The following is a 57,671-nucleotide window of genomic DNA, read 5'->3' as shown; positions in this document are numbered from 1 at the left end:
CGGTGACCCTGGGCGGCAGTCCGAGTGTCAGTTTCGGATCGAGCACCGCCACGTCCGGCATCAGCTGCAACGAATACACCGCTTGCTTGCGCTGTTGCTCGTCAGTGATGACGGAGACCCAGGTCACTTCTGAGCCGGTGCCTGCCGTGGTTGGCACCAACACCAGCGGCACCCGCTCCCCCAGGGCTTTGTCGGTTCCATACAACTCCTCCAAGGGCTGTTCGCTGTTGATCAGCAACGCCACCAGTTTGGCAGCGTCCAAGGAACTGCCGCCGCCGAGCCCCAGCACGCCATCGGCCTTGAATTGTCGGGCCTGCTCGGCGGCCTCTTTGACCACGACGGACGAAGGGTCGGGAACCACTTGGTCAAACAGTGTGACTGCGCAGCCAGCCACCTCAAGCGAGGCCTGGGCCTTGACTGCAAAACCCAGGCTGACAATGCCAGGATCGCACACCAGCATCACCCGTTGCGCACCGAGATCCCTGAGCACCTTGCCCACGCTGTGCAACGCGCCCTCTTCGCAGACTATGCGCGGCACGCTTCTGAATTCATAACTCATCGGTCAGTCCTTTTTGTTTACAGCACCGAGGCATAGATGGCGCGGGCATCTTGGCGGGTTACCGGGCGCGGATTATTGATAAGCAGGCGTTCGACCTTCATCGCGTCATCGGTCAGGCGATCCAGGTCGCCGGCAGTCACGCCCACATCCCGTAGCCGCTGGGCAAACGGCATGCGTCCCACCAACCGGGTCATGAACTCAACAAAGGCATCGCAGGCCAACGCCTCGCTGGCAAAGCGCTGCTCTGGCAGCACCGCCGCCGCCAGTTGCGCGTACAGCGCCTCGGCTGCAGGACGATTGAAGTTCAGCACCGACACTAGCACCAAGGCGTTGCTCAAGCCGTGGGGCACATGGAAGTGGCCGCCTAACGGGTATGCCAGGGCATGCACCGCCGCCACCGGCGAGCTGGCAAAGGCCATGCCCGCAAGCATCGAGCCGAGAAGCATGTCGGAACGGGCCGGTAAATCCCCAGGCGTCGCCAGGACCCGATCCAGATTGCCCGCCAGCAGGCGCAACGCCTGCATTGCCAGGCCATCGGACAGTACATTCTTCTTGTGCACGCTGGTGTAGGCCTCGATGGCATGGACCATGGCATCGATACCGGTCATGGCGCTGACGACTGCAGGCAAGCCGACGGTCAGTTGGGCATCCAGCAGCGCGATATCCGGATACAGCAATGGGCTGACAACGCCCTTTTTCTCATGGCTGGGAGTGGTGACAATCGCTACCGCCGTCACTTCCGAGCCCGTACCTGCCGTGGTCGGCACCTGGATCAATGGCAAACGTGGGCCTTGGGCCAGGTTGATACCGTAGATCGACTCCAGCTCCTGCTCGCGGCCACAGAGCAAGGCTACCAACTTCGCGGTGTCCAGGGAGCTGCCACCGCCCAGGCCGATCACTGCTTGGGCGCGGCAGTTACGGGCGGCATCCACCGCGTGCTGCACCGATTCCGACGGCGGATCGGCCTGCACATCGCTGTACAGTGTCGCGTCGACCCCGGCTTCGCGCAGGGCTCGCAAGGGTGCATCTAGCAAACCGGCGCGCAACAACCCCGGATCGCTGACCAGCAATACCCGCTCGGCCTTTAGCTCGCGGCATAAGGTGCCCAGGCGCAACGCGCCATCGATCTCACAGATCACACGTGGTGTGGTTTCAAAGTTAAACGTCGACATACATCTGCCCTACCCTGCTGTCACGCTGCCGCGCTCGATGCGAAACAACGCATCGACTAGGTCGGCAGAATGTGTGTCATCGGATTCGGAGATCAACACGCACAGGCCTTCCTGGCCCAGCTTGGCAATCACCTCGCTTAAACGCCGGGACAGGACTGGCGCTACGCCCTCGAAAGGTTCGTCCAGAATCAACAGTTGGTTGCCCGGCATCAGCGCCCGGGCCATGGCCACCAGCTTCTGCTGGCCACCGGACAACTGCATCGCCTTGCGGTCACGGAACTGGGCGATCTCTGGAATCAGGCTGTAGACCCATTCCAGACGCTGTTTGCTGTCGGCCAGTTTGTTGGCCCACACTGGCAGCATGATGTTCTCTTCCACGGTCAGCGACGGAATCAGGCGCCGGTCTTCGGGCAAGTAGCTGATACCCGCTGCGGCGCGGGTAAAGGCCGGCTGCGCGCGCAGGTCCTGTCCGCCAAAAAACATCTCGCCGCGGTCCGTGGGCAACAAACCCATGATGGCGCGGATCAAGGTGGTTTTACCGGCGCCGTTGTGGCCGATCAGACCGACCATTTGCCCGGGGCCGATGGACAGCGACACGTCATTGAGGATCGGTATGCCTTCAATAGATACATTGAGATTGCGAATTTCCAGGCTCATTTCACGGCACTCCTTTGCGCCTTGTCGTGGGCTTTGGCGCCGCCAGTGACGAACTCCTGCACCCGGGCATTGGCCAAGACGTCTTCCGGGGCGCCGTCGGCCAGGACTTCACCGCTGTAGAACGCGAGAATGCGCGACACATAGCGGCGTACCACGTCCATGTCATGCTCGACGAACAGCACGGTTACTTGATGCTCGGCAACGACACGCATCACGGTGTCCATCAGCGCGGTTTTCTCTTCGGCGCTAACGCCGCTGGTGGGTTCGTCGAGCAGCAACATCTGCGGATCACCAATCAACGCCATGGCAATATCGATGAGTTTGCGCACCCCCTGCGGTACCGCGGTGACCAGAGTGTCACGCCATTGCGGTATGCCGAACTCGACAAGAATGGCGTCGGCACGGGCATTCCGTGAGGCGCTGCGCATAGGCACAAGCAGCGCTGGAAACGGCCTTTCGGCCGCCGCCACCGCAATCAGCAGGTTGTCTAGCACGCTCAATTGCGGAAACAGTTGGGCGACCTGGAACGAGCGGGCCATGCCCGAGCGGGTAATCGCTCGAGGCGTGCGACCAATGATCGACTGGTTATTGAACAGGATCTCGCCCCGACTCGGCTTCAAGTAACCTGTGACCATATTGATGAAAGTGGTCTTGCCGGCGCCATTGGAGCCGATCACACCGACCACTTCCCCTTTGTTGATCCGCACATTGACGTCCTTGGCTGCAGTGACGGCGCCGAACTCCTTGCACAGACCTTGGGTTTCGAGAATGCAGGTCATGCTTTAGCCCTCCTAGTGTTACCGGTAAACAGGCTCCACAAGCCCTTGGGCAGGAACACGATGATCGCCAGTAAGGTGAAGCCCAGAATCATCTGCCAGCTATGGGGCACCAGTTCGATGGCGTAAGTGCGCACCACGGCAAACACGATGGCGGCGATAAAGGGTGCCGCCACGTGGGCGGTGCCGCCGAGTAAGGCGATGAACACGAACTCACCGGAGGTGATCCAGTAGGCCATTTCCGGGTCGATATGCCCGGCGGACAAGGCCATGAAACCACCGCCCAATGCCGAAACGGCCGCGGCGGCTACGTAGTTCATGTACAGCACCCAGCGTGGGGACTGCCCGAGGTATTCGACACGCACTTCGTTTTCACGAATTGCTTCACACATCATCCCGGCATTGCTGCGGCTATAGCGATGCAGTAACACCGCCAGCACCGTCGAACTGGCAACGATGATCATGAACAAAACCAGCGGTCCCTGCCCGGCGGCTGGCGACCAGCCAAACAGGGTCCAGGCCTTGACGTTGAAGCCGTCAGTACTGCCCAGGGCCGAGCTTTTCACCAGCACGCCATAGAGGATCATCGAGAACGCCAACGACAGCATGGCGAAGAAAATCTCCCGATAGCGGGTCATCAGCAGGCCTAGAATCATCGCCAATAAAACCGCGACGCCAACGCCGATCACTAGCAACACGGCTAGGTCGGTGATATTTAGGAAGTGCCCACTCATGCCCACGGCATAGCCGCCAACGCAGAAGAACAAGCCCTGGCCAAAGGTCACCAGACCGGCGCGCATCTGCATCACCACGCCTTGCACTACCATGGCCTTGGCCAATGCCATGGTCAGCAAAAACACCAGCCATTGCGGAGCAATCCAGCCACCGGCGGCCAGCAGCGCTGCAACTGCCAGCAGAATCAGTTCGGTTTTATCCATGCACATCAGATTTTCCTCGCTAACACGCGGCCGAACAGGCCTTGCGGACGTACCGCCAGAACCAGCGCCATGACGCCGTAAATCACAAAGAGTTCGAATTCCGGCGCATAGTGCACCGCCGCCGCACGGCTCAGCCCTACTAGCAAGGCGCCTACCGCTGCTCCTTCGATACTGCCCATGCCACCGATCACCACCACGGCGAAGGCCAGGACGATAATTTCCACGCCGATGCCCGGCGCTACGGAAATTGCCGGAGCGGTCAAGGCACCGGCCAAGGTGCCGAGCATGGTGCCCAACACAAAGACCAGGGTGAACATACGCTTGACGTTGACGCCCATGGCCATAGCCACTTCTCGGTCGTGGATCACAGCCCGCAGGACCTTGCCCTGGTTGGTGCGTTCCAGCCACAGGTACAAGCCCAGTCCAAGTACCAGCGACACGCCTACCAACATCAGGTCGTAATTGGAAACCTTCAGCCCGGCCAAGGCGCTACGGCCCATTTCGGCATAGGGTTGATAGGCAAAATAGGGGTTCACGCCCCAGATCATTTTCATGGTGTCTTCCAACACCAGCAGCAGCGCGTAGGTGATGATCACCATCAGCACTTCGTCTCGGCCGTACATAAACTTGAGCAGCCCGCGCTCGATGATCAGGCCAACGATCAGCCCAGCCACCAGGGCACAGCCAAGCATCAGTAGGTAACCGGCCCAGACTGGGCCGATACCATTATTGAAATACCAGCCCACCAGCGAAGCTGCGGTGTAGGCGCCAATGGCATAAAAACTGCCATGGGCCATGTTCAGGATCCGCATGACCCCGTAGATCACCGTCAACCCTGCCGCGACCAAAAACAGCCACGAGGCATAGATGGTGCCGTCAATCAGCACCGCGAAAAGACTCATCATAGAGATCCTACCTTGGCATAAAGGTGGCGACGCCGAACGGGCCGCCACTTCGGAACAATCAAGCGAGGTTGATCAGTTGCACTGGGCACCGGGGAAGCCAGCCTTGATCCATTCCAGGGCGGTGGTGCCGTCTGGTGGAGTCACGCATTCGCCGGAGAAGGCGATGACGTTTTGCACGCTGCCTTTCTTGCTCGCCTTGTCGAATTGGTACTCGCCATAGGAAATGCCCTGCATCGCCTGATGCCCCCCGGCGCGAGCCATTTGCACAGTGCCGGACACTGACTCGAAGGTCGCGCCCTTAAAGGCCTTGGCGATTTCCTGCGGCGCGGGGATCTTGCCCGGTTCAACCTTGGCGTTTTCCGCTGCGTGCTTGAGGCCGAGAATGGCTTGGGCCATTTTGCTCGCCGGGTAAGTTGGCGCGGTGCTGTACGCGGCTTGGTACTTGTCCTTGAACCAGCGATTGAGTTCGTTATCCGGCGCGAACGCACCAAACGGGCCACGGCCGCCTATGACCATGCCGTTGGGAGCCTGGTCCTTGTAGCGGTCCAGGGCGGACTCGCCGCAGGTCAGAACCGCGGTGGCGTCTTCCAACAAACCACGGGCATTGGCTTGCAACACAAGGGCTTCCATGTCGCCGCCCCAGAAGCTGGAGTGGATGATGTCCGGGCGCTTGACCGACAGAGCGGAAATCTCGGCGCCGTATTGGCCCTGGAAGACCTTAGGCATCTGCGACTCGACCACCTTGGCCTTGGGCATCAACTGCTCCATGGAGTGGGTGAAGTCTTTCCAGCTGTCTTGTCCAAAGGCGTAGTTCTGCTGAATGCCGGCAACTTTCTGCGCGTCGGGGCGGGTCTTGGTCAGGTAACGGGCGGCGCCGATATTGTCCACGGCCGCATCAAGGCCGGTACGGAACACAAACTGCGGGGTCTTGTCTTCGTTGAACAGCTGAGAGGTGCCGCAATCGTAAAACACGGTCATGGCACCTAGCTCTTCGGCCACAGGCGCAATGGCCAGGCAGTCGCCGGAGGAAATGTAGCCCACCACTGCATCGACCTTCTGGCGCTGCACCAGGTTACGGAACTCTTCGACCTGTTTTGCCGCGCCGCCCGCTTCGTCGATGATCACCACCTCGATTTCGACACCGTTGATTCCAATGGTGTTGTAAGGCGCCGGGAGCTTGCCTTGGTTTAGCCCTTCCACCAGCATTTTGGCGGCGTTCGCGGACGGCTCACCGAACGGCCCGGCTGCTGGGCCCGATAGGAAAGTCACGACGCCGATACGAAACTTACCGTTCTCGGCAGCCATGGCCGAGGAGCCCATGGACAGGGCCACGCCAGCGGTAATGGCGAGGGTCAAACGGTGCTTCAGTATGTTTTTCTTATAATTGTTCATCTGTGCTTCCACTTTCGATTAATGAACTGACTAGGGACTCTCGGGACGACTCTTTTTCGAGTTAGGGCTTTCAGCGCTCATTCGACGCTTGATGGTTGCGCTGTTCTGCTGCAGTTCCTGGGCGGAATACACCACCCAATTACTCAGCATCACCTTGGCGGGCGGGTAATCGTTGTTGAGCACCGGAGTGCCAATTGCCTGGGTCTGCTGGATCTGGTGGGTTTGCGGATCGATCCTTGAGACGAACCCGGGCGGATCTTCTGGCAAGGCAATTTCCAAGCCTTCCAAGGCACGTATCAACTCCTGGGAGTCGACGCTGCCCAGCGCTTTTTCATAGGCTTTGGCTAACACCATGACACCGGTGTAGGCACCTTCGGCGGCGTAGGTCGGGTAGCGACCGTTGATGGCCTGGAAGCGCTCGACAAAGGAACGATTGCGCGGCGTATCCGGCCAGTTGTTATGGTGCCGCGCCGAGAGGATCAGCCCCGGAAGAGCCTGGTCGCCCAAGGACACCAGGAAATCGTAGTTACCACCGGTGTCGAAGTTGGCCAGGCGCGAGGTGGCGAACAACCGGGTGCTTGCTGCCTGCTTGACGAAGGCCTGGAAGTCACCGCCCCACAGGGCCGAGACAATGATGTCGGGTTTAGCTTGTTCCAGAGCGGCGATATAGGCGGAGTAGTCAGGCTCATACAGGCGTGGCCAGAGTTCGGTGACGTCCTCGAACTTGACACCCAGTTGGGCAAAGGCCTCGTGCAGGTCATCGCGGGACACGTGGCCGTATTCGTAATCGGGGCCTATGAACGCCAGGCGTTTCCATCCGGTTTGTTGTTGCAGGGCTTGCAGGTAGCGGGCACCGGCGGCCATCGAGGTCCAAGTGTCATTGGTGACGCGGAAATAGTACGGGTGGCCGTTTTCCAGGGTCATGCGCGAGGACGCATGGTCGGTGCCGATCATCAGTACTTTCTCGCGCTTGGCCAACTGACTGACCGCCAGCCCCACGCCGGACGAGACCATACCGCACAGCACTTGCACACCGTCCTGATGGATGAAGTTTTTCGCCAGGCCTACGCCATAGGAAGCCTTGGACTGATCGTCATCGATGATCACGCGCAGACGTGGCACTTGCTGGCCGGCCTCGCGCTGAGCCTGCAACTCGCCTAGGGCAATCTGGATCCCGGCGATGCTGTCCTGGCCGTAGATCGCTGCGCGCTCGGTCATCGGGTAAAGGCAGCCCATCGTTAGGTCCGCCTGAGAGGCGGCAGCGCCCAACTCCACGCGGCCGACCTGAGCTGAAGCAACAACGCTCAGCAAAAGACTGCACACTGTGAGCGAGCAATAAAACCATGGACGTGGCAGTGACATAAGTATCCTTTAGGGCGTTGGCAACGCCTCTTGTTAGTTCGCCAAAGGGATAGAGCAAAGGGTGTGCCAGAAAGGCTGAAAAGCTTGTAGGAGTTGCCTAGGCAAGTGGCTGCGATCGGACGCATAGCGGCCGCCAGCTTGGAAATGCAGTCTGCCAGGCATACCTGGGCGCCCGGGGTGAGCGCACTTGAAATTGATCGCAGCCACGTGCCTCGGCAGCGGCTACTGAGATTTGCGACGATTGCATTGAGCGCTTAGCGCTCAACCTGCGCGCATTGTTGAGCGGTTACCGCTCGGTCGAGCGATCCAGTCCCAGGCGATGCAGGCGGCGCTTGAGCGCGTGCCGGGAAATCCCCAACAGGCTTGCTGCCAGGCCCTTATGGCCCGATGCGCGGCTCAGAGCATCGGTGACCAGATCACGCTCGGCGAGCTCGAGCTGCTCGCCCAGTACCAGTGGCTCGATCTGCAGGCCTTGCAACGCTGAAGGCAACATCGCCACGCTAATCGCCTGCCCTGGTGACAGTATGGTCAAGCGCTCTACCAGGTTTTTAAGCTCGCGTACATTCCCCGGCCAGCGGTGACGGGCCAATGCCTGGGCACTGTCCGGCAGGAAGCGGATCGGTTCGACCCCTTCCTCCACAGCCTGGCGCCGGGCGAAATGCTCGGCCAGCAACAGCACGTCTTCACCGCGCTCGCGCAGTGAAGGAATATCCAGTGTGATCACGTTCAGGCGATAGAACAGGTCCTCACGAAACCGTCCCGATTGCACGTCATCGGCCAGATCCCGATTGGTCGCCGCCACCACCCGCACATCCGCGCTACTCGCGGCATTGGCGCCCACGGCTCGGTAGCTGCCGTTCTCAAGAAAATGCAGGAGCTTGGCTTGAAGTGCCAGCGGCAATTCGCCGATCTCATCGAGAAACAGCGTGCCGCCATTTGCCTGACTGACCAGCCCGGCACGCTTTTGGTGAGCGCCGGTATACGCGCCTTTTTCCGAACCAAACAACTCTGCCTCGATCAACTGCTCCGGCAATGCCGCACAGTTGACCTCGATAAACGGTTGCCCGCCCCGCCCGCTATGGTTGTGCAGGGCTTGGGCGACCAAAGTCTTCCCTGTGCCGGATTCTCCAAGCAACAAAATCCGCGTTGCGGAACTACGGGCAATGCGCCCCACCGCTGCGTGCAAGGTGCTCATCGCCTGGCTATGGCCGAGCAGGCCAGCGGCCAGTTCATCACTCACCGCCACGGCGGGTTCTTCGCATCTGGCCAATGACAAGGTGCTGGTGATGGTCGCCAGCAGGTCGTCGAGTTCAAAAGGTTTTGTAAGGTAGTCAGTGGCGCCGCTTTTCACTGCCTGTACGGCGGCGCGGGTATCACCGTGAGCGGAAATCATGATCACCGGCAGTTGTGCGTGAAGCTGGCGTATACCGTCCAACGTGGCCATGCCATCGATGCCCGGTAAGCCGAGGTCGAGCAGCACGATATCGATGCCGGTGGTCTCCCCCGCCAACAGCTCCAGCGCTGCCTCACCACTGCCCGCCGTGCTGATGCGCATTCCTTCGCCGCGCAGGGCATAGCTGAGGGAGCGCACCAGCGCCTCTTCGTCATCTACTATCAAAACGTGAATGTCAGACATCGGTGGTTTACTTCGCCTCGTTCCCTGGGGGCGCGGGGAAGTCCAGGATCACCTGAGTCCCTACGCCAAGCGTACTGATAATGTCCATGCGCGCACCGTTGGCTTCCAGCAGTTGCTGACTAATGCTCAAGCCCAGCCCGGTACCCCGCGCCTTGGAGGTAAAAAACGGTTGGCGGATGCGCTGCAAGTCCGCCTCGGAGATACCGCAGCCCTGGTCAATGACCATGACTCGCACCTGCCCACCCCATACTTGGGCGCACAGGCGCACGGGGCTATGGTTGTTGCAGGCCTGGAAGGCATTCAAACAAAGGTTGACCAGGATCTGCCGGATCTGGTCCGGGTCGACGTAAAGCTGCAAGCCTGGTTCTGTTTCGCACAGCAATTGCGGGTCGTCCGGCCCTGCCAGCCGGACGATCTGCTCGAACAACGACGCGACGGCAACCACCTCGGGTTGAGCCGGGTGAGGCCTCCCATATTCCAACAGATCGCTGGTGACATGGGATAAGCGGTCGATTTCCTTGCCCAGGTCGGTCAGCAAGTGGCGTCGTTCGGGTTCTTCTTCTCGGCGCAGCAAGGCTTGCACTGTAGTTTTCATGGTTGTTAGGGGATTGCGCACCTCATGGGCCACGCCCGTGGCAAAGGCCCCCAGTACCGCGAGATTTTCTGTCCGCACAGTGTTTTCCAACATGTCCGCTAAGCGTGCGGCCATTACATTGAACGCCCGCGCTACATGGTTGATTTCGTCGTCACGGGGCTGTTCAGCCAGGCGATAACTCAGGTCGCCCATGGACAACTGATGAGCGCCCTGTAACAAGGTGCTGACCCGCGAGCGCAACTGTCGGGACAGAGTAAAAAACACTATGAGGATAAACACGATAAAACCAGCAGCTATCCAGTACAACCACCAGCGTGCATCGTTCAACGGCTTAAGGATGGCCCCAGGCTGTACTCTGAACACCAGTTGCCAACCGGGAATTATCTGGGGGCCGTCACGCCACTGATTCGGCGCCTCGACCGCGCGCCCGGTGGGGTCGATAAAAGCACCGCCTGGCACCCGCAGCAACGGCGCAACCACCCCGCTCATCCCGGCACTGACAAGCAACTCGGTGAGCGATGCAAGGCGCAGGTGCAAGGCGATGCGCACACGGTGATCGGTGCGACCATTGCGGATGGTCTTGCGGATCAAGAAGCCACCCGAGCGCCCGGGTTCGGCCAGCAATGGCCCGATCACTTCGATATCACCGACCCACTGGGTCGGCAGCCCGGCGATAGACCAATGAGTGTTGGTCCAATAGGGCTCACCAGAGGCGGCTTGCCCCGGCAGCACGTTGACCAAATGATCCTGTTCATCGAAAAACAACACGCCATACAGGAACGGAAAATCCGCTTCGATCTTGAGCAAAGACTCCACGTCACTGCCGGGGGCGGACTGATCGGCAATAAACCCCGGCATGTTCGGGTGATTGGACAATGCCGAGACCTGGTAAAAGCGATCATCGAGAAATGATGACAAGCGGTTCGCCGTGGACAAGGCCTGGGCGTCCAGACGTTCACCAGTCAAGCGATTGAGCAAATCTTTGGCCAATTGCTCATAGAGCACTGCCAGCATAATGAGGGCGATGCTCATCACAAACACGGACAGCAAGGTATAGCGTGCCACCAGGCTGCCGTGCGGCCGGGCGAGCCACTTGCGTAGCAAGCAGAAGTAAGCAGTGCGGTTCATGGCTTTTTTGATTGTTTTTATAAAGTCGCTGCCAGCATAGGGACGTCAGCTTGTATCTGTCTATTCGTCTCGGTGGAAGTACGACTGCGAATTGTCGGAGCTACCCTCCTCCCCGCATATTCTGCGACACACTTGACGCTAACAGCTTCACGATCGCAGCAATCCGATCACCATCGCTAACCTGGAAGGTATCGCTCGCATGACGAAGGCAAGGCGAACTTTCTTTCGCGGCTAAGGCGTGCTGGAGTTAGCCCGAGGCTCCTCCCACAAATGGATTAGTGTTGATCACAGAGGGCGTGATCAATACCAAACCTGTGGGAGGAAGCTCACCGCAATAGTGTCAGATTGAGCGACTCAGGCCTGTCAGTCAGCCATAGCCTCTTCTGCTACCTGCTTAGTAGCCGTGGGCGACTCAGCACCTTTGGCTGGCTTGGTAGGCGCCGCCTTCAGATCCTTGGCAAATGTCCCATCCACCTCGCCCTTGAAGAAGTTTTTGCCGTAGATCAGCAAGCACAACACAACGCCAATCCCGAATGCCCAGCTCGCCCCCTTGATCGCCAGTACCGCGCCGATCACGCCCGCGATACCCAAGTCGCGCTGGCTACGAGCTTCAAGGATGCCCAGACGCACACTCACATAACCCTGGATCAGCAACGTCAGCGACAGAGCAACACCGAGAATCGGCTGTACCAGAGTCACTACCGGCAACAACAGCAGACCGGTGTTGGTCCCCCAACGGAACGACCCGACACCGCCGATGATCGACTTCATCGCCTTCGGCCCACCTTTGAAACGCTCGATCACCACCACCAGCATCGCCGCCCATTTTGGGCCGCACATGGCGACATCCGGGCCAAAGATACTCATGAACGCATTACGCGCGCCGAAGATCAGGTGAGAGCGATCGGCGTTGTAGTCGACGACTTCATCAGTGCGGACAGTTTCTGCCTCATCGAGGAGCGATTTCGCACTAAGCACATCGCCGAAGACAATGATGTACACCGCCAGCATGGTCGGCAGCGCGGAGATGAACATAGACAGTGGCGGCATGCCCAGACCGAACACGGTGTAGTTGCTCCACAGCCCGGCGAAATCCGGTTTGCTGATGCCCCACTGAATGGTTGGCCATGGCGCCTCACCGAACAGCGGTGCAATCACCACCGCCAACAGAATGATTGGCAAGATCCCCAGTTTGGCGAAGTTCCACCAGAAGCGGTTGCGCTGCTTCAGTTCGTTGAAGTGCTGGGAGAAGATCAGATAGAAGGCGATGCCGACCGCAATGGAAATCGTCCAGGGCAGCACATTGAATTTACCGCCAACCTGGAACACCGCGATCACCGCACTCAAGCCGGCACCGACGATAATCCCGGATTTGATCGCCGAGGGCACATACTCCACAACCTTCTTCGCCATCCCGGTCGCCCCTAGGGCAATTGAAAAAATCCCCAACATCAACTGGAAGGCAATCAAGGCGTGGACACGCTCCGGGCCCACTGGAAATTGAGCACAGTAAGCCATCAACAGTGGTACCGCCGGGGTGATCCAGCCAGGTACGGTCGGGTCACCGAGCAAATGGTGCACGAGGTAAAGCAAGCCGTTGAGCATCACGACGGCAAGCGCGACCTCAAATGGCATGCCGAGCAGTTCGGTCATCAGCGGAATGGCGGCCAGATCCACGGCACACATCAGCAAGCCTTGGAGGTAGTCCGGAAGCTCGATTTTGTAGTGAATAAACGGCAACCGAACCTTGAAAGGACCCAGCGGGATGTACGGGCTTTCGCTCCGCTGCGCAGTAGTGTTGGACATTGAGTGCACCTGTTTTATTGGTCTTGTAATGGCAGACGCCCGAACCGGCAGACTGGGGCGTCGCGTTTTTTCGGGATCAGTAGGCTGCGCGGTAGATTTTCTCAATATCGGTAGCGGTCAACTTTCGCGGGTTGTTTCGCATCAAGCGGTCGATCTTACTGGCCTCTTCGGCCATCGCCGTGATGGCATCCTCAGGCACGTTGAAACTGCGCATACCGGTTGGGATATCCACAGCGGCGCATAGATCCGCCATGGCTTTGACAGCCTGATCCGCCGCATCCTTGTCGTTCAGGTCGGCGACACGCACGCCCATGGCTTCGGCGATGTCACGGAAGCGCTCGACGCAGGCCATCTTGTTCCACTCCATCACGTACGGCAGCAGCAAGGCATTGCTGACACCATGGGCGATGTTGAACCGGCCGCCCAACGGGTACGCCAGCGCATGCACTGCGCCTACCCCTGCGTTACCGAAGGCCATGCCGGCCATCAGGCTGGCGGTGGCCATGTCTTCCCGGGCTTGGAGGTTGGACGGATTGGCATAAGTCTTGGGCAGCGCCTTGGCGATCAGCTTGATCGCACCCAGCGCGATGGCATCAGTGATGGGCGAAGCATTCACCGAAAGATAGGACTCGACCGCATGCACCAGCGCGTCGACACCGCTGGCCGCCGTCACACTGCGTGGACAAGTCAGGGTCATGATCGGGCTGACCAGTGCTACGTCAGGCAGCAGGTAGTCGCTGACAATGCCTTTCTTCAGCTTCGCTTGCTTGTCAGAAAAGATTGCCACGTTGGTCACTTCCGAACCGGTGCCAGCGGTAGTCGGAATGGCAATCAGCACGGGGCCTTTGCGTTTCACCAGATCGACACCGAACAGTTCGGCCAGCGGGCCTTCATGTCCGGCAAACGCCGCGACGCCCTTGGCGATGTCGATTGCGCTGCCGCCGCCCACAGCAATCAACCCGTCGTGGCTGCCCTCGCGATAGGCGCGGGTACAGTCCTCAACGATGGCAATTTCAGGCTCCGGCTTGACCTGATCGAAAATGCCGTAACGGCGATCACCCAGTTGCGCCAGCGCCAGATCAACAGTGCCGGATTTCAACAGAACAGCGTCAGTGACGATCAGCGGGTTTTTGACATTGAGGCGAGTCAGTTCAGCCGAAAGCTGCTCGATAGCGCCTTGTCCAGTGATCAATTTGTTCGCGATTTTGAAAGCAGAGATGTTCATAGTGCTCGTCCAGTGGATGTTGTTTTATTGGAAGACGTGCCATATGAGATAGCGAAAGACGTGCCAATACCCGCAAAGCCCTGTGGCGTGGGCCTTTGCGCGATTCACACGAAAATAAGAGGGGTTTTACCGGTCAGTCCCGATTAGTTTTCTGATCGATTTATTCGGGGCCGATTAAAATCCTAATCAGAATGTTCCCAGCGTTTCATTTTCTGCACCACGGTCGCCTGACTCACGCCCAACGCCTTGGCCGCCAGGCGCGTGGTCTTGTGCACACGCAGAGCGGCACGAATCGCACTGCGCTCGGCGTTTTCCAATACCTTGCGCAGCGGTAAGCGGCTGTCATCGGTATTCAGCGGGTTGAGGTTGAGGATCTCCTCAGGCATGTCCAGCGCCTCAATAGTCCCGGTCTGATTGGTCACCACCAGCCGTTCGACGATGTTGATCAACTCGCGGATGTTGCCAGGCCAGGCGTAGTCGCACATCAGGTCGAGGGCTTCGAGACTCCATTGAACCTGGCGTTCATAACGGACATTGAATCTATCGAGGTAGTAATTTAGAAGCGGCAGAATCTCCTCACGACGCTCGCGCAGTGCTGGAATGTTGATCGGCACCACGTTGAGCCGGTAATACAGATCAGCCCGAAAACGACCTTCTGCCACCAGACGCTTGAGGTCGTGGTGGGTGGCACTAATGATGCGCACATCGACCTCCTTCAACTCCAGGCCGCCGACAGGAATGAAGCGATTTTCTTCGATAACCTTGAGTAACTTGACCTGCACCGGCAGTGGCAAATCACCAATTTCATCGAGAAACAATGTTCCGTGATGGGCCAATTCCAACAGGCCACGCTTGCCTTTGGGGCCTGCGCCTGTGAACGCTCCAGGCGCATAGCCAAACAGCTCGGCTTCAATCAGATTCTCGGGCAGTGCACCGCAGTTGAGCGCAAGAAATGGTTCACTGGCACGTGGACTGGCATTGTGGATGAATTGCGCTACAAGGGTCTTTCCGACGCCGGTTTCTCCCTGAAGCAGAACCTTCACCGAGCTACTGGCAACCTGCCGGGCCAGCGAGAAGACGCGGCCGGAAACCTCCTGATCGGCCATAAGCGGAGAACGCAGGAGGTTGTCTCGTTGACCCGCATGAAGTTTGGCGGTGCTGTTGCGCAGTTGTTTAAGCTGTTGCAACTCATCGCGCTCGTGTTTCATGCGCAGCAGTTCAGTCATGTCGCGTACGGTACTGACAACATATGAAATCCGGTTTTCAGCGTCGAGAATCGGCGTGGCGCTGACTAACAATTTCTTACCCTGACTCAGGCTCTGCATCACCGACACCGGCCGACCTTCATGCAATACACGCAATGTGGCCGATTGCGAGAGGACGCCCTCCTTCACCAGCTCCTGCATGGATCGGCCGATGAGATCAGCACCACTGAGCCCGGTCTGGCGCTCATAGGCTTGATTGACCTTCAGCGTCTTGCCGTCGCCATCAGTGATGTAGACGCCGTCATGCAAAGCGTTGAGCAGTTCTTCGAAACTGGCGTCGTTGACATTCACCGGGGAGATTCCTTCGAGGGTGCGGAGCAGTTAAGTGTAAACGTTGTGCTGAGGGATTAAGAGTGACGGGAAGACAAGATACGACCAGATCTGCCGCTACGCTACCCGGCCACATCCACGATGACGCCGTGCTCGGTATCGATCAGATAGTTCGCGGAACAGACGAAAAACGCTGGGCCTCCTGGAGCAGCGGTCCAGCGGGCTTGAGGATCAGTCAGCGATAGGCGCTTCGGTAGCGTTTCGGCCAGAGCCTCTTCATCGAGTGCCTCAAGGTACTCACGCACGGCGCGGGTGTTCTGGGACACGTCGAGCGCCGCCTTAGGCTCATCGAGGATCAGCAGTTTTGACTTCAGTGCCAGGGCCCGGGCGATAGCGAGGCGTGCGAATGAACAGGGCTCACCGAGGTAGTCTTCGAGCTGCTTGATCTGACGGCTGACCGCGCCTTGGGTAACGTTCAGACCCAGCGCATTCCGAACTATCGCAATCTGATGAACAGCTACTCGGCATTAGCAGCGCGCCAAGCTTAATTCAGCCCTGCAATTGCGAAAGCGCATGCAACAAAGGGCCTTTTTTTACTCAAACCAAAATCACTTGGTAAGCCAGGATTCGATCTCTCTGGCCTGCGGCCGACACGCTCCGCTTGTATGATCGGTCTCATGTCCGATGACCGCAGTGAATTTTTTGCCACAGCACCTGCACCATGAGCCTCGGTCTCACCACTAGCATGTTAGGGGTGTCCCGGGCGTCACATATCTGCGATACGGATTATGGATCATGGTGTTTTTTTGAGAGACGCAAACTACGCATTTTTCCAGCTATAAATACATGATTCATGCATTGGCTGTTTGTTTCAATGTGCTTTCGCCTCCCTCATGCATGGCTCAACCATTAGCATATGAGCCGTCAGATCCTACCTGCTTAGACGGAGTACCACCGTGTCCACTATTCACCTTTCGTTTAATCGTAGCCAGTTCCCGGCGTTCGCCGAGCCGTCGCTCGAAGGCCAAGCTTTCTTTGATAACGCTGGCGGCTCCTATGCCTGTCAAGACGCCATCGACAACCTGAACCGCTTCTACCACCAGAACAAAATGCAGCCATACGGAGCTCATCCTGCATCACGCCGAGGCGGTGAAGAGATGGATCACTCGCATGCGGAATTAGCGGCATACCTGGGTGTTTCAGCTGAAGAAATCCATCTCGACCCTTCCTCCTCCCAGAACATTTATGTTCTCGCCGAAGCATTCGCAAATCGTCTTGAGGTTGGTGACGAAGTCATCGTCACCAACCAGGATCATGAAGCCAACAATGGGGTTTGGCGGCGTCTAGTGAGTGGCGTTAATACTGTGCAGTGTGTTTGAGGTACCAGTGCTGTGTCGCATCCAAAGAAGCCGCAAAAACTCCAAGGATTTCATTGATATCCTTCTCCGTTGAGATCAACGGAGGACAGAATGCCAATGCATCTCCCATGACTCGGTTGATCATTCCACGCTCCTGGGCCTGAGAGGACAGATACCGCCCGAGTCTGCCAACAGCCTCAAAAGGCTCTTTTGTGTGCCGGTCGGCTACCAACTCAACGGCAGCAATCAACCCCACACCACGAACTTCGCCAACCATAGGATGATCAGCAAACTGCTGAAGTCCCTTGCGAAGGATAATTCCCATTTCAGCAGCATGCTGAACCAGGCCCTCCTCTTCGATAACTTTAAGATTCTCCAGGGCGACTGCAGTAGCTACCGGGTGCCCGCTACCAGTGAAGCCATGCCCTAACGTGCCGATCGACTGGCTCTGGTCGGCAATGTCTTGGTAAACAGCGTCGTTAATCAATATGGCTGCAATGGGCTGATAGGAAGACGACAGCTGTTTGGATACAACCATGACGTCTGGTTTGATATCAAAGGTCTCGCAACCGAACATATTGCCGGTTCGACCGAAACCACAGATGACCTCGTCCGCGACAATCAAGACGTCATGCTTGCGGCACACCTTCTGGATCTTTTCCCAGTAGGTCTTCGGCGGAATGATCACACCCCCCGCTCCCATCAGCGGTTCGCCATAAAACGCTGCGACCGTCTCAGGGCCTTCCTTGATGATCAGATCATCCAGTTCTCGGGCGAGGCGATCGGCGAACTGTTCTTCTGTTTCACCTGCTCGACCATATCGGTAAAAGTGTGGGCAGCTGACATGCAGGAAGCCCGGCAGGGGAACGTCAAAACCGCGCTGATTTGCCGGCAGCCCAGTGAGGCTCGCACTTACGGTAGTGATACCGTGATAGGCGTTCTGCCGACTGATGAACTTTTTCTTGGCGGGCTTCCCCAGAGCATTGTTCCGGTACCACAAAAGCTTAACTACTGTGTCGTTTGCCTCAGAGCCGGAGTTGGTGAAAAACACTTTGCTCATCGGCACCGGAGCCATCTCCACCAATTTTTCGGCGAGCTCGATGCTGGGGCGGTGTGCCTTACTGGAAAACACATGATAGAACGGCAGTGTACGTAGCTGCTTTTCGGCAGCCTCGATCAACCGCTGGTTGCTGAAACCAAGCGCAACACTCCATAGCCCTGACATCGCCTCGATGTATCGCTTATTTTGATTATCATAAACATGAACTCCTTCTCCACGTTCAATAATGAGGGGGCCATCCGCCTCATGAAGTCGAGCATCCGTATAAGGATGGAGGTGATTTTTAACATCTTTTTGTGCAAGCAAATCCGTCATGATTTTGCCTCGAAGTGAGAGAGGATTCGTTAAACCAAGGGCCGTGTAGAAACCCAAATTAAATACCCAGGCAACCGCACCAGGCTCCAAAGCTACAACAACTACCTGTCGCCAATAGCCATGGAGCAAAAAGCGGCATAAACACCGTAATCGGTGTCCGGACTTACTTGACCAATTCAGGCTCGCCTACAGGTTATGCGCTAAACCTGTGGGCGAGCCCGCTCGCGAAGAGGGCTTTAGGGCTGTTGCCAAAAAATCCGGATCAGAAGTAATAACCGATGTTCATGTACAACTGGTTTTCCCACTGGTTACTACCACCAGCCCCCAAACTCTGGGTGAGGCTGCCGCCACCGATGACCGGATCATTCTTGCCGTACAACCATTCCGTGGCGATCCACAGTTTGCTGAGGGAGAACGAGGTACCGAAAATCATCCGTTGCGAGGTCTTGAAATCGTCCGCGGATTTATCGAAGGCGCTGTAGTTGGCGTACAGCTTCACACCGCTGATCTGATCGAACAGATACTTGCCGCTGACGTCATAGCTAACATCCGCCACGTACAAGTTGCCGCGACTGGCGACGTTGAAGGTGGCGTCGTAACTGCCGAAAGTCACCAGTTCATCGGTGCCGGGGTTGCGCGGGGACATCTGCTGTCGCGCGGCTTGCAGTTGCACGCCCCATGGGCCGTTCTTGCCGATGTAGTGCACCGCCATGGCATTGCGCCGGCCATCGTTGTTGGTGTCGCGGTTCTCCAGGGACGAGGTCAGGCCGGAGATCCCGACTTCGGACTTCCACGGTCCCAGGTCCAGCGCCTTGGCCACCCGCAGGACCACTGTGTTGCGTTCCTGGTTGTTGCTGCCGTTGATGACATAGCTGTCCGCTTCGGAGACCACGGTGGAGTAGGTTTCACCGTTGCTAGTGCCTTTACCCTGCCAGGCGGGGCGCAAGTAGTAACCGGCCTGAATATTCCAGTCGCCGCTTTGCTGGATGTACTTGGCACCGACTTCTTCGATGTCTTCCAGTCCTATGACACTGCCCAGGGTTTGGTAGAACGTGCTGCCGAAGTACGGCTGCAAACCAAACGGCAGCTGGTTCAGGCCGACTTGAACCTGCTGGTCGGGGTTGAACTTGTAGCCGATCCACGCCAATTCGGCGAACTGGACGTCACCGACATTCTCTGTGTACTCGTAAGGGTAGGCTCGACCGTAGAAACGGTATTGGGCCTCGCCGATCCAGGTGTCGGAGTTGTACTTGGCGTTGAGGATCGCGGTGTCGAAGTTGAACTTCTGGATGTCACGATCCGGGTCATAGTCCCAACGCGCCCGGACGGCACCGCCGAGATTGAGGTTGTCGGTGACCTGGATCGCCATCGTTGGGGTGGAAAGGGCTCCCAACAGCGCCAGCGCGGTCAATGAGCGCAAGGCCCGGGTGGTGTTCAAGTTCATGGTCGCTCCGTCTCTTGTTTATTTTATTGTTGGCAACACTCATCCCGGCCACGGCAAAAGCGCGGTCTGGATGAAAGGGGTAGGGCCCACCAGAACGAAGGCTGCAAACAGCGTCCAAGTTAGGGCCGGGAGGGTCAGCCGCCGGTGACCAGCCGGGTCTGGGTGTAGCTATGCCGAGCCTACACCTGGCACCTCTTCACCAAGGCTGGGAGGTGCGTGACAAGCCGCGGTCATTCACACTCCCGCGTCAGCTGCGTTGCAGTTCTTCAACCACAGCTGCACAAGCACGGAAGGTATTCAACGTCCACTCTGAGTTGATAAAGTCCGGCCAACTGGAAAGTTTTACGATTGCCACTTCAGAAGCCGGATCCCAATAGATACTCTGCCCAAATACTCCACGCGCCGAATAGGTACCCTGTTCACTGTCCAGCACCCAGCACTGATTGCTGTAGGCGGCGCCAGGAAAGTGTTTGACATAGAAGCCATAGAGAACTTCAAAAGCCGGTGTGGAACCACGGCCGCATGCGCGCACAAATTCCTCTGGAACAATCTGTTGGCCGTTGAAACGTCCACCCTGCAGATACATCTGGGCAAAGCGCGCCAGATCACGCAGCGTGGCGCTCATCCCGCCATCGGCCAATGCAGTTCCAACGCAATCGAGGGTGATATTCGCGTCTTGTTCTGCCCCCAGCCTTGACCAGATTTCCCGGCTCAGTAAGACGGGGAGCCGCTCGCCGCAGGCCCGCTCACAGACCCAGGCCAACACGTCGGTATCCACTGAGCGATACTCAAAGAACTGGCCATGTTCACGATCTTTACTCAGCGACTTCAACAAACCATAAATGCTGTCAGGTGACTCCCGCTCTCCCCGTTCACGCCAACCCGAGGCGATATCCAACTGGATGAATTCAGCATCCGGATCGGTGTAGTCCTCCCTGAATCTCACTCCCGTGCGCATATCCAGCAGATCCTGTACCCGGGCGTCGCCATAACCGCTTGCCGAAAGCTCGGGCACATAGTCGCTGACACGCGCTTGGGGATCGATTCTGCCCTGGCCGATCAATCTGCCGACCAGGCTACCGACGACGGTCTTGGATACCGATTGCAACAGATGCAACGTGTGCGGCTGCATACCGTTGAAATACTGCTCCGAAACCACCTTGCCTTGATGAAGCACCAAAAAACCATCGGTGTAGCTATCGGTCAAGAAGGTCGCCAGATCGGTTTGCTCGCCGTCGACCCGCTGGAAACGTACGTCGTCCAGTGAGCGTTCGTTGCGCTCGAGTTCGGTGACCGGCCCGGGACTGCGATGGATAGCGGCCACTGGAAACAATTGGCTCATGTGCTGGAACGACCAGCGGTTATAGGGCGGGCTGTCCCAATTATGCAGGCCGACTTGCTTTTCCCGGGGCGGCGGATAGCCCTGCATCAAACTTAGGTCCTGATAACCAATGCCGGGGGCGGTCATGTCTTTTTTATTGTACATAGGGGTTCAGCTCTCATCGTTCAGAGGGTGGTGGCAAGAAAAGCGGTGGCCATGATCCTGGGTCTCGGCTGGCACCTCTCGGCGACAACGCTCACTGGCCCGCGGGCAACGGGGCGCGAAGTGGCACCCGGCAGGCCGGTTCAAGGGGCTGGGGATCTCGCCACTCAGGATTTGCAACTGGTCACGGCGTTCCGGGTCGATGGAGGGCACTGAATTGAGCAGCGCACGAGTGTAGGGATGACGCGGTCGGCCAAACACCTGCTCCACAGGCCCGGCCTCGACGATGCGCCCCAAGTACATCACCAGCACCTGCTGCGCCAGATACTCGACCGTCGCAAGGTCATGGCTGATAAACAGGTAGCTCAGGCCATTGTCGGTCTGCAGCGTCTTGAGCAATTGCAGCACTTGGGCCTGGACCGACACGTCGAGCGCCGCCGTAGGCTCATCGAGGATCAGCAGTTTTGACTCCAGCGCCAGGGCCCGGGCGATAGCGACACGCTGCAACTGGCCACCGGAGAATTCATGGGGATAGCGCTCCATGTGCTCCTCGCCCATCCCCACATTTCCCAGCAGCGTGAGAATGCGCGCATGCAAGGCGCTACCGCGCAAACCAAAGGCAACCTTCAGCGGCTCGGCAACAATCGCCTTGATCGTCATTTTCGGGTTCAGAGAGGCGTACGGGTTCTGGAACACCATACTCAAGCTCCTGCCCCGCTCCCTGGCATCCGTGGGCAGCGGCCGACCTTCAACCAGAATTTGCCCACTATCGGCTGGCAGCAGACCGAGTAAGGTCGCGGCCACCGTACTTTTGCCACAACCGGATTCCCCCACCAGCGCGACCGTCTCACCGACCTGCACCTCCAGGCTGATGTGGTCAATGGCCGTCACCAGGCCATCGCGGCTGGCGTAGGTCTTGTGCAGCTGATTGACGCTCAGCAGTGCGGGCTGTTTGTTGTTATTCATAGCCGTTTACCTTTCAAAGAAGCCTCACACCTTGACCAATATGTTGTGGCAAGCTGCCCAGTGCTCCTTGCCGATGACAACCCTAGGCGCAGCGTGATTGCAGCGTCCGGTGGCGCGTTCACAACGTGGGTTGAAGGCACAGCCAGCCGGGGGAGCCGCCATGTTCGGCACCTGCCCCGGGATGAAGCCCAGGGGCTGGGGTCCCTGCCCCAACTTGGGCACGGTGCCCATCAACTTCAGGGTGTAGGGGTGTGCAGGTCGCTTGAACACCTCGCCCACCGGACCGCTCTCCACCACTTCGCCGGCATACATCACCGCCACCCGGTCACAGAGCGAAGCCACTACCCCCAGGTTGTGGGTGATAAACAGAATCGCCAGGTCCTGTTCCCGTGCCAGTTTGCGCAGCAGGGCGATGATCTGCGCCTGCACTGTGACGTCCAGCGCCGTGGTCGGCTCATCGGCGATCAGCAGTTTTGGCCGACAGGCCAGCGCCATCGCAATCACCACTCGCTGCAACTGACCGCCAGACATCTGGTGCGGGTACTTGGCTAGCGCTAGAGAGGGGTCGGGCATGCTCACCGCTTCCAGCGAGCTCAGCGCCTCGGCGCGGATTTCTGCCTTACTCAGTTGCCGATGGCAGCCGATGACATCGATCATCTGCCGCCCGACGGTGAAGAACGGGTTGAGCGCCTTCATCGGATTCTGGAAGATCATCGCCGCGCCACCGCCACGCAAAACCGCCAGCTGCGACGCCGACGCGCCGTTGACCTGCTGTCCGGCGACCCTGACACTGCCTCCCAGCCGAGCGGCCTCAGGCATCAATCCAAGGCAGGACATGGCCGTCATTGACTTGCCCGAGCCCGACTCCCCCACCAACCCGAGGATCTCGCCGCGCCTTATCTTAAGGTCGATGCCGCGTACGGCCTGTACGGTCTTGAACAAACCAGGGAAGGACACCGTCAGCCCTTCCACTTCCAGCACCAGGTCTTTAGCTGCGTCGTTATTCGCAGCGGCGAGACGCTCAATAGTCGAATACTGCAAGGATTCGTCGATCATCAGCGCATCCCCTTCTTTGGATCAAGCACATCGCGCAGCCCGTCACCTACCAGGTTGACGGCCAGCACCAGAACAAAAATCGCCACTCCGGGAAACAGCACCGTCCAGGGATTCTCGAGTAACTGCGAGCGCGACGCCGCGGCCATCAGCCCCCATTCGATCATGGGCGGCTTGGCCCCCAGCCCGATAAAGCTCAGCGAGGCAGCGGCGAGAATGGTGTAACCAAAGTCCATGGAGCCCTGCACGATCACAGGCGTGGTGGCATTGGGCAGTACATGACGAAGCAAAATACGGCAGTGACTGACGCCCATGGAACGGGCGGCATGGATATAGGTCTCTGAACGAACCCGTACTACCGCACCGCGCATGATCCTCGCGTACCAGGGAAACCAGGAGACAGCGAGCGCTAACATGGCGTTGGCCAATCCCGATCCCAGCGCAGCGGTTATAGCGATCGGCAACAACAGCGGCGGAAAGGCCAGAAACACATCTGAGAAACGCATCAGCAGCGTATCGACTCGACCACCGAAGTAACCGGAAACAAGCCCAATCGGAATCCCGATCAGCATCGCAATCAGAGTCACGCTCACTCCGATGATCAGCGAGGTGCGTGCGCCATAAAGCACCCGTGAAAGAATGTCGCGACCAAACTCGTCGGTGCCCATCCAGTGGGCCCAGTTGGGTGCCAGCAATTTCTGGGAAAAGACAATTTTGTTCGGTTCATAAGGTGCAAGCCAGGGAGCGAAGACTGCCGCCAGGATGATCAGCAGCAATAACAGCGCGCCGAATACAAACAACTTGTTATCGCTGGCAAACGCCAAGGCCTTGATACGCCATGATGGGGCTCGCGAGGACATGGACAGGGATACGTCTTGGATACTCATTGGACTCGCAACCTCGGATCAACAAGGTGATACAAGAGATCAACGATCAGGTTGATCGACAGATACGTCGTGGCCAGCACCAGGGTGGCTCCCATCACGGCGGGGAAATCATTCTGGGCAATCGAAAACACCACAAAGCCGCCCAGGCCGGGCCAGTCGAAAACGAACTCAACCACTACCGCACCACCGAGCAGGTAACCGAAGGTCAGGCCCACCACTGTCAGGAGCGGAATCATTGTCGCCTTCAGGGCATAGGCGTAATGGATACGCCACTTGGGTACACCGTAAGAAACGGCCGTACGGATGTACTCCTCGGATAGCACCTCCACCATCATGTTGCGGGTGATCCGGGTGACAGTGGCCAAGGTCACGATGACCAGGGTGAGCACGGGTAGCGTCAGGTGTTTGATGGCGCTCCACAGTGCTACGAAATTACCGGCCAGCAGAGTGTCGATCAGGTAAAAGCCTGTCACACGCTCAAAAGGGCTATCGAGAAGAATGGAAGCATCGATACGTCCTTGCAGGGGCAGCCAGTTGAGCTTGCCGTAGAACAGTAACTGCAAGCCCATGGCCAGGATGAAAACTGGAAACGCCGTCCCGGCGATGGACCCCGCTCGTGCCGCATTGTCGACCACTGAGTTCTGCCGCGCCGCTGAGATGACACCGATCGGCACCCCTAGCACCACCACCCAGAACATCGCCAGGAATGTCAGTTCAAAAGTCGCACCAACCCGCCTGACCACTTCCTCCACCACCGGCCGCCCGGTGCGCAAACTAGTGCCAAAATCACCTCGGAGAAGATCACCGATGTAATTGAAGTATTGGATCGGCAGAGGCTTATCCAACCCCAGCTTTTCCCGTGCGACGGCAATCTGCTCCACCGTGGGGTGGTTTCCCAGCATCATTTCTACCGGGGAACCCGGAAGAGCTCGGCTCAGAACGAAGGTGATGGTCAACACTCCCAAAAGAATGAAGAACATCACTATCAATCGCTGAGCTATATACTTCGCCATTTGGAATACCCCTTGTGGCTAAAAAACTTGACCCTGACTTCTTACGCCCTACTAAAAACCCCAAAAGCGGATTAACCCTTGAGGGAATGACCAGGCAAATTAACTAAATGCCTGGTTATCGATTTACATGGCAAATCAGGTATTACACGTACCACTTCATCAAAGACGACTCAGCATTCAGCGATTCAGGTTGTAGTAGAGAATCGCCTCATAAGCAGGATTCAGGCTCTTTTCCATACCCTTGATGTCTTTGCGGGAGACACGTATCTGCTGCACGTCGGCGTACCAGATCGCAGGAGCGTCCTTGGCCAGTATCTGCTGGGCCTGCACGTACTTTTCAGTGGACTTGGCCCGATCAATACCCTCTAACGCCGCCGCCTCTTCGATCAACTGATCAAAGTTTGGGTTGCTGTAGTGAGACAGATTGAATAGCGTGGTTTTTTCTGTATGGAACTCACTGAAAAGCCAATCACTGGGTGTCGGATACGTCGGCCACCAAGCCATAGATTGCATGTTGGGAGCGGTATCCAGCTTCTTTGCCTTATCCCAGATCACACCCCACTCGCCGGGGAGTAACTCCACCTCAACGCCAACCTGAGAAGCCGTGGCCTGGAATAGTTCAGCAGCGTTTGCATAGATGCCACTGATGTACTGCATCGAGACCTTCCAGTCCTGCTTAGGTATACCGGAGGCTTCCAACAATTGTCGGGCTTTATCCAGATCGTAAGAGGCCATAGGCACGCTGGCATGCCCCCATATACTGGTGGGCAAAGGCCCCTTGGAAACGCTGCCGTAGCCATGCAAAATATCTTTGGTGACACTTTCATAGTCCCAGAGGTACTGCAGCGCCTGACGAAATGCCAGGTTGTTCGTAGGGTACTTCTGGGTATTGATCAAAAATTGAAAGTTCTTCCACGAAGGCGCGGTGCTCACCTTGATGGAGGGGTTCTCTCCCAACACCTTGAGCTGATCAAGAGGGATATCCCAAGCGACACCGGCCTCGCCATTTTTGATCATCTGGGTACGAGTGGCGGCTTCGGACACGACCTTCACGATGACCCGATCAAATTGCCCTTCTTTCCAACCTCCCCAGTAGCCTTCGAATCGCTCAAGCACCACTTGTTGGCCCTGTTCGACCTGCCCAAGTTTGTAGGGACCGGTACCGATGGCGTTGGGAGCCATCATCCAGTCATGACCTTTCTCCACCGCCGCCGGGGCAATGATGTAAGCCGCATACTGACCTGCCGCGATCAGATTTGCCGGAGTGGGACTCTTAAACTTGAGCACTACCGTATCGTCAGCGAGGGCCTCGACGGCATCCAGACCGTTCCATACAAATGCAGCGCCCTGTTTCAGCTCCTTGACGTAATCAATGGACTTTTTGACCGCTGCGGCATTAAAGGCCGAACCGTCATGAAATTTAACGCCGTGCCGCAGCTTGAAGGTCCAGGTCTTGCCGTTGTCGCTGCTTTCCCAGGACGTGGCAAGCCCAGGGGAAAACTCCTCAGCACTGCCTGGCGCGTTATATACCACTAGTGTCTCGTAGATATTGCCCAGTACCCGCACTTCCTCCGAAAAGGCCGAGGCTGGATCCCAATCCTTGAAAGAGGCTCGATCAGCGACAACCAAGGTATTATTTGCCGCATACACCAGACCACTGGTCAATGGCGCAGTAATGGACAGCGCCATCAACCCCGCCATCAATGTTCTTTTGAATTTCATCGGTGTTCCTCTTATTTTTATGGCGAGCGCAGCGGATCACTTATAGAAACAGGCACTCATTCAACTGGAATGGATGATGTGATTGGCCGTTAACGAAACTGACATTTGAGTGGTGTATGGCATTATCGATCTGCCGTACGGCCAGCTCAATTTCGCGAGCACGAATAAAAAAACGCCAAGTGACGCCCAAAAGCGTCACCTAGCGTCAATTTTAAAAAAAGATTAAAACAGCGGAGGGACGAGGTTGAACTCACCTTCTGATGGATGTACCAGCAGCCGCGACCTCACCTCGTCGGGAATCTCAGGGGCATCAATCGGAAAACAGCTGCAACTGGTGAGAGCGTTACGCAGGTCGATCGACTCGCCTAGGTGCTCAAATACAATATGGGCACCAAAAGGACGGCGAAAATTGTCACCCGAAACGCCGATTACCAAGCCGTTGAGAAAACGGAAACGACTGCGGTAGGAGGGATAAAGCGCTGACCAGATATAGCCCCGGGACGAGAGGTACTCGCGCTCCACGATGTAAATCAGATCCGATGAGGCAAAGCAGAACCCACGATATTTATTGATGCCGAAACTGTTCAACTGGTCATCGCCCAGCCTCATCCGCTCGTAGGTTTTACTCAGGATTTTTTCGCCGGAGCGGGTCAAGCGGGTAATCGACTTGATCACCTCCCCCGGCGCGGCAGGCGACATCAAATAGACAAAGTAGTAACCCTGGTACTTCGACAACTCCTGTGCGGAGCTCGGGAAAAAATCGGCTGGTACCGCACTGTCCGGCTCTCGCGCCGCGCGTTGCCTGTTGAGCAGAGCGCGGAAGGATTCATGCTCGGAGAATATTTCCTCCTCATCCACCCCAAAAAAAGTGCAGATCTTGCGCAGGGTAAAGGACGAGGGAGTCGCTTGCGCCCCCAAGTATTTGTTGAACTGCTGGCGGTTGATATCAAGGGAGCGGCACACCTTAGCCACCGACTTATAATATCCGCAGAGAAGGCGCAAGTTTTGACTGAAGTCTTGCATCGACTGGGATGAACTGGAACTGACCATAAAGAGTATTCCTAACGCCAGAATTGACAACATGCTGAACTGATCGTCGCTTGGGGTTACGGCTTCAAAAGCTCCGTGCAAGACAATGCCTGAAAGTGGCGCAGAAGCTCGGTATTGCCAACCCGTGATCGACGCGAGCATCGAGCCCGACCATAGCGTCTCAACAAATACACAAACTTATCCAGCGATTCCTGACGCCTCGGTAGAATTACCATCGGCTGCATATTTGTAATTCGCCCCTATTACTACCCAAGATGTCACCGCTGTGGTCTTCATTAGCACCACCGGTGCGGGCGAGGCCGGGGTTGGCACGTTGCTCCAGACACCTGCATTGGTGCGGCAGCAGCCGCGCATCATTGGCTACGCATGCGACGCGATCGAGCCCATGCCAGGATGCGGCAGCGAAGCCTAGAGGAGCGGTGAGTCAGCCTGTACCACGTAACGTGGTTTCAACAAAGGCTTCGAAGCCTTCGGTGCCGCCTTCGCGGCCTAACCCCGAGGCTTTCATGCCACCGAACGGGATCGGGTGGCCGGTGAACTTGACGCCGTTGACCGCGACCATGGCGTGGTCGAGGCGGCGAATCAGGGGGTAGATCAGTCCAGGCGGTTTCATGGACGAGTTCGGCACCCGCCCTGTAACCGGCCGGTGGAACGATGATGCCGCCGGCGCCCATCAGCGGCTCGCCGATAAACGCGGCCACAGTGTCGGGGCCTTCGGCCGTGCATGGCTGACTCTGTCACCGGGTCAGCGCTGTTCCTTTCATATCAGTCGAATGAGCAGCAAGACCAAGAGCACGTTCAATACGGCTAGCGCACTCAGGCCCGCGAGCACACCGCCAGCGCCCCAGGTCTGCAATAAGTAACCGCCTGCTAGGGGGGTCAAGGCTTGTCCTATGAGCGAAGGCCGAGCCATGCGCCCCATCAGCAAAACATAATGGGCAGGCGACATGAGGGCCAATGGCAGCAGTCCTCGAACGATCGCCCGCAAACCATTACCCGCGCCATAGATCACCAGCCCCAGCGCAGTCATTGCCGGTGCGATGGTCACAAACAGCAGACCGATTGCCACGAATACCACGGAGATCAACGTCGTCCAGATCGGGTGTCGCTTACGCGAAAAAACTTGTAGAACACGTGATCCTACCTGGCTCGGCCCCAGCAACGCGCTCAGTCCGATGGCGGCTGCAAGCGAGTAACCCTGCCCCTGCAACAATGAAATCAGCTGGACCGACATCGCCGTCATGATCACTGCGCCTAACGCAAAAATCAGCGTGAGCAACAGGTAGATCCGCAGGTCGATTGAGAGGTTTTCATCACCCGTTGCATGGCTTTTGGCGAGTGGCCCCACGCCACGCGCCAGCACCCAGAGATAAAGCGGTGCCACGGCAATGACCAATAACACCCCATACGCCACGCACGTCGTGCGCCAGCCAACGTGCTCGATGACCAGCGCCACCGCGGGCCATGACAGCGTTGTGGCGAACCCTGAAATAAGCGTGACCCCGGTAATCGCAGTGCCCGCCCGCTCCCCGTATAGAGAACCTAAAGCTGCGAACAGGGCTTCATACAGCCCCAGCGCCATGCCAACTCCAATCACTGCCCAAGACAAAAGAAACATCGGCAACGAGGTCGAGCTGGCCATCAGAAATAATCCGATGGCGACACCCAGGCCGCTACTGGCCAGGATGGGGCGACCGCCGTAGCGGGCGATCAGCCGACTGGTCAATGGCGCCAGCATCGCGGAAACCAGAATGCTCAGAGACAGTGCGCCATACACCCATTGGCTGGCCCAGCCGGTTTCTTTCATGATCGGATCGGCCATGACGGCCATCAGGAAGAACGAGCCTCCCCAGACCAGTACCTGCAGCATCCCCAAAATAAAAATGCCGAATACGCCAGGCAGTCGCGTTTGTTGATTCAAGACAATGTCATCAGTGGTGAGAAAGGCAGATAGCGTGAGTAGCTGAGCAATTACGTTTAAACGAACGATTCATCTAGCCAAGGAATCCGTTGGCTCAAAGCATGTGCCCAGCCCAAATCTTACGATTGACCAGGTCGGCAGCAATTTCGATGAAGGCATCCCCGACGAATTTGGCAGCCGGACTGACACGCCTGTCGGCAGGAAAAACCTGAACAAGTTTGCGCATGGGAATGGGGTCAACCAAGGGGGCGGCACTGAGCACGCCGGCTTCGATTTGGGCGTAAATCGATGCCAAAGGCAAAGCGGTCAAACCGAACCCATTGCAAACCAAGGCAATCATCGCGCCAAAGGAATCCGCTTCGACACTGGTCTTGAGCTTGATCCCGACTTCACGCGCACAATCATCCAGAATCACGCGAAGGCTATGTCGAGCGCTTGGCAACACCAATGGCTGCTCAGCCAAAGACTCGAACGGCACCGGTGTATCAAGACGCAGGTTGGCGCTGGCGGGGCCGACCAGCAGCAGATTTTCCATCATCACCGGCACGATACGCAGCGTATGCAGGGGTTGGGGATCGTAAGAAATCGCCAGTTCCAATTCGCCACGCTGAACCCAATCCAGCAGATAACCGCTGAAGGCCGAGGAAAACCTGACGGCAAGATTCGGATGCGCCTCTTTGATTTTGCGCACTAAAGGAACGGTGACAATTTCCGCTACCGTCGGCGTCGTACCGATGACGACCGTTCCCCGAAAAGAGGTCTTGCCGCCCACCACAGAACTTCGAATGGACTCCATTTCTTCCATGATTCGAGTGGCATGCGCCAGCACCTCGCGACCAGAATCGGTAATCTCCATGCCTCGTCCATGTCGATCAAACAAGTAGGTGCCGAGCTCTTTTTCCAGCATTCGAATTTGTCGGCTGAGTGCCGGTTGTGCGATGTGAAGCCGGTCTGAGGCCTTGCTGAGACTGCCTAGCTCGGCCACATGAATCAAGGTTTTGAGTTGAACGACATCCATTACCAGGCCAGTCAAAGTCGGACTCGGCGCGAAATGCGTCGAAAGTAGTATGAGTGTAAACGCATTAGCGTTTCATGGAATGCCACAGGGCCCGCGTCACATGGGGCCTAATGGCTTTTTAGCCGGCTGTACCCCCCAGCCCGTAGGGGCTGCAAGACAAGCTATAGAATTTCGGTATATCAGTTAGACCTGACTGACGGTTTATTATCCTCGTCACTCTGCGGTAGCGTGCAATCAACGTCGACGCCAAGAGCGATCGACTGACTACAAGAATAAGATTCGAGGGCTTGCCGCCATGATTTACTACCTTTCTCGTTACCTGACCGACCCGCCTTATACAGTCAGCGAACAGCTGATCTCTCATATACACCCCCCCGCTTCATGTGCCTTGGTCGTCGAAGGGTCACAGCACTTGCGTTAAGCACATCAACCCATCGAGCTAGCAACGTCGGACACGCATCAGCGTGGGCCTCGTATCGTCTCGCCTTGAAACAAGGGTGAACAAAATGTCTGCATCAACCAGCGACTCAACACGCCACACTGAAAAGTCCGATCAGATGAAAAGTCCGAATCGTGTCAGAGCCATCATGGGTGCCTGCTCGGGCAATCTGGTGGAGTGGTACGACTTTTTCATTTACGCCTATACCGCCATCTATTTTGCGAGCTCGTTTTTCCCCAAAGGCGACACCACCAGTCAGTTGCTCGCAACCGCCGGCGTCTTCGCCGTCGGCTTTTTCATGCGGCCGCTCGGCGGTTGGATTTTTGGCTGGATTGCTGATACCCGCGGCCGAAAGGTGTCGATGATTATCTCGGTATTCATGATGTGCGCCGGCTCCCTGCTGATTGCCGTTATGCCAACCTATGAAACCATTGGTGTGGCTGCGCCGGTTTTGCTCGTCGTCGCCAGACTGATTCAGGGCCTGTCCGTAGGCGCAGAGTACGGCACAGGTGCCACCTACATCAGTGAAATCGCGACACCTGGTCGTCGTTGTTTCTATGGATCCTTCCAGTACTTCACCATCATCGCAGGGCAACTCCTCGCCCTGATGACCGTGGTCATACTTCAACAAACCCTTACCGGCGAGGAACTGCGGGAGTGGGGCTGGAGAATTCCTTTTTTCATCGGTGCCTTGAGCTCGATCGTAGTCGTGTATTTGCGTCGCGCAATGCATGAAACCGCCACCAAAAAAGACATGAATCGCAAAGATGCCGGCTCGCTGCGCGGCATGTTCAAACACAAGCGCGCGGTCGCCCTCGTGGTGGCATTCACCATCGGCGGTTCGCTGTACTTCTACACCTTCACCACCTACATGCAGAAATTCCTGGTGATCTCTGCGGGGTTCAGTCCGGAAACAGTGAGTTTCATCATGACTGCCGCCCTGGTCGGCTTCATGTTTTGCCAGCCGCTCTTCGGTCTGCTCGCCGACCGTATCGGGATCAAGGCGCACATGCTGATGTTTTCCGGGTTGGCGATGCTGCTGGTGATTCCCCTGCTCTATTCACTGCAATCAGTCAGCAGTCCATTTACAGCGTTCCTGCTGGTATTTGGCGGCCTGGCAATCGCGTCGCTCTACACCCCTATTGCCGGTATCGTCAAAGCTGAACTGTTCCCGCCAGCGGTACGTGCATTGGGTGTGGGCTTTCCTTATGCCGTCGGCAACGCGGCATTCGGTGGCACCGCCGAATACGTCGCCTTGTCGCTTCGGTCGCAGGGTATTGAGGAGTATTTCTTCTTCTACGTCGCGGCCGTAGTATCCATCACGTTCATCGCAGCGATGCTAATGCCCAACCTGTCGCGCTATGGTTACATCAGCGGTTCGGGTGAAATCGAAGAACGCACCGGACTGAGGGGTTGCACAACGTCGCAGGCTGCGAGGATCTGAAGCACTGACGATTTCTGCGGTTAGTTAAAAGGGCCCATGATGATCCATAGGCCCTTTTTTACATCACAGGGTAGCGGATGCTACCTGCGCTGAAGGAGCCACGCTCAACTGCCCCCACCATCATAGGGAGTTGCTCATGACTGAAACTTTCTGGTGAAGGCACGTCATTGATCTCCTTGAACGAAAGGTAACGCCGAACCAGGCCTACAATTTCCACTCCCCCTTCCCAGAAAGCGTGGCTATCGCACTTGCCAAGCATGCCGCGAACTCCCTAACCAGCTATACAAAATGGGCATATCTCAAAGACAAAAACGGTAGTCGTAGTTCGCTCCCGGCACTCGCAGAATGTGTGAAAACACAAAAGCAGCACTGCTTGGGAGATTGGCATGTCAACAGAAGCTGAACACACCGTGGGACAGGATTGGCAGGAGGACGTGTTTCGCGTGCTCAAGGCCCACAACGTCAAACACGTGGTCTTCGTACCGGATGCAGGCCATTCGGCGGCGATCCGTATGTCGTATGCAGACCCGGACATCAAGGCCGTCGTCCTCACCACCGAAGAAGAAGGCATCGGCTATCTCGCCGGCGCATGGCTTGGCGGCGAGCGCGGCGCTCTCTTGATGCAGTCCAGCGGCGTCGGTAACTGCATCAATACCCTGGCACTTCAAGTCTGTGCCGGCTTTCCGCTGTTGATGGTGGTCACCATGCGCGGCGACTGGGCCGAATTCAACGCGTGGCAGAACCCGATGGGCCAGGCCACAGAAGCCTCCCTGAACCTGATGAAAGTGATGACCTGGCGCGCGGACGTCCCGGAAGACGTCGCCCCGCTGCTGCACGGTGCCGCTACCATGGCCTTCAACGGTGATTCGTCCACTGCCCTGCTGCTCGGCCAGCGCCTGATTGGAGAAAAGAAATGGGTCAAGTAAGCGCAAACCACACCCTGTGCCGCCGCGAAGTGGTCAGGGCCTTGCTGGCCGACCGCAAAGACGTGCTGGTCGTGACGGGTCTCGGTTCGGCGTCCTACGACGTCATGGCTGCCGGTGACAATGATCTGAATTATTACCTGTGGGCTGCCATGGGCAGCGCGATCACTGTGGGTCTGGGCCTGGCGAATGCGCAGCCAGACAAGTCAGTGGTGGTGGTCACCGGTGACGGCGAGTTGCTCATGGGATTCGGCGCGCTGGCCACCGTAGCACTGCAAAAACCCGCCAACCTGACCATCGCGGTGCTGGACAACGGTCACTTTGGTGAGACCGGCATGCAAGTCAGCCACGCCGGTTTTGGTATTTCCCTGGACCAGGTGGCGAAGACTTGCGGCTTCAACTGGACCGATGAGATCCGCGACATGGAAGGCGTACATGACCTGCGCGAGCGCTTTGCGACCCGCGATGGCGTCAAGCTCGCGACGATCAAGATCAAAGCAGAAAACCCGCCACGGGTGCTGCCACCGCGCGATGGTCACTACGTCAAGAATCGCTTTCGTGCCGCCTTGGGTTTCAACCCGATCTGATTGCTCTTTGCCCGGACCCGTCATGCTGGGCTGATGCCGTGCGTGACGCGTTGAGGAGAATAATAATGACTGACCGTAACTCTGAAGAACTCAATGCCATCCGCGAAGGCGTACGTGCTCTGTGCGCTGAATTCGATGCGGCTTACTGGCGCAAAGTCGACGAAGAAAAAGGCTTTCCGGAAACCTTCGTCAAGGCCCTGACCGACGCCGGTTGGTTGGCCGCGCTGATTCCGATCGAATATGGCGGCTCCGGCCTGGGGTTGGCCGAGGCCTCTGTGATCCTGGAAGAGGTTAACCGTTGCGGCGGTAATTCCGGTACCGTGCACGGTCAGATGTACAACATGTTCACCCTGCTGCGTCACGGCAGCGAGGCGCAGAAAAGCTACTACCTGCCGAAACTGGCCAGCGGTGAATTGCGTCTGCAATCGATGGGTGTCACCGAGCCCACTACCGGTACCGACACCACAAAGATAAAGACCACCGCCGTGCGCAAAGGTGACAAGTACGTGATCAACGGGCAGAAGGTGTGGATCTCACGCGTTCAGCATTCCGATCTGATGATCCTGCTAGCGCGTACTACCCCTTTGGCCGACGTGAAGAAAAAGTCCGAAGGGATGTCGATCTTCCTCGTCGACCTACGTGAGGCCATCGGTAACGGCCTGACCGTGCAACCGATTGCCAACATGGTCAACCACGAAACCAACGAGCTGTTCTTCGACAGCCTGGAAATTCCTGCCGATAGCCTCATCGGCGAGGAAGGCAAAGGTTTCCGCTACATCCTGGATGGCCTGAATGCTGAACGCACACTGATCGCCGCCGAATGCATTGGCGACGGTCGCTGGTTTATCGAGAAAGCCAGCGCCTATGCGCGTGATCGCGTCGTGTTCGGACGCCCTATCGGGCAGAACCAAGGCGTTCAGTTCCCCATCGCTGAAGCACACATTGAAATCGAAGCGGCTGACTTGATGCGCTGGCGTGCTTGCGAGGAATACGACAGCGGCATCAACGCCGGGGCCAGCGCCAACATGGCCAAGTACCTGGCGGCGAAAGCCTCTTGGGAAGCCGCCAATGCGTGCTTGCAGACCCACGGCGGTTTTGGTTTTGCCTGCGAGTACGACGTCGAGCGCAAATTCCGTGAAACCCGTCTGTATCAGGTTGCTCCCATCTCCACCAACCTGATCCTGTCGTACGTTGCCGAACACCTGCTTGAACTGCCGCGCTCCTTCTAAAGGAACAGCGTAAAGCCCAGTGCGTCGGCTTAAGCAGGCGCGACTGGGGAGCCATGACAAGAGAGATAATAATCATGAGCCAACCCAAAGGCATCCGTCCGCTCGATGGCATTACCGTCGTCAGCCTTGAGCATGCCATTGCAGCGCCCTTCTGCACCCGACAATTGGCCGACCTTGGTGCGCGTGTGATCAAAGTCGAACGCCCGGGTACGGGGGACTTCGCCAGAGGTTATGACCAACGCGTCAACGGTCTTGCCTCGCACTTCGTCTGGACCAATCGTTCGAAAGAAAGCCTGACCCTCGATCTCAAACAGGATTCGGCCACCGAGGTGCTAGACAGCTTGCTGGGCACTGCTGATGTCCTGGTGCAGAACCTTGCGCCGGGTGCAGCAGCACGAATGGGGCTTTCATTTGAAGCTTTGCATCAGCGGTTTCCGCGCCTGATCGTTTGTGACATTTCAGGCTATGGCGCAGGTGGCCCGTATGAAAAGAAAAAAGCCTATGACCTATTGATCCAGAGCGAAGGCGGATTCCTATCGGTCACCGGAGGACCGGGTGAGGAAGAAATGGCCAAGGCCGGTTGCTCGATTGCTGACATCGCGGCCGGCATGTACGCCTACACCGGAATTCTGTCTGCCTTACTGTTGCGTGGACGCACTGGCGAAGGCAGCCACCTCGATGTGTCGATGCTGGAAAGCCTGGTCGAGTGGATGAACTACCCGATGTACTACGCCTACGACGGCGCTACACCTCCCCCTCGCGCCGGCGCCGCGCACGCCACGATCTACCCCTATGGCCCCTTCCCTATCGGTGACGGCACCACAGTCATGCTGGGGTTGCAGAACGAACGAGAGTGGCGGCTGTTTTGCGACAAGGTACTGCTGACTCCTGAACTGGCGAAAGACGAACGCTTCTCTGCCAACTTCAAGCGCGTCGAAAACCGTCAAGCGCTGCGGGCACTCATCGTTGAGTCGTTCTCCACACTCAATTTCGATGCCGTGTTTGATCGGTTAGAGCATGCGCAAATTGCTAATGCCCGGGTTAATGACATGCAAGGTGTTTGGGACCATCCGCAACTTCAGGCGCGTGATCGCTGGCGGGAAGTCGAAACCTCTGCCGGCACCGTTCCCAGCTTGGTACCTCCCGGCAGCAACAGCGCATTCGAGCCACGTATGGATGCCGTACCGGGCCTCGGCCAACACACCGAAAAGGTGCTCGGGGAACTGGGGCTAGGTACGGATCGAATTGAACAAATGCGCGCAGCCGGGGCGATTTAGCCTTGAGCTAAAAACAAAAAGCCTGCCTGCAACGATCAAAGTTTTTGAGAGAACACTACCCAATGAAAATCCTGGTAGCTGTGAAACGCGTTGTGGATTACAACGTCAAGGTCCGCGTCAAGGCGGACAATTCCGGCGTCGATCTTGCCAACGTCAAGATGTCGATGAACCCGTTCTGCGAGATCGCAGTGGAAGAAGCCGTACGCCTGAAAGAGAAAGGTGTTGCGACTGAAATCGTCGTCGTCTCCATCGGCCCGACCACCGCTCAAGAGCAACTGCGCACCGCGCTGGCTCTGGGTGCCGATCGCGCCATCCTCGTCGAATCCGCCGAAGATCTGACTTCCCTGGCTGTTGCCAAACTGTTGAAAGCTGTTGTCGACAAGGAACAGCCACAGCTGGTGATCCTTGGCAAACAAGCCATCGACAGCGACAACAACCAGACTGGCCAGATGCTCGCTGCATTGAGCGGCTACGGTCAGGGCACGTTCGCTTCGAAAGTCGAAATCAGCGGCGACAGCGTTGCTGTCACCCGCGAAATCGACGGCGGCGCGCAGACGGTTTCCCTGAAACTGCCGGCCATCGTCACCACCGACCTGCGTTTGAACGAGCCACGCTACGCGTCTCTGCCAAACATCATGAAAGCCAAGAAGAAGCCTCTCGAAGTGCTGACTCCGGACGCTTTGGGCGTTTCCACCGCCTCCACCAACAAGACCGTCAAAGTCGAAGCGCCTGCTGCACGCAGCGCGGGTATCAGGGTCAAGTCGGTGGCTGAACTGGTCGAGAAACTGAAAAACGAAGCGAAGGTACTTTGAGTTAAGGAGCCTGAAATGACTATCTTGGTTATTGCTGAACACGACAACAAAGTACTGGCCCCGGCCACGCTGAACACTGTTGCTGCTGCTGCCAAAATCGGTGGTGACATCCACGTTCTGGTTGCAGGCCAGGGCGCTGGCGCCGTGGCTGAAGCCGCTGCGAAAATTGCTGGCGTGGCTAAAGTGCTGGTGGCCGACAACGCCGCCTACGCTCACCAGTTGCCGGAAAACGTAGCGCCGCTGGTGGCTTCTCTTGCCCATGAAGGCCGGGGCGCTGGCTACAGTCACATCCTGGCTGCCGCGACCTCCAACGGCAAAAACATCCTGCCGCGCGTTGCCGCTCAGCTGGACGTTGACCAGATCTCCGAGATCATCTCGGTCGAAAGCGCCGATACCTTCAAGCGCCCGATCTACGCCGGTAACGCCATCGCTACCGTTCAGTCGAACGCTGCGGTGAAAGTGATCACTGTGCGTGCCACCGGTTTCGACCCGGTGGCTGCTGAAGGTGGTTCGGCTGCCGTTGAAGCGGTGGCTGCTGCGCACAACGCTGGCACCTCGAGCTTCGTGGGTGAAGAACTGGCCAAGTCCGATCGTCCGGAACTGACCGCTGCAAAGATCGTCGTTTCGGGCGGGCGCGGCATGCAGAACGGCGACAACTTCAAACACCTGTACGCCCTGGCCGACAAGCTGGGCGCTGCTGTTGGTGCTTCCCGCGCCGCGGTCGACGCAGGTTTCGTACCCAACGACATGCAGGTCGGTCAGACCGGCAAGATCGTTGCTCCACAGCTGTACATCGCGGTCGGTATCTCCGGCGCGATCCAGCACCTGGCCGGCATGAAAGACTCCAAAGTGATCGTGGCGATCAACAAGGACGAAGAAGCGCCGATCTTCCAGGTGGCCGATTACGGCCTGGTGGCGGATCTTTTTGAAGCGATTCCAGAAATGGCTGCCCTGGCCTGATCACTGACCGACTGGAGCAAAGAATATGAGCAGCAGTTCCGATTTTTCCGCCTGGATTGGACGACGTCAGGAAAGCCAGGACCGGATCAGTTTCACTCTGGTCAGACGCATTGCCGCGACATTCGGCGAGTCGGCTCCACAACCCGGTGAGCCGCTGCCGCCCCTGTGGCACTGGGCATTTTTTCAGGAGCCGGTTGGTGCCAGCGAACTGGGGCCGGATGGCCACCCAGCGCTTGGGGGCTTTTTGCCGCCGGCCCATAACCGCAATCGCATGTGGGCGGGCAGCCGACTTGAGTTTTACCAGCCGTTAAAAGTGGAGGCTGAAGTGACTTGTGTATCGACCATCCTCAACGTCGAGGAGAAGCACGGTCGCACGGGTTCCTTGCTGTTCGTCACGGTACGTCATGAGTTTTTCCAGGACGGCAAACTTGCCCTGCAAGATGAACAGGACATTGTTTACCGCGAACCTACCCCGCCCAAACTGCACGGCACCGAAACGTTACCTGAAGGCCAATGGCAGGAACGGATCGAGCCTTCCCCAACCCTGCTGTTTCGCTATTCCGCAGTGACCTTCAATGGTCATCGTATTCACTATGACTGGCCGTATGTGACAGAGACCGAAGGTTATCCGGGGCTGGTGGTACATGGTCCATTGATCGCCACGTTGAATTTGCGTGCCTTTACCAAAGCGCATCCAACTGCGCGCCTGGAGCGCTTCACATTCCGCGGAGTACGACCTCTGATTTCGCCTCAGCCTTTCGAGGTGGGCGGACGTCTAATCGAAAACGGCAAGGCACAGGTCTGGGCTGGCAATCAGGACGGCACAGCACAGATCGGAGAGATCGAGTTCAGCAATGGAGCAACGCCATGAGCAAATCAATTGTTCGCTCCGCCCTGTTTGTGCCGGCCACTCGACCAGAGCGCATCTCAAAAGCTATTGCCACCGGGGCGGATCGGGTCATCGTTGACTTGGAAGATGCCGTGCAAGAAAACCTCAAGGAGCAGGCGAGGGATAATCTCGACGCGTTCCTGAGCGAAGCCCCGGATGCACGGATTCTGGTCCGTGTGAATGCCCCGGATCACTGGGCTCATGTTGCGGATCTGGACCTTTGCCGGCGCCACGCCGGCGTGATCGGAATTCTGCTGCCCAAAGCAGAAAGCGCGAAACAGGTCACCACAGCTGCCGGTACCGAAAAACCGATTTGGCCAATCATCGAGAGCGCGAAGGGCTTGTCAGCACTCAACGAAATTGCCGGCACTCAAGGCGTTGAGCGGTTGTCGTTCGGTAGTCTGGATCTGGGTCTGGACCTGAACCTGACTACTGGCAGCCCCGCCGCTGAAGAAATCCTTAGCCATGCGCGCTACGCCGTTTTGCTCGCCACCCGGGTTGCCGCGCTCGCTCCAGCGTTGGATGGGGTATTTCCGTCGATCCAGGACACCGCAGGGCTGCTACGTGCTGTTCATTTTGCACGCGACATGGGCTTTGGTGGCGCGCTGTGTATCCATCCAACCCAAGTCGCGATCATTCATCAGGCGCTAAAACCAAGCCAAGAAGAATTGCACTGGGCGCAACGCATTATCGAAGCCGCTCGTTCAGGTGAAGGCGTTTTCGTGCTGGATGGGCAAATGGTCGATGCGCCGGTCATTGGTCGCGCGCAATCCATTTTGGCTCGCGCGATCTGATTCAACACCGGCGCCGTTGCTTAGAAGCTATGAATCCATTCCCATCCTAAAGGACGGTGTCATGACTAACGTTTCCAGCCCCACCCATGCCATTTCAATCAATCCCGCCAATGGTGAGCAGATCGGCCACTACCCCTTCCAATCCGCATCGGAACTGGAGGCATCACTGTCACGTGCTAATAAGGGGTTTTCCACCTGGCGTAGCCAACCCGTCGAAATGCGTTCGCAAGCACTGATCGCTTTGGCAAGGGCATTGCGCGACAACGCAGAAGCGATGGCGAAGATGATCACTCAAGAGATGGGCAAACCCAACACTCAGGCGCGCGGTGAGATTGAAAAGTGTGCGCAACTCTGTGAGTGGTACGCCGAGCACGGCCCCGCCATGCTGACCGCCGAACCCACTCAGGTTGAGGGCGGAAAGGCACGAATTGAATATCGTCCACTGGGTCCGATTCTCGCCGTGATGCCGTGGAACTTTCCCATCTGGCAGGTGTTGCGCGGCGCCGTTCCGGCGTTGATTGCCGGCAATACCTACGTCCTCAAACACGCGCCGAACGTGATGGGATGTGCCTATCTGCTGCAAGACGCGTTCAAACGCGCCGGCTTTGCTGAAGGTGTGTTCGAAGTCATCAATGTCACGCCCGACGGTGTCTCAACTGCGATAGCAGATCCTCGCATCGCAGCAGTGACGCTCACTGGCAGTGTTCGAGCTGGCATGGCTATTGGGGCGCAGGCTGGTGCAGCCTTGAAGAAGTGCGTGCTGGAACTGGGTGGCTCAGATCCCTTCATAGTGCTCAACGATGCAGACCTAGACGAAGCAGTCAAAGCCGCTGTGATTGGCCGCTACCAAAACACTGGACAAGTCTGCGCGGCGGCCAAACGTCTGATTGTCGAGCAAGGCATTGTCGAGGAGTTTACCCGCAAGTTTGTCGAGTCCACCTGCAAGTTGGTCGTTGGCGATCCACTGGCCACAGACACTTACATAGGGCCCATGGCCCGCTTTGATTTGCGCGATGAACTGGATCGTCAGGTCCGGGACACCCTGGAAGAAGGCGCGACCTTGTTGTTGGGCGGCAGAAAGGCTGAAGGGCCTGGCAACTACTACGAGCCCACGGTATTTGGTGATGTCACCGACCAGATGACCTCATTCAAACAGGAATTGTTTGGACCCGTAGCATCGATCATCACTGCGCGGGACGCCGCACATGCACTGGAACTGGCCAATGACAGTGAATTCGGACTCGCCTCGACCATCTACACACGCAATGTCGAACTGGCCCAGAAGCTGGCGGGCGAACTGGAAACCGGAGGCGTGTTTATCAATGGCTATTGCGCAACCGACCCGCGGGTCACTTTCGGCGGCGTAAAGAAAAGTGGGTTTGGCCGTGAATTGTCGCATTTCGGTGTGCGCGAGTTCTGTAATGCACAGACCGTCTGGCTGGACCGTCACTAACAATAAGCAAGTCGCCAAGCCCAGCGAGCACGTCCGCTGAGCCAAAGATGGGCGAGTCAGAAAAAGACTCGCCTCACCCTTATGAGGAGCTTTTGATGCGAGTCTTCCCTGCAATGCTGGGCGTTACTCTGACTGCGGCGCTAACCTTCACGCCAGTGATGGCTGCCGAACTCACCAGTACACTAAAAAAAATCAAGAACTCGGGGACCATAACCCTGGGCCACCGAGACTCTTCAATTCCATTCTCCTACATCACCGACGCTTCCGGAAAACCAGTTGGTTACTCACATGACATCCAGTTGAAAATTGTCGACGCTATCAAGCAAGAACTTGAGATGCCCGAGCTGAACGTGCGGTACAACCTGGTGACGTCACAAACGCGCATCCCGCTTGTGCAAAACGGTACTGTCGATTTGGAGTGCGGTTCTACTACCAATACCGCAGAGAGGGCGCAGCAAGTCGAATTTTCAGTCGGCATCTTCGAAGCCAGCACTCGACTGTTGGTCCGGAAGGATTCGATCTACAAAGACTTTGACCATCTCAATGGTAAGAACGTCGTGACCACTGCTGGCAGCACTGCCGAGCGGATGCTCAAGGTCATGAACGCCGATAAAAAGATGGATATGAACGTGATCTCTGCCAAAGACATTGGCGAGTCTTACCAAATGCTCGAATCCGGTCGTGCCATTGCTTTTATGCAAGATGACGCATTGCTGGCAGGCGAGATGGCCAAAGCTAAAAACCCGGAAGATTGGGTGGTGACCGGCACCCCGCAATCCAACGAAATCTATGGTTGCACAATGCGTCGGGGTGATCCGGATCTCAAAAAAATCGTGGATGACTCGATCAAGTCACTTTTCGTCTCCGGAGAAATCAACGCCATCTACGATAAATGGTTTACTCAGCCCATCCCTCCCAAAGGCTTGAATCTCAAATTCCCCATGAGCACAGAGCTCAAAACAATCATCGCCCACCCCAATGACCAACCGGCGCCAGATAAGGCTCTTTAGGTCGCCCCCTTCTGCTCGAGCGACCAAGACACAGCGAGGTTGTCTTCTTGCGCCATGACCTTGGTATTAGCTGAAGATTCCACCTAGAGCCAGTCGTTTTGTGGGGGTAAAAACGCCTAAAAATAAAAAGGGGTCGCGAGATAAAATCTCGCAACCCCTTGAATTATATGGTCGGGACGGAGTGATTCGAACACTCGACCCCTAGCACCCCATCTCCTTTTTCATACTTCTTGAAAGACTCCAAAATTTTACTCTGGATTTTTCCAAGCTAGTATTTACTTGAGCTCCAGCGATGTTCTGCTCTACGAGAGTCCAGTAACTTCCATCAAGAGCCGACGTTTTTGTGGGGGTAAAAGTAGGGGGAGTCCATTTCATGGCCAAAATTACCATCAAAGAACTCGAGTCGCTGACCGCCAATGACGCCGGCCGGATCCTCAGGGAGGATGGCAATCTCGCCGGTCGAATCTCAGTCCGCAAGGACGGTGTGTCGGTCAGCTTTTTCTATCGTTATCGCTGGGGCGACCAGAACAAAGAGTACGCCTGCGGAACCTGGCCGCGCAAATCCCTGACGGACATCCGCAAGGCGCGTAACCAGGCCAGGGCGCTCATTGATGACCAGATCAATCCCAACGAGCAAAAGAAAACCGCCAAGGCACAGGCATACGCCGCGGCTAACGTAGAGGCCGAACAAGTAAAAGCGACGAAGGTGCAAACGCTGACCGTCCAGGATCTGGTCAAGGCCTGGCTGCTGGATGGCGTCGCGCGCAAAGACGGCAATGCCGAGTTGCAACGACGTTTTAACAAGGACCTTTTGCCGGCACTCGGCAAGACACCGGTGAGCCGTGTGTCCGAGCACGATGTTCGGGCATTGATCCGGGCAGTCGTTAGCCGCGGCGCTCACCGACAAGCCATCAGTTTCTTCGCCGACCTCACCCAGATGTTCAGCTGGGCCAGAAAGCGCCAGCCCTGGCGGGCGTTACTGGTCGAGGGCGACCCGACGGAACTGGTCGACATCTCCCCTCTGATCCCTGCCGACTACGAGGCAGAAAGAAGCCGGATCCTTTCGCCAGCTGAGCTGTTGGAACTGCATAACCGCTTCCAGCAAATGACCGCCGATTACGACGCCCTCCCCGCCGGGCAAAAATATGAGGGCATTCGTCCACTAAAGAAGGAAACGCAGCTCGCGCTCTGGATCAGCCTGGGCACGCTGTGCCGGATTGGCGAGTTGCTCCAGGCCGAATGGAAAAATGTCGATCTGGAGCGGCAGACGTGGTTCCTCCCCAGTGAAAACGTCAAAGGCTCTCGAGGCAAAAAACAGGACCACCATGTCTTCCTCTCCCCTTTCGCCCTGCATTTCTTTCAGGAACTCAAGACTCTGACAGGAGACTCCCAGTGGTGCTTTCCGAACAAGCAGGATGATGGGCATGTGGACGTGAAAGTGGCGAGTAAACAGGTCGGCGATCGCCAGGCTCGGTTCAAAAACCGCAAGGCGCTGTCAAGACGGCGTCACGACGACACCCTGGTCCTTGCCGACGGCCAAAACGGCGACTGGACGCCGCATGACCTGCGCCGCACGGGCGCGACCATGATGCAAGCTTTGGGGGTCAGCCTGGACGTCATCGACCGCTGCCAAAACCATGTGCTGGCCGGCTCGCGGGTGAGGCGCCATTACCTGCATCACGACTATGCCGAAGAGAAGAAGTGTGCCTGGAGCCTGTTGGGCGATCGACTCAGTGCGGTGCTGTCCTCGACCTACGAGCACACGCCAAACGAGTCGATGTTGTCTTTTCAACGAAGAGGAGTCCATATACGCGCGCGTATTGTTTAAGAAACTCTGGATGGTAATCGTGGATCGCTAGAAAAATCAGAGCGACTGAGCCCAGATCCAGCAACCGTGTGTAAGAGCCGAGCGGTAGAAATAGGCAGAGTGTAAGTCCAACCCGATTTCATAATCACAATTCAGTAGGAAAAAATAAAAAAGGAGGAGCATCAGAAGTAAGAGTTGGATGCCCCTCCGAAAGAAATGTTCTATCAGCCGTCCTGACCACTGCTCATATTGCTTAGTCCAGTGACTCTCGCGTACTCACACCATCTACTAAGCGCTGAATCCCCAACGGATTGGCGTTCTGCAACGCCTCGGGCAACAACGCATCCGGGTAATTCTGGAAGCACACCGGCCGCAGGAAACGATCAATTGCCAGCGTACCGACAGACGTCCCGCGCGAGTCCGACGTCGCCGGGTACGGCCCGCCATGCACCATCGCCTCGCAAACTTCGACCCCCGTCGGATAGCCGTTGAGCAAGATCCGCCCGACCTTCTCTTGCAGCAATTCAGCCAGCCAGCGGTACTCCAGCAATTCGTCCGCCTCGCCAATCAGCGTCGCCGTCAATTGCCCGCGCAGGCCCTGCAACGCCGCCGCCAACTGCGCCCGGTCCTCGACCTCGATGACGATGGTGGTTGGCCCGAAGACTTCTTCCTGAAGCAGTTCATCGCCCGTGAGCAACAGGCTGACATCAGCCTTGAACACTTGCGGTTGAGCCTGATTGCCCTGTTGCGGTTTGCCCGCCAGATGCGTCAATCCCGGATGCTCGTACAGCTCGCCCAGACCTTTGCTGTAGCTGACGAGCGCGCCGGCATTGAGCATGGTTTGCGCCGGTTGCTGGTTCATGCTGGCGCAAAAGCTTTCCAGAAACAGGCTGAACTGCGGCGAGCGCAGGCCAATGACCAACCCTGGATTGGTGCAAAACTGCCCACAACCCAGCGTCACCGATGCGGCCAATTGCGCAGCAATCTGCTCACCACGCACCGCGAGCGCTTCGGGCAGCAGGAACACCGGGTTGATGCTCGACATCTCGGCAAACACCGGGATCGGCTGCGGCCGGGTCGCGGCCATGTGGCTCAGGGCATTGCCGCCCTTGAGTGAACCGGTGAAGCCCACGGCCTGAATCGCCGGGTGCTTGACCAGCCATTCACCGACGCCACCGCCATAAATCATGTTGAACACGCCGGCCGGCATCTCGGTACGCTCGGCGGCGCGGAGGATGGCGTCTGCCACCCACTCGGCCGTCGCCATATGCCCGCTGTGGGCCTTGAACACCACCGGGCAACCGGCGGCCAGCGCTGAAGCGGTATCGCCACCGGCGGTTGAAAACGCCAACGGAAAGTTACTGGCGCCGAACACGGCGACGGGTCCTAACGCGATGCGGTACTGACGCAGGTCCGGACGTGGCAACGGCTGGCGATCCGGCAGCGCCCGATCGATACGCGCACCGTAGAAATCGCCGCGCCGCAGGACCTTGGCGAACAAACGCATCTGCCCGCTGGTGCGTGCACGCTCGCCCTGGATGCGCCCGGCCGGCAGTGCGGTTTCGCGGCACACGGTGGCGACGAAGTCATCGCTCAAAGCATCGATTTCATCGGCAATGGCGTCGAGGAATGTCGCACGTTTTTCCGCGCTCAGGTTGCGGTAGATCGGGTATGCGGCAGCTGCGGCACTGGCGGCGGCATCCACTTCGGCTTCAGTCGCCTGGAAGAAGGTGCCAGGCAACGGCTCACCGGTGGTCGCGTCGAGGCTTTGCAGTTGCAACTTACCTTCGGCGCTACGGCGACTATCGATGTAGTTGTGTCCAAGTAGCGAAGTCATGAGTGATTCCTTGACCGGCCGACAGTGCCGGTAATTAAAGACTTAAAGCGCACGCACCTGACCGGTGGCCAATGGCGGGGCACTTTCGCCGATACCGTTTTCCAACGGCGCGCCGAACTCATCGAGGCTGATCTGGAAACGATCGCCCGGTTGGGTTTTCACGCCGTCGGCAAACGACAGCGTGGCGGTGCCGAAGTAATGCACATGAACATCTCCGGGCCGCAAAAACTGCGTGTACTTGAAGTGATGGAATTCGAGGTTGGCGAGGCTGTGGCACATGTTGTCTTCGCCGCTGAGAAACTCTTTTTCCCAGATCGTTTCGCCGTTGCGCTTGATGCGGCTGGTGCCCGCCAGATGCCTAGGCAATTCACCAACACGCAGTTCCGGACCATAGGCGCAGAAGCGCAGTTTCGAATGGGCGAGGTACAAATAATTGCGCCGCTCCATCACATGATCGGAGAACTCGTTGCCCAAGGCATAACCGACGCGATACGGCTGACCGTCGTCGCCGATTACATAGAGGCCGGTGAGCTCCGGTTCTTCACCGGCGTCTTCGGCAAACGGCGGCACCGGAAAGTCTGCGCCGGGGCGCACAACGATGCTGCCGTCACCCTTGTAGAACCATTCCGGCTGCGCGCCGACCTGGCCGGCCGCTGGCTTGCCGCCCTCCAGGCCCCACTTGAAGATGCGCATGGTGTCGGTCATGCCGGCTTCAACTGCGCCGTCCTGCTGGTGCATTTTGTCCCGCGCAGAAGCGCTGCCCAAATGGGTCAGGCCGGTGCCGCTGATCAGGCAGTGGGCCGGGTCTTCGTGGTCCAGCGGCGGCAGGACATTGCCCTGCTGCAACAATTGCGCGTAATCCGGGCCTGGCTCGGTGCCACGCTGAGCGACTTCTTCTTGCAGGCTGCGCTGGGCGCGGATCGCTGCGAGCGCCAGTTCACGGGTACTGCGGGTGCCTTTCAGCACTTGGACCTGTGATCCGTCGACGAGGCCGACCTGGCGTTCACCGGCAGTGTTTTCATATTGAATCAGGCGCATGTCGGCCTCCAGAAAGTCGTGGAAGGCGCCGTACGTTTACGGCGCCTCAAGGTCACTCGATGATGTTGAAGTCACTCAGGTACTCATCGGAGATTTCCAGGCCCAGACCCGGTTTGTTGTCATCGAGCTGGATGTAGCCGTTGACCGGTTGCGGCTCGCCCTTGAACACGTAGTAAAAGAGTTCGTTGCCGACTTCGACGTCGAACACCGGGAAGTACTCGGCCATCGGCGAAGCCGTGGTGGACATGGTCAGGTGATAGTTGTGCATCTGCCCGGCGTGGGGAATCACCGGCACCGACCAGGCTTCGGCCATGGCGTTGATCTTGCGCGCTGCGGTGATGCCGCCGACGCGGTTGGTGTCGTACTGGATCACGTCGACAGCGCGGCGTTCCAGCAGGTCTTTGAAGCCGTACGACGTGAACTCATGCTCACCGCCGGAGATCGGCATGATCCCCATTTTTTTCAGCTCGATGTAACCCTCGATGTCGTCGGCAATCACCGGTTCTTCGAGCCAGCGCGGTTCGAACTCGGCGAGTTTGGGCAACATGCGACGGGCGTATTCCAGGGTCCAGCCCATGTAGCACTCGAGCATGATGTCGATATCCGGACCGGCCAGGTTACGCAGGGCGCGCACTTGCTCGATGTTCTTGCGCATGCCCGCCGGGCCGTCTTTCGGGCCGTAGCCGAAACGCATTTTCAGTGCGGTGAAACCCTGGTTCAGATAGCCTTGGGCTTCTTCGAGGAACAGGTCGAGGTTGTCGTTGGCGTAGAGCTTGGAAGCGTAGGTCCAGATCTTTTCCTTGGTCCGGCCACCGAGCAGTTTGAACACCGGCTTGTTGACCGCTTTGCCCATGATGTCCCAGAGGGCGATGTCGATCGCCGAGATCGCCGCCATGCCAATGCCTTTGCGGCCCCAGGCGTGGCTCTGACGGTACATCTTCTGCCAGATGTATTCGTTGTCGAACGGATCTTCGCCAATGGCGATCGGTGCCAGGTAGGTGTCGATGATTTCCTTGGCGACACGGGGTGCCAGGGCACAGTTACCGATACCGACAAGACCGGTGTCGGTCTCGACTTCCACCACCAGCCAGCCATGGAAGCGGAACGAACCCATGGCGTCGCCACGCTCGAACAGGATGTCACTGGCGTTAGTGCAGAAGTGCGCTTGAGGGGGAACGACTTTGCCTTTCCACTCGAAAACGCGGGTACGGATCGCTTTGATTTTCATGAATACAGTTCCTTCACTGTGAATTCAGTTGAATTGAGTCGTGTACAGGCTGTTCGCCCTGACGAAGTTGCGCTCTTTTGATGGTCCGACTTTAGCTGCGGTGTACCGGCCTGAATAATCACTTATGCTTATCCGGCGATAGCCTGTAGAAATACCTTTTTGATGAACTCCCAAATTCGGGTTATCGATAAGAAAAACTCTTGGCGTACGCTCCCTCTGCTCTTTCGAAAAAAGGGACGCACAGCGCCTTTTCAAATCAGAGCAATGAGATCGGATAGTTGAAGATCAAACGGTTCTCATCGAATTCGTTGTTGCTGAAGTCGCGACGCAAGCTGGTGTTGCGCCATGTCACCGACAGATTCTTGAAGGCGCCGCTTTGCACGACATAGGCCAGCTCGGCATCTCGTATGCTTTCCTGGCCGTCGGTGATAGCGCCGACGTGTACGTTGTCACCGCTGATATAACGGTTCATCAGGGTTAGACCGGGGATCCCGATAGCGGCGAAGTTGTAGTCATAGCGCACTTGCCAAGAGTGCTCCTGAGGATTGTCGAAGCTGGCGTTGAAGCTGTCGTTGCCTAGGCTGCCGCCGCTGGTGCCGTTGACGCGCATCCACTTGCCGTCGCCGGTGAGTTTTTGCAGGCCAACGTAGAACGTACTGCCGCCAATCTTGGCGGAGAACAGGCCCGAGTAGACCTTGTTGTCGATTTTCCCGGCCAGTTCGCTGCCGTCATCGTTGTCCTGGAAATAGCCGAGGTTGGCGCCCAAGGTCCAGTCTCCGATCGGCTGGCTATGCACCAGGTTGACGAACTGCTGGTTGTAGATGTTTTCTAGCTCGGCATGCCAAAGGCCGATCTGAGTGCGCTCCTGGTTGAAGCGATACTCCCCACCAGCGAAATTGAAACGATCCGACAGCGCTTTATCGACACCCATGTCTTCCATGCTCGCGTCGTTACGCTGGCTGGTGCCACGGAACTGGCCACCATAGAGGGTTAGGCCGGCGATCTCTTTGGAGGTGACCTGGGCCCCCTCAAAAGTCTGCGGTAATGAACGGCCGTCATCGGCTCTGAGGATCGGCAGCACCGGGCGCCATTCACCCACCTTCAGCTCGGTGTTCGACAATTTGACCTTGCCGGCAACAGCCAGGCGACCGTAATCATCGGCTGGACGGCCGTCGTCATGGATAGGCAGCAGGCCGGTACCACTTGTGCCTTTACCACCGTCGAGCTTGAACGCCCCCAGACCCAGCATATCCACACCGAAGCCGACTGTGCCCTGAGTGAAGCCGGAGCGTGCATCGAGGATGAAACTTTGGGTCCATTCGGCGGCCTTATTTTGCGGATAAGACGGATCGACGAAATTGCGATTCATGTAAAAGTTGCGTACTCCAAGAGTGACCTTGGCGTCTTCGACAAAACCATGTTCGTCGGCCAGCGTCGATGACGCGCAGATAGCCAGCGCTACGCCGAGGGCGACGCTCGTCAGGATTGGTTTCGGAAAGTCAGTCGCTACGGTTACGGAGTCAGCCATTATTGTTGTGCTCCCATCTTTTTTTGGACAAAGCCGTCCCCTTCGGGCTGGTGAGGCCCGATGACGTGATGCACCGAAGGGGTCAGGCAAGTTGATCGGCCAAAGTCGGCCGTTAATCACGCAGCCACTTGCATGGTGCGTAAAAGCGATCAGCCGCTCGGATGGCCCGACTCAATCGCCGGGCTATTACTCATGGCTCGATACTGGGTGGCCATCTTCACAGCGGACCATGGGGAAACGGTCCGAAACGCGCTCGTCGATAGCCCTCAGGGTCATCGGGGAAATGCTCTGGAATGGCAAATCCCGCCGGACGGAACGTCGGATTGGGGTATAGGCCGATCCGCTGGGGATTATGCCGACGCGGCAACTCACTGTTGATGTAAGCCGCGATGTCATAGGCCTCATCAATCTTCAGCTGTGGCGCAGAAGCGCTACTTCCAAAAGGCATGTTGGCGTAGATGAAGCGGGTAAGCAGCGGCACCATGTACATATGCCCACCATCGTCGTAAGTATCATCTCCGGCGATAGGCGGGAACAGATAGCCGCCACCTTTGGCAAAGTCCTGTGCTGGCATTCCCTCGCCCTTAACGCCGTGGCATTGGGTGCAATGCGCGGCGAACAGTCCTTGCCCCTGTTTAGGGTCGGCAGCGCGATCGGGCATGTTAATTGGCAACAGACCAGTGCCCGTCACGGCTATGCCCGGCTTACCTTGGCCACCCAACCAACGCAGGTAAGCAACGATGGCCTGCATTTCCGGCTTCTGTGGCGTCAGTTCGACTTCGCCTTTACCAAACATTCCGGCAATCCGCTGTTCCAGCGAAATGACCTTCATGCTTTTCGGATCTAGCTTGGGATATTCGTTGACGGCATTAACCAACGGCAGTGCGTAGGGTTTGCTGCCCGGCAATCCGGAAGGTCCTGCCTCATGACAGTTGGTGCAGTTGAGGTTGTTACGCGAATAACGCTTGCTGTGATCCTCCGCGAGCGGTCCGGCCAACTGAGTGGTTTGCTGCATCAACTTCATGCCATAGCGAATCAGCTCGCCCTCGGCCCCCTGTGGAATAGTCTCCATTTGCGGGACGGTCCAGGGTTGCACTGGACGCGATGCGAAGCTTTGGAACAATGCAGCCGCCTGCTTGCTGTCCGGCATGCTGCCAGGGATTAAGGCAGGAGGCTCCTCCGCCATGCAAGGCACGCCTATCAGGCTGCAGAGCAGCCCTGGCCAAAGGGCACAGATGAGAAATTTTCTGAACATTGCTGGTCCTCTTATTATTGTCGTTCGGCATGGACGCGGCGCATCAACTCTGGCATCCCCGCGTGTTCAGCGTGATGGCATAGAGCGAGGTGGATGCCGTGATAAACAGACGGTTACCTTCAGCTCCCCCGAAGGTGCAATTGGAGATTTTCTCCGGCACCAGGATCTTGCCCAGCAGACATCCGTCGGGGGCATAGACCTGGATGCTGTCCTGCGAGCTGACGTACAGCCAACCTTGCTGATCGATGCGAAATCCATCGGGCAATCCTGGTTCGATCACAGCAAAAAAACGGCCATTGACCAGACGCCGACCGTCGAGCACATCGAACACACGGATGTGATGGCAACCGTCTGCGGCATGGGACGCCGAGGTGTCCGAAACGTAGAGCAATGTCTCGTCAGGTGAGAACGCCAGGCCATTGGGTTTCTCGAAGTCATCGGCCACCCTGCTCAGCTCATTGCTCAGTGGATCGAAGCGATACACATGGCAACCGTCCTGCTCACTCTCCGCCCGGTAACCTTCACGATCACTCATGATTCCGTAGGCCGGGTCGCTGAACCAGATGCTGCCATCGGACTTGACCACCAGATCATTCGGGGAATTGAGCCGGGCGCCTTGATAGCGGTCGACCAGTACCTCCACCCGGCCGTCGCTCTCGGTGCGCGAAATGCAGCGACGGCCGTGCTCGCAAGTGACCAGCCGACCGTCACAGCCGCGGTAGTTACCGTTGCTGAAATGCGCCGGTTGACGGAACACGCCAAGGCCCTCATCGGCCGACCAGCGCAGCATGCGGTTGTTGGGAATATCGCTCCAGACCACGCAACTTTGCTCGCCGATCCACACCGGGCCCTCGCCCCACTCCGCCCCCGTACAAAGCTGCTCAAGGCGACTGTCCGGGTTCAAGATGCGCTGCAGCCTTGGGTCGAATATCTCGATGTTTTTCATGGCTCGGTCCTTAATGCTTCCAGATTTTGCTGTAAGCCGCGGCGTAGCCATTGTCCGGATCGAAGGTGTTGCGCTCCCCACCGTCGAACTCCACGTTCTGCGGTGTTACCAGGTGCACCGCGGTCACATAGCCGCTTGGCTGCTCGCCGGCGAAGGCCCGGTTCAGTTCGTCAATCAACTGCCAACCGTGCAGGTTGAGTGGCTCCGGCACTGTCGCTACCTGATAGCGAGACTTGCGGATGCGCTGGAATGCCGACTCGCTGCCGTCCCCGGCCGACAGGCTGAAAGGCGGCTGGTCGGGCTTGCGTCCCACCCGACTCAGAGATGGACCGATGAAGTCGAAATACAGGTCGTTGATGCCCAGCGCGTAGTTCCACTTGTCACCATGACGCTGCAGTAGCGAGGTGGTCAGTTGCGGCATGCGCGTCGAGGTTTCGGCTAATGGCGTGTCTTGCACCTCCAGCAACGAACAACCGGAGCATTGCTTGATCACTTCAGCCATGGCGTCCGATTTGGCGGTCGCGACGGTGTACAGCGAGTCGGTAAAGATCACCACGCCGGCCTTGCCGTCGGATTGCGCCACGGCGTAATAAGCCGCGATTTTGGCAACCTCGGTCGGGTCAGTGGTGACATTGACGAACAGTCCCTCCGCGGGCATTGCACCGGCCCCTGGCCCGGCGTGCCAGCCCACCATCGGAATGTTCGCCGCGCGAACCTTGCTGATGGCAGCAGCCTGTTCATGGGCATCGAAGCCGCCAAGAATGATGCCGTCGGGCTTCAGTGCGAGGGCCTGGTTCAATGCAGCCGTACGCCCGGAAATGCTGCCCTGGCCGTCCAGCACTCGGAGCTTCCAGCCAATGGCTCTGGCAGCATCCTGTACCCCCTCGCTGACCCCCAGTACGCCGCTGTTGCGCAAATCCGCGGCGACAAACAGCACTTGCTTGTCGGCCTGAGCCGCCGGACCGGTGATCGGCCCATTCCAGTGGTGCCAAGGCTGAGTTGCATCGGCGATCCGCTGCTTGGCTTGTTCGACGAAATCATCGGCAAACGCCGACATCATGACAGACAGGGCAAGCAATCCGGAGACCAGGGTGCGACTGAAAACAGGCAAAGTCATAGCGTTCTACTCCGAAAGAGTGGAAAAAATATTTGAGCTTTTGTTGGTCTGAAGCGCGCCAGTTCTGGCGCGCAGATCAATTCGCTGCGCTACGTGTATTGCGCACGCGCGTCCGTCGACGTCCGGAATAACCAGCGATACCGATCGCCAGCAACAAGGTGACGCCATTGAACAGTGGCTCGACGAAGAAGGCCCCGCCCAACTGCTGAATACCGGCAATCCCCACCGCCAGAACACCCACACCGATTAACGTGCCCCAGACATTGACCCGTCCCGGACGGATGGTGGTGGAACCCAGAAATGCACCGACCAGCGCCGGCAACAGAAACTCCAGACCTACGCTGGCTTGGCCGATTTGTAACTTGGAAGCCAGTAGCACGCCAGCCACCGCAGTCAGCAGGCCCGACCCCATGAAGGCACCGATCACATAACGGCGGCTGGGAATACCGTTCAACTCGGCCGCTCGCGGGTTAGCGCCGATGGCATAGAGAAACCGGCCAATGGGCAGAAACTCGGTCACCACCCACAACACCAGCGCCAGGCCCATGACGTAAAAGGCACAGACCGGCAAACCAAACAGCATGGCGCCATTGAGCTGGATGAAACCGTCGGGCAACTCGCCGAACACCTGCCGTCCACCGCTGTGCCACAGCGCCAAGGCATAGATCACCGTGCCGGTGCCGAGCGTGGCGATAAACGAGTCGATTTTTGCCATTTCCACCAGCAGACCATTCAGAAACCCGAACAGCAGGCCGGCGGCCAAGACCACCAGAACCGCCGCAGGCCAGGAAAAGCCGTAGCGGGTTTGCAGGCTGATCACCAGGATGTGCCAAAGCACAATTCCGTAGCCAACGGTCAAATCGATCTTGTTCGTCAGCATGGGGATCATCGCTGCCAAGGCGAGGATAGCGATGATCACCTTGTCGCTGAGGATCGAGTTAAGGTTAAGCAACGTCGGAAAGGTATCCGGCAGCAGCACGGAGAAAAACAGGATCAGCAACAGCATCAATACCGGCATACCGTAAACCGGCAATAGGCGCGAAAAATCCCGGGACAGAACGCTCGGATTTATCACCGGAGCGGTGTTATCAGTTTTCATGGCAATCCTTCTATTGTTATTGGTTTTTGCACAGGGCTGAGGCGCACGGCCAGATCAAGTCAGCCCACCCGTCAACGAACGTCAATGGCCTGCTGGTTCACTGGCGGAGGCATACTCAAGCAAACTGTTAACCGACAGCTGATCCTTGCCGAGGCTGGCAACTACTTTCGCGCGACTGAACACCAGTGCCCGGTGGGCGATGTTGGCCACCTCCTCGAAGTCGGTGGAAATCAGCAACACCGCCAGCCCCTGCTCCAACGCACACTGGATCAGCCGGTAAATCTCAGCCTTGGCGCCAACGTCGACCCCGGCCGTAGGCTCCTCGAGAATCAGCACGCGATCGGTGATCTTCAGCCAACGCGCCATTACCACCTTTTGCTGATTACCGCCGCTAAGGGTTTCCACTGGACACTCGGTATCGTTGGGACGCACACCAAATCGACGGACCAGCTCATCGGCTTGTTGCCGCTCGCCCTGCGGGGCGATCCAGCCAAAGAGTCCGAGTCCACTGGCTACCGGATTGAGGTAGAGATTCTCGCGCACCGACATCGGCATCGTGAGCGACTCTCCACAGCGGTCGCCAGCAACCAGACCGAGGCCTTGACGCATGGCCGCCTGAGGGGAGGTCGGACGCAGCAGCGCACCATCGAGCAGGACTTGGCCCGCCACCATGGGTTGCAGACCAAACAAGGCACGGCCGATGAGTTCCTGACCAGCACCACGCAAACCGGCCAGCGCGAGAATCTCGCCAGCATGCAGCTCAAAGGACAACCCGTCGACCGGACCGGTCTGCAAGTCCTGCACCTGTAGCACCAGCGGACCATTGCGCACCGGGGCGGCCAGATAAAGCTGCTCCGGCTCGCGGCCGACGATCTGTCGCACCAGGTCCTGCGGGTCGGTATCTGCGATAGCCTTGCGGCACACCAACTGACCGTCGCGCATGACCGCTACCTGATCGGCCACGCGAAAAATCTCGTCCAACCGGTGCGACACATAGATCATCCCCACACCCCGCTCGCGCAACCGCTTGAGCACCTCGAACAGACGCTCGGCATCGTCCGCCGGCAGGCTCGCGGTCGGCTCGTCGAGGATCAGTAATTCGGCGTCCATAGCCAGCGCCCGAGCGATGGCAATCAGGGATTTTTGCGTACGCTCCAGCTCTCCGACCGGCGTGTCTGGATCGATGCTGCCATCCACCAGCGCTAACGCCTCGCGAGCCTTGCGCCGCACCTGAGCCCAGTCGATCAAACCGAGGCGACGAGAAAAACCGCAACTGAACGCAATATTTTCTGCAGCGCTGAGCGAGTCGATCAGTCCAAGATCCTGGTGGATGAAAGCGATACCACAGCGATCGGCCTCGCTCTCGATCGGCCGCCCCTTGAACAGGATGCGACCTTCGTCCAGGCCATGTACGCCAGCGAGCATTTTGATCAGGGTAGATTTGCCCGCGCCATTCTCCCCAAGCAGGGCCAGCACACTGCCGGCCTCTACTTGCAGGCTGACCCGATTGACCGCAAGGGTTCGGCCAAAGCGTTTGCTGACATTCTCGTAATACAGGAGCGGCAATCCCGCAGACTGCAGTGACTCACTGAGCATTTTGTTGTTTTCCTTATTATGATTTTTGCATCCCGCTACAGCGTAATCCGGTAAAAACGCTGAGCGTTTCGCCAGAAGAAAGCCTCACGCTGCCCCGCGTCGTAACCCTCGAGCATCGCATCCATGGACCGCACCAACTCGTCATAACCGATACGTAAGCCGGCCACCGGAAAGTTGCTGGCAAACAGGCAACGTTCAATACCGAACAGCTCCAGGGTTTCGCGCACCACCACGCGGTTGCCTTCCAGCGTCCAGGGTTGATCGCGCAAACCCAGCTCGGACACTTTCACCCAGACATTCGGCTGCGCCGCCAATGCCCGCATGCCACTGCGCCAGCCTTCGAGACCGGCGGCGCTACGGTCCCAGGGAAAGCCCATGTGGTTGAGCACGATCGGCACCAGGGGAAACGCCGCGGCCACTTGCGCGGCCTCAGCCAGGTGCCAGTAAGGCACGCGCAAGTCCCAGCTCAACCCGTACTTGGCCAGTAGCGCGAAACCGCGCAACCAGGCCGGATCCTGCATGCTGCCCGGCTGGCCGCGCACACTGGCGGCCAGTTCGGGGCTGGCCGCAGTGATCGGCTTGCTGCGGATACCCCGCAGCAGCGGGTAGTTCAGATGACCATCGAGAATCTCTTCGCAGTTGTCATGGTGGAACCAGACATGCGCCACCACCGCATTGGGAAAGCCATAGCGCGCATGTTGCTCATGGACCCAACGGGTCTCCGCGACCTGGAAGCCCCGATCATGCTCGGCCTCACAGTGCACGGTAGCCAGTACCCGGTGTCCGGCGCTGTCGGCGAGATAGTCCGGCGCCAGGTAATTACGCCGTAGCGCACTGTAATCACCCAGAAAGAACGCCGGGTCCGCGGGTTCCTGTAGCCAGGGGTACCTATGGCTATCCAGATCCCATAAGTGGTGGTGGGCGTCGATCAGGGTGATGGGAGCGTTGCCTTCCACCTCCAGGCCCAGACGTTCGTGCAGGCTGCGTGGCATTTCATTGTCCCCTGGGAGCACAGTCTGGTCTGGCAGACCGCGATGAAGGATTCGTCACGGCGGTCATGTTGTTTTCGTATTCAACGCTCAGCGAACGATGACCTGCGACACATCCGGCTCGAGCAGGGTTTCGAAGTAGCGCTCGAAGGTCCAGTTGTCCAGATTGAGCATGCCGACTCGCTGATCCTTGAGTGTGACGAATGCCAGATTGCGGGTCGGATGCAGGCTCATGGCGATAGCCGCACTGTCCAGTTCGATACGGTGAATTTCCTGCAAATCAGCGTTGAATACCGAGATCGACTGTTCACCGTAGTTGGTCACAAAGAGGCGATTCTGGCGATCACGGTAGATGCGCGTCGGGTCGGCGCCAGTTCGACCGCGATGCACGACCTGCAGGGTCTCCACATCGATGGCGACGATGCTGTTGTCGCCACG

The 57,671-nt window shown here is 57.7% G+C and carries 48 protein-coding genes and 5 pseudogenes (2 of these 53 cut by a window edge); 14 read left to right on the top strand and 39 right to left on the bottom strand.

Annotated elements, in window-relative coordinates; all coding sequences use genetic code 11:
- From KGA98_RS14415 to KGA98_RS28670, 15 genes and pseudogenes are all read right to left on the bottom strand, one after another.
- Positions 1–559 carry the 5' portion of an iron-containing alcohol dehydrogenase gene (locus KGA98_RS14415; protein ID WP_223502626.1) on the bottom strand. 596 nt of this gene lie to the left of the window's left edge, so only the first 559 of its 1,155 coding nucleotides appear in the window; it begins with the start codon at positions 557–559; its stop codon lies off the left edge, out of view.
- A 17-nt stretch (positions 560–576) separates the two neighbouring features.
- Positions 577–1,731: an iron-containing alcohol dehydrogenase gene (locus tag KGA98_RS14410; protein WP_223502625.1), complete on the bottom strand. Its 1,155-nt coding sequence runs from the start codon at positions 1,729–1,731 to the stop codon at positions 577–579.
- 9 nt (positions 1,732–1,740) lie between these two features.
- Complete coding sequence (locus KGA98_RS14405; RefSeq protein WP_223502624.1) at positions 1,741–2,388, bottom strand: ATP-binding cassette domain-containing protein; 648 nt, start codon at positions 2,386–2,388, stop codon at positions 1,741–1,743.
- On the bottom strand, positions 2,385–3,167 hold the full coding sequence (locus KGA98_RS14400) for an ABC transporter ATP-binding protein (protein WP_223502623.1): 783 nt from the start codon (positions 3,165–3,167) through the stop codon (positions 2,385–2,387). The genes KGA98_RS14405 and KGA98_RS14400 overlap by 4 nt, the downstream gene beginning before the upstream one ends.
- Positions 3,164–4,102: a branched-chain amino acid ABC transporter permease gene (locus KGA98_RS14395; protein ID WP_223502622.1), complete on the bottom strand. Its 939-nt coding sequence runs from the start codon at positions 4,100–4,102 to the stop codon at positions 3,164–3,166. The genes KGA98_RS14400 and KGA98_RS14395 overlap by 4 nt, the downstream gene beginning before the upstream one ends.
- Positions 4,103–4,107: 5 nt before the next feature.
- Positions 4,108–5,007, bottom strand: coding sequence for a branched-chain amino acid ABC transporter permease (locus KGA98_RS14390; protein ID WP_123722561.1), 900 nt, complete (start codon positions 5,005–5,007; stop codon positions 4,108–4,110).
- Positions 5,008–5,079: 72 nt separating this feature from the next.
- On the bottom strand, positions 5,080–6,399 hold the full coding sequence (locus KGA98_RS14385; protein WP_223502621.1) for an ABC transporter substrate-binding protein: 1,320 nt from the start codon (positions 6,397–6,399) through the stop codon (positions 5,080–5,082).
- A gap of 30 nt (positions 6,400–6,429) precedes the next feature.
- Positions 6,430–7,635 carry an ABC transporter substrate-binding protein gene (locus KGA98_RS14380; RefSeq protein WP_223502620.1) on the bottom strand — a complete coding sequence of 402 codons (1,206 nt, stop codon included), beginning with the start codon at positions 7,633–7,635 and terminating at the stop codon, positions 6,430–6,432.
- Between the two features lie 412 nt (positions 7,636–8,047).
- Complete coding sequence (locus KGA98_RS14375; protein ID WP_223502619.1) at positions 8,048–9,397, bottom strand: sigma-54-dependent transcriptional regulator; 1,350 nt, start codon at positions 9,395–9,397, stop codon at positions 8,048–8,050.
- Positions 9,398–9,404: 7 nt separating this feature from the next.
- Positions 9,405–11,120 (bottom strand): sensor histidine kinase, encoded by a 1,716-nt coding sequence (locus KGA98_RS14370; RefSeq protein WP_223502618.1) that lies wholly within the window; start codon positions 11,118–11,120, stop codon positions 9,405–9,407.
- Positions 11,121–11,483: 363 nt separating this feature from the next.
- On the bottom strand, positions 11,484–12,926 hold the full coding sequence (locus KGA98_RS14365; RefSeq protein WP_223502617.1) for a hypothetical protein: 1,443 nt from the start codon (positions 12,924–12,926) through the stop codon (positions 11,484–11,486).
- 76 nt (positions 12,927–13,002) lie between these two features.
- A complete protein-coding gene (locus KGA98_RS14360) occupies positions 13,003–14,151 on the bottom strand; it encodes an iron-containing alcohol dehydrogenase (protein ID WP_223502616.1) in 1,149 nt (382 codons plus the stop codon).
- A 182-nt stretch (positions 14,152–14,333) separates the two neighbouring features.
- Positions 14,334–15,707, bottom strand: coding sequence for a sigma-54 interaction domain-containing protein (locus tag KGA98_RS14355; protein ID WP_223502615.1), 1,374 nt, complete (start codon positions 15,705–15,707; stop codon positions 14,334–14,336).
- A 110-nt stretch (positions 15,708–15,817) separates the two neighbouring features.
- Positions 15,818–16,000, bottom strand: a pseudogene (locus KGA98_RS14350) (IS5/IS1182 family transposase); the annotation flags it as partial.
- Between the two features lie 79 nt (positions 16,001–16,079).
- A pseudogene (locus KGA98_RS28670) lies at positions 16,080–16,174 on the bottom strand (LysR family transcriptional regulator); the annotation flags it as partial.
- Here KGA98_RS28670 and KGA98_RS14345 point away from each other — a divergent pair.
- Together KGA98_RS14345 and KGA98_RS14340 are read left to right on the top strand one after the other, a co-directional pair.
- Positions 16,151–16,234 (top strand): annotated as a pseudogene (locus tag KGA98_RS14345) (hydrolase); the annotation flags it as partial. The pseudogenes KGA98_RS28670 and KGA98_RS14345 sit on opposite strands and share 24 nt — an antisense overlap.
- 408 nt (positions 16,235–16,642) lie before the next feature.
- Positions 16,643–17,065: an aminotransferase class V-fold PLP-dependent enzyme gene (locus KGA98_RS14340; protein WP_223502614.1), complete on the top strand. Its 423-nt coding sequence runs from the start codon at positions 16,643–16,645 to the stop codon at positions 17,063–17,065.
- On the opposite strand, the gene KGA98_RS14335 is transcribed toward KGA98_RS14340, so the two are convergent.
- The 13 genes and pseudogenes from KGA98_RS14335 to KGA98_RS14275 form a co-directional block, all read right to left on the bottom strand.
- Positions 17,043–18,419: an aspartate aminotransferase family protein gene (locus KGA98_RS14335; protein ID WP_223502613.1), complete on the bottom strand. Its 1,377-nt coding sequence runs from the start codon at positions 18,417–18,419 to the stop codon at positions 17,043–17,045. The two genes, KGA98_RS14340 and KGA98_RS14335, sit on opposite strands and share 23 nt — an antisense overlap.
- A gap of 262 nt (positions 18,420–18,681) precedes the next feature.
- On the bottom strand, positions 18,682–19,863 hold the full coding sequence (locus KGA98_RS14330; protein WP_223502612.1) for a hypothetical protein: 1,182 nt from the start codon (positions 19,861–19,863) through the stop codon (positions 18,682–18,684).
- A 247-nt stretch (positions 19,864–20,110) separates the two neighbouring features.
- On the bottom strand, positions 20,111–21,349 hold the full coding sequence (locus tag KGA98_RS14325; RefSeq protein WP_223502611.1) for a serine hydrolase domain-containing protein: 1,239 nt from the start codon (positions 21,347–21,349) through the stop codon (positions 20,111–20,113).
- A 6-nt stretch (positions 21,350–21,355) separates the two neighbouring features.
- Positions 21,356–22,312, bottom strand: a complete 957-nt coding sequence (locus tag KGA98_RS14320) for an ABC transporter ATP-binding protein (RefSeq protein WP_223502610.1) — start codon at positions 22,310–22,312, stop codon at positions 21,356–21,358.
- Positions 22,313–22,336: 24 nt separating this feature from the next.
- The gene (locus tag KGA98_RS14315; protein ID WP_223502609.1) at positions 22,337–23,368 is read right to left on the bottom strand and encodes an ABC transporter ATP-binding protein; all 1,032 of its coding nucleotides are present in this window, start codon (positions 23,366–23,368) and stop codon (positions 22,337–22,339) included.
- Complete coding sequence (locus KGA98_RS14310; protein ID WP_223457493.1) at positions 23,368–24,252, bottom strand: ABC transporter permease; 885 nt, start codon at positions 24,250–24,252, stop codon at positions 23,368–23,370. The genes KGA98_RS14315 and KGA98_RS14310 overlap by 1 nt, the downstream gene beginning before the upstream one ends.
- The gene (locus KGA98_RS14305) at positions 24,249–25,265 is read right to left on the bottom strand and encodes an ABC transporter permease (RefSeq protein WP_056723400.1); all 1,017 of its coding nucleotides are present in this window, start codon (positions 25,263–25,265) and stop codon (positions 24,249–24,251) included. The genes KGA98_RS14310 and KGA98_RS14305 overlap by 4 nt, the downstream gene beginning before the upstream one ends.
- A 177-nt stretch (positions 25,266–25,442) precedes the next feature.
- Positions 25,443–26,987 (bottom strand): ABC transporter substrate-binding protein, encoded by a 1,545-nt coding sequence (locus tag KGA98_RS14300; RefSeq protein ID WP_223502608.1) that lies wholly within the window; start codon positions 26,985–26,987, stop codon positions 25,443–25,445.
- A gap of 222 nt (positions 26,988–27,209) precedes the next feature.
- Positions 27,210–28,178 (bottom strand): helix-turn-helix domain-containing protein, encoded by a 969-nt coding sequence (locus KGA98_RS14295; protein ID WP_223502607.1) that lies wholly within the window; start codon positions 28,176–28,178, stop codon positions 27,210–27,212.
- Between the two features lie 112 nt (positions 28,179–28,290).
- Positions 28,291–28,481: pseudogene (locus tag KGA98_RS14290) on the bottom strand (P1 family peptidase); the annotation flags it as partial.
- A pseudogene (locus KGA98_RS14285) lies at positions 28,462–28,635 on the bottom strand (aldehyde dehydrogenase family protein); the annotation flags it as partial. The pseudogenes KGA98_RS14285 and KGA98_RS14290, both read right to left, overlap by 20 nt.
- A 162-nt stretch (positions 28,636–28,797) precedes the next feature.
- Positions 28,798–29,907, bottom strand: a complete 1,110-nt coding sequence (locus KGA98_RS14280) for an MFS transporter (protein WP_223502638.1) — start codon at positions 29,905–29,907, stop codon at positions 28,798–28,800.
- A gap of 145 nt (positions 29,908–30,052) precedes the next feature.
- Positions 30,053–30,976 (bottom strand): LysR substrate-binding domain-containing protein, encoded by a 924-nt coding sequence (locus KGA98_RS14275; RefSeq protein ID WP_223502606.1) that lies wholly within the window; start codon positions 30,974–30,976, stop codon positions 30,053–30,055.
- 506 nt (positions 30,977–31,482) lie between these two features.
- Between KGA98_RS14275 and KGA98_RS14270 the strand changes: the two genes are divergently transcribed.
- The 12 genes from KGA98_RS14270 (at position 31,483) to KGA98_RS14215 (ending at position 44,621) form a co-directional block, all read left to right on the top strand.
- Positions 31,483–32,859 carry an MFS family transporter gene (locus KGA98_RS14270; protein ID WP_223502605.1) on the top strand — a complete coding sequence of 459 codons (1,377 nt, stop codon included), beginning with the start codon at positions 31,483–31,485 and terminating at the stop codon, positions 32,857–32,859.
- Positions 32,860–33,245: 386 nt separating this feature from the next.
- Entirely contained in the window at positions 33,246–33,785 is a 540-nt protein-coding gene (locus KGA98_RS14265; protein ID WP_223502604.1) for a thiamine pyrophosphate-binding protein, read from the top strand.
- The gene (locus KGA98_RS14260; RefSeq protein WP_223502603.1) at positions 33,773–34,369 is read left to right on the top strand and encodes a thiamine pyrophosphate-dependent enzyme; all 597 of its coding nucleotides are present in this window, start codon (positions 33,773–33,775) and stop codon (positions 34,367–34,369) included. Before KGA98_RS14265 ends, KGA98_RS14260 begins: the two co-directional genes overlap by 13 nt.
- Before the next feature lie 65 nt (positions 34,370–34,434).
- Positions 34,435–35,598, top strand: coding sequence for an acyl-CoA dehydrogenase family protein (locus tag KGA98_RS14255; RefSeq protein WP_223502602.1), 1,164 nt, complete (start codon positions 34,435–34,437; stop codon positions 35,596–35,598).
- A gap of 74 nt (positions 35,599–35,672) precedes the next feature.
- Complete coding sequence (locus KGA98_RS14250; RefSeq protein WP_223502601.1) at positions 35,673–36,875, top strand: CaiB/BaiF CoA transferase family protein; 1,203 nt, start codon at positions 35,673–35,675, stop codon at positions 36,873–36,875.
- 62 nt (positions 36,876–36,937) lie between these two features.
- Complete coding sequence (locus tag KGA98_RS14245) at positions 36,938–37,687, top strand: electron transfer flavoprotein subunit beta/FixA family protein (RefSeq protein ID WP_223502600.1); 750 nt, start codon at positions 36,938–36,940, stop codon at positions 37,685–37,687.
- 15 nt (positions 37,688–37,702) lie between these two features.
- A complete protein-coding gene (locus tag KGA98_RS14240; protein WP_223502599.1) occupies positions 37,703–38,647 on the top strand; it encodes an electron transfer flavoprotein subunit alpha/FixB family protein in 945 nt (314 codons plus the stop codon).
- A 25-nt stretch (positions 38,648–38,672) separates the two neighbouring features.
- Complete coding sequence (locus tag KGA98_RS14235; protein WP_223502598.1) at positions 38,673–39,518, top strand: MaoC family dehydratase N-terminal domain-containing protein; 846 nt, start codon at positions 38,673–38,675, stop codon at positions 39,516–39,518.
- Positions 39,515–40,330 carry an HpcH/HpaI aldolase/citrate lyase family protein gene (locus KGA98_RS14230; RefSeq protein ID WP_223502597.1) on the top strand — a complete coding sequence of 272 codons (816 nt, stop codon included), beginning with the start codon at positions 39,515–39,517 and terminating at the stop codon, positions 40,328–40,330. Before KGA98_RS14235 ends, KGA98_RS14230 begins: the two co-directional genes overlap by 4 nt.
- 61 nt (positions 40,331–40,391) lie before the next feature.
- The gene (locus KGA98_RS14225; RefSeq protein WP_223502596.1) at positions 40,392–41,783 is read left to right on the top strand and encodes an aldehyde dehydrogenase family protein; all 1,392 of its coding nucleotides are present in this window, start codon (positions 40,392–40,394) and stop codon (positions 41,781–41,783) included.
- Positions 41,784–41,878: 95 nt separating this feature from the next.
- Positions 41,879–42,793: a transporter substrate-binding domain-containing protein gene (locus KGA98_RS14220; RefSeq protein WP_223502637.1), complete on the top strand. Its 915-nt coding sequence runs from the start codon at positions 41,879–41,881 to the stop codon at positions 42,791–42,793.
- 373 nt (positions 42,794–43,166) lie between these two features.
- Positions 43,167–44,621: a tyrosine-type recombinase/integrase gene (locus tag KGA98_RS14215; protein WP_223502595.1), complete on the top strand. Its 1,455-nt coding sequence runs from the start codon at positions 43,167–43,169 to the stop codon at positions 44,619–44,621.
- Positions 44,622–44,853: 232 nt separating this feature from the next.
- Here KGA98_RS14215 and KGA98_RS14210 read toward each other — a convergent pair whose 3' ends face one another.
- The 11 genes from KGA98_RS14210 to KGA98_RS14160 form a co-directional block, all read right to left on the bottom strand.
- The gene (locus tag KGA98_RS14210) at positions 44,854–46,437 is read right to left on the bottom strand and encodes an aldehyde dehydrogenase (NADP(+)) (RefSeq protein WP_154947425.1); all 1,584 of its coding nucleotides are present in this window, start codon (positions 46,435–46,437) and stop codon (positions 44,854–44,856) included.
- A gap of 42 nt (positions 46,438–46,479) precedes the next feature.
- A complete protein-coding gene (araD1, locus tag KGA98_RS14205) occupies positions 46,480–47,475 on the bottom strand; it encodes an AraD1 family protein (protein ID WP_095944654.1) in 996 nt (331 codons plus the stop codon).
- A 52-nt stretch (positions 47,476–47,527) separates the two neighbouring features.
- Complete coding sequence (locus tag KGA98_RS14200) at positions 47,528–48,703, bottom strand: L-rhamnonate dehydratase (protein WP_095944653.1); 1,176 nt, start codon at positions 48,701–48,703, stop codon at positions 47,528–47,530.
- A gap of 256 nt (positions 48,704–48,959) precedes the next feature.
- Positions 48,960–50,231, bottom strand: a complete 1,272-nt coding sequence (locus KGA98_RS14195; protein WP_154862916.1) for an OprD family porin — start codon at positions 50,229–50,231, stop codon at positions 48,960–48,962.
- 217 nt (positions 50,232–50,448) lie between these two features.
- Positions 50,449–51,486 carry a c-type cytochrome gene (locus tag KGA98_RS14190; RefSeq protein WP_095944651.1) on the bottom strand — a complete coding sequence of 346 codons (1,038 nt, stop codon included), beginning with the start codon at positions 51,484–51,486 and terminating at the stop codon, positions 50,449–50,451.
- 43 nt (positions 51,487–51,529) lie between these two features.
- Positions 51,530–52,432, bottom strand: a complete 903-nt coding sequence (locus KGA98_RS14185; RefSeq protein ID WP_154862918.1) for an SMP-30/gluconolactonase/LRE family protein — start codon at positions 52,430–52,432, stop codon at positions 51,530–51,532.
- 10 nt (positions 52,433–52,442) lie between these two features.
- Positions 52,443–53,549, bottom strand: a complete 1,107-nt coding sequence (locus tag KGA98_RS14180) for a substrate-binding domain-containing protein (RefSeq protein WP_151214508.1) — start codon at positions 53,547–53,549, stop codon at positions 52,443–52,445.
- A 76-nt stretch (positions 53,550–53,625) separates the two neighbouring features.
- Entirely contained in the window at positions 53,626–54,648 is a 1,023-nt protein-coding gene (locus KGA98_RS14175; protein ID WP_154862920.1) for an ABC transporter permease, read from the bottom strand.
- 81 nt (positions 54,649–54,729) lie between these two features.
- The gene (locus tag KGA98_RS14170; RefSeq protein ID WP_154862921.1) at positions 54,730–56,244 is read right to left on the bottom strand and encodes a sugar ABC transporter ATP-binding protein; all 1,515 of its coding nucleotides are present in this window, start codon (positions 56,242–56,244) and stop codon (positions 54,730–54,732) included.
- A gap of 35 nt (positions 56,245–56,279) precedes the next feature.
- Entirely contained in the window at positions 56,280–57,236 is a 957-nt protein-coding gene (locus KGA98_RS14165; protein ID WP_154947424.1) for an amidohydrolase family protein, read from the bottom strand.
- Between the two features lie 87 nt (positions 57,237–57,323).
- Positions 57,324–57,671, bottom strand: the end of a protein-coding gene (locus KGA98_RS14160) for a YncE family protein (RefSeq protein WP_154862923.1). 579 nt of this gene lie beyond the right edge of the window; the window shows 348 of its 927 coding nt (coding positions 580–927); the start codon falls outside the window, past its right edge; it ends in the stop codon at positions 57,324–57,326.

Origin of the sequence: Pseudomonas sp. BF-R-24 (assembly GCF_019947335.1) — a bacterium.
In the GTDB taxonomy this organism is placed as follows: domain Bacteria; phylum Pseudomonadota; class Gammaproteobacteria; order Pseudomonadales; family Pseudomonadaceae; genus Aquipseudomonas; species Aquipseudomonas jessenii.
This window is presented reverse-complemented; position numbering and strand designations above follow the sequence as displayed.

What these genes read in the sequence shown, in the direction of transcription:
- KGA98_RS14410 (WP_223502625.1), bottom strand. Translation starts at nt 1,731, where the DNA reads ATGTCGACGTTTAACTTTGAAACCACACCACGTGTGATCTGTGAGATC.
- KGA98_RS14405 (WP_223502624.1), bottom strand. Translation starts at nt 2,388, where the DNA reads ATGAGCCTGGAAATTCGCAATCTCAATGTATCTATTGAAGGCATACCG.
- KGA98_RS14400 (WP_223502623.1), bottom strand. Translation starts at nt 3,167, where the DNA reads ATGACCTGCATTCTCGAAACCCAAGGTCTGTGCAAGGAGTTCGGCGCC.
- KGA98_RS14395 (WP_223502622.1), bottom strand. Translation starts at nt 4,102, where the DNA reads ATGGATAAAACCGAACTGATTCTGCTGGCAGTTGCAGCGCTGCTGGCC.
- KGA98_RS14390 (WP_123722561.1), bottom strand. Translation starts at nt 5,007, where the DNA reads ATGATGAGTCTTTTCGCGGTGCTGATTGACGGCACCATCTATGCCTCG.
- KGA98_RS14385 (WP_223502621.1), bottom strand. Translation starts at nt 6,399, where the DNA reads ATGAACAATTATAAGAAAAACATACTGAAGCACCGTTTGACCCTCGCC.
- KGA98_RS14380 (WP_223502620.1), bottom strand. Translation starts at nt 7,635, where the DNA reads ATGGGCTGCCTTTACCCGATGACCGAGCGCGCAGCGATCTACGGCCAG.
- KGA98_RS14375 (WP_223502619.1), bottom strand. Translation starts at nt 9,397, where the DNA reads ATGTCTGACATTCACGTTTTGATAGTAGATGACGAAGAGGCGCTGGTG.
- KGA98_RS14370 (WP_223502618.1), bottom strand. Translation starts at nt 11,120, where the DNA reads ATGAACCGCACTGCTTACTTCTGCTTGCTACGCAAGTGGCTCGCCCGG.
- KGA98_RS14365 (WP_223502617.1), bottom strand. Translation starts at nt 12,926, where the DNA reads ATGTCCAACACTACTGCGCAGCGGAGCGAAAGCCCGTACATCCCGCTG.
- KGA98_RS14360 (WP_223502616.1), bottom strand. Translation starts at nt 14,151, where the DNA reads ATGAACATCTCTGCTTTCAAAATCGCGAACAAATTGATCACTGGACAA.
- KGA98_RS14335 (WP_223502613.1), bottom strand. Translation starts at nt 18,419, where the DNA reads ATGACGGATTTGCTTGCACAAAAAGATGTTAAAAATCACCTCCATCCT.
- KGA98_RS14330 (WP_223502612.1), bottom strand. Translation starts at nt 19,863, where the DNA reads ATGAACTTGAACACCACCCGGGCCTTGCGCTCATTGACCGCGCTGGCG.
- KGA98_RS14325 (WP_223502611.1), bottom strand. Translation starts at nt 21,349, where the DNA reads ATGTACAATAAAAAAGACATGACCGCCCCCGGCATTGGTTATCAGGAC.
- KGA98_RS14320 (WP_223502610.1), bottom strand. Translation starts at nt 22,312, where the DNA reads ATGAATAACAACAAACAGCCCGCACTGCTGAGCGTCAATCAGCTGCAC.
- KGA98_RS14315 (WP_223502609.1), bottom strand. Translation starts at nt 23,368, where the DNA reads ATGATCGACGAATCCTTGCAGTATTCGACTATTGAGCGTCTCGCCGCT.
- KGA98_RS14310 (WP_223457493.1), bottom strand. Translation starts at nt 24,252, where the DNA reads ATGAGTATCCAAGACGTATCCCTGTCCATGTCCTCGCGAGCCCCATCA.
- KGA98_RS14305 (WP_056723400.1), bottom strand. Translation starts at nt 25,265, where the DNA reads ATGGCGAAGTATATAGCTCAGCGATTGATAGTGATGTTCTTCATTCTT.
- KGA98_RS14300 (WP_223502608.1), bottom strand. Translation starts at nt 26,987, where the DNA reads ATGAAATTCAAAAGAACATTGATGGCGGGGTTGATGGCGCTGTCCATT.
- KGA98_RS14295 (WP_223502607.1), bottom strand. Translation starts at nt 28,178, where the DNA reads ATGCTCGCGTCGATCACGGGTTGGCAATACCGAGCTTCTGCGCCACTT.
- KGA98_RS14280 (WP_223502638.1), bottom strand. Translation starts at nt 29,907, where the DNA reads ATGCTGCAGGTACTGGTCTGGGGAGGCTCGTTCTTCCTGATGGCCGTC.
- KGA98_RS14275 (WP_223502606.1), bottom strand. Translation starts at nt 30,976, where the DNA reads ATGGATGTCGTTCAACTCAAAACCTTGATTCATGTGGCCGAGCTAGGC.
- KGA98_RS14270 (WP_223502605.1), top strand. Translation starts at nt 31,483, where the DNA reads ATGTCTGCATCAACCAGCGACTCAACACGCCACACTGAAAAGTCCGAT.
- KGA98_RS14265 (WP_223502604.1), top strand. Translation starts at nt 33,246, where the DNA reads ATGTCAACAGAAGCTGAACACACCGTGGGACAGGATTGGCAGGAGGAC.
- KGA98_RS14260 (WP_223502603.1), top strand. Translation starts at nt 33,773, where the DNA reads ATGGGTCAAGTAAGCGCAAACCACACCCTGTGCCGCCGCGAAGTGGTC.
- KGA98_RS14255 (WP_223502602.1), top strand. Translation starts at nt 34,435, where the DNA reads ATGACTGACCGTAACTCTGAAGAACTCAATGCCATCCGCGAAGGCGTA.
- KGA98_RS14250 (WP_223502601.1), top strand. Translation starts at nt 35,673, where the DNA reads ATGAGCCAACCCAAAGGCATCCGTCCGCTCGATGGCATTACCGTCGTC.
- KGA98_RS14245 (WP_223502600.1), top strand. Translation starts at nt 36,938, where the DNA reads ATGAAAATCCTGGTAGCTGTGAAACGCGTTGTGGATTACAACGTCAAG.
- KGA98_RS14240 (WP_223502599.1), top strand. Translation starts at nt 37,703, where the DNA reads ATGACTATCTTGGTTATTGCTGAACACGACAACAAAGTACTGGCCCCG.
- KGA98_RS14235 (WP_223502598.1), top strand. Translation starts at nt 38,673, where the DNA reads ATGAGCAGCAGTTCCGATTTTTCCGCCTGGATTGGACGACGTCAGGAA.
- KGA98_RS14230 (WP_223502597.1), top strand. Translation starts at nt 39,515, where the DNA reads ATGAGCAAATCAATTGTTCGCTCCGCCCTGTTTGTGCCGGCCACTCGA.
- KGA98_RS14225 (WP_223502596.1), top strand. Translation starts at nt 40,392, where the DNA reads ATGACTAACGTTTCCAGCCCCACCCATGCCATTTCAATCAATCCCGCC.
- KGA98_RS14220 (WP_223502637.1), top strand. Translation starts at nt 41,879, where the DNA reads ATGCGAGTCTTCCCTGCAATGCTGGGCGTTACTCTGACTGCGGCGCTA.
- KGA98_RS14215 (WP_223502595.1), top strand. Translation starts at nt 43,167, where the DNA reads ATGGCCAAAATTACCATCAAAGAACTCGAGTCGCTGACCGCCAATGAC.
- KGA98_RS14210 (WP_154947425.1), bottom strand. Translation starts at nt 46,437, where the DNA reads ATGACTTCGCTACTTGGACACAACTACATCGATAGTCGCCGTAGCGCC.
- araD1 (WP_095944654.1), bottom strand. Translation starts at nt 47,475, where the DNA reads ATGCGCCTGATTCAATATGAAAACACTGCCGGTGAACGCCAGGTCGGC.
- KGA98_RS14200 (WP_095944653.1), bottom strand. Translation starts at nt 48,703, where the DNA reads ATGAAAATCAAAGCGATCCGTACCCGCGTTTTCGAGTGGAAAGGCAAA.
- KGA98_RS14195 (WP_154862916.1), bottom strand. Translation starts at nt 50,231, where the DNA reads ATGGCTGACTCCGTAACCGTAGCGACTGACTTTCCGAAACCAATCCTG.
- KGA98_RS14190 (WP_095944651.1), bottom strand. Translation starts at nt 51,486, where the DNA reads ATGTTCAGAAAATTTCTCATCTGTGCCCTTTGGCCAGGGCTGCTCTGC.
- KGA98_RS14185 (WP_154862918.1), bottom strand. Translation starts at nt 52,432, where the DNA reads ATGAAAAACATCGAGATATTCGACCCAAGGCTGCAGCGCATCTTGAAC.
- KGA98_RS14180 (WP_151214508.1), bottom strand. Translation starts at nt 53,549, where the DNA reads ATGACTTTGCCTGTTTTCAGTCGCACCCTGGTCTCCGGATTGCTTGCC.
- KGA98_RS14175 (WP_154862920.1), bottom strand. Translation starts at nt 54,648, where the DNA reads ATGAAAACTGATAACACCGCTCCGGTGATAAATCCGAGCGTTCTGTCC.
- KGA98_RS14170 (WP_154862921.1), bottom strand. Translation starts at nt 56,244, where the DNA reads ATGCTCAGTGAGTCACTGCAGTCTGCGGGATTGCCGCTCCTGTATTAC.
- KGA98_RS14165 (WP_154947424.1), bottom strand. Translation starts at nt 57,236, where the DNA reads ATGCCACGCAGCCTGCACGAACGTCTGGGCCTGGAGGTGGAAGGCAAC.